This is a genomic window from Pseudomonas fluorescens (assembly GCF_902497995.1).
Classification (GTDB): domain Bacteria; phylum Pseudomonadota; class Gammaproteobacteria; order Pseudomonadales; family Pseudomonadaceae; genus Aquipseudomonas; species Aquipseudomonas fluorescens_BK.
Genome location: NZ_CABVII010000001.1, coordinates 229,664 through 287,334, shown reverse-complemented (window position 1 = coordinate 287,334; position 57,671 = coordinate 229,664). Strand labels below are relative to the sequence as shown.

General features: G+C 59.2%; 48 protein-coding genes, 1 tRNA gene and 1 pseudogene (2 of these 50 running past the window's edge). 29 read left to right on the top strand and 21 right to left on the bottom strand.

Annotated elements, in window-relative coordinates; genetic code table 11:
* The 5 genes from F8N80_RS01265 to F8N80_RS01245 form a co-directional block, all read left to right on the top strand.
* Positions 1-482, top strand: partial view of a glycoside hydrolase family 19 protein gene (locus F8N80_RS01265; RefSeq protein ID WP_150783022.1) — the 3' portion only. 178 nt of this gene lie to the left of the window's left edge; 482 of the gene's 660 nt are visible here — the last part of the coding sequence; the start codon falls outside the window, past its left edge; it ends in the stop codon at positions 480-482.
* Positions 473-1,018 carry a lysis system i-spanin subunit Rz gene (locus F8N80_RS01260; RefSeq protein WP_150783021.1) on the top strand — a complete coding sequence of 182 codons (546 nt, stop codon included), beginning with the start codon at positions 473-475 and terminating at the stop codon, positions 1,016-1,018. The genes F8N80_RS01265 and F8N80_RS01260 overlap by 10 nt, the downstream gene beginning before the upstream one ends.
* Positions 1,019-1,168: 150 nt before the next feature.
* On the top strand, positions 1,169-1,963 hold the full coding sequence (locus F8N80_RS01255; RefSeq protein WP_150783020.1) for a DNA adenine methylase: 795 nt from the start codon (positions 1,169-1,171) through the stop codon (positions 1,961-1,963).
* A gap of 169 nt (positions 1,964-2,132) precedes the next feature.
* Positions 2,133-2,966: a hypothetical protein gene (locus F8N80_RS01250; RefSeq protein ID WP_150783019.1), complete on the top strand. Its 834-nt coding sequence runs from the start codon at positions 2,133-2,135 to the stop codon at positions 2,964-2,966.
* Between the two features lie 112 nt (positions 2,967-3,078).
* A complete protein-coding gene (locus tag F8N80_RS01245) occupies positions 3,079-4,143 on the top strand; it encodes a hypothetical protein (protein WP_150783018.1) in 1,065 nt (354 codons plus the stop codon).
* A 48-nt stretch (positions 4,144-4,191) separates the two neighbouring features.
* Here the strand turns inward: F8N80_RS01245 and F8N80_RS01240 are convergent, their stop codons facing one another.
* The 3 genes from F8N80_RS01240 to F8N80_RS01230 all read right to left on the bottom strand — a co-directional run bounded on the left by F8N80_RS01240 (position 4,192) and on the right by F8N80_RS01230 (position 5,448).
* Positions 4,192-4,875, bottom strand: coding sequence for an SOS response-associated peptidase family protein (locus F8N80_RS01240; protein ID WP_150783017.1), 684 nt, complete (start codon positions 4,873-4,875; stop codon positions 4,192-4,194).
* A gap of 115 nt (positions 4,876-4,990) precedes the next feature.
* Positions 4,991-5,230 carry a hypothetical protein gene (locus F8N80_RS01235; protein WP_150783016.1) on the bottom strand — a complete coding sequence of 80 codons (240 nt, stop codon included), beginning with the start codon at positions 5,228-5,230 and terminating at the stop codon, positions 4,991-4,993.
* Positions 5,230-5,448: a hypothetical protein gene (locus F8N80_RS01230; protein ID WP_150783015.1), complete on the bottom strand. Its 219-nt coding sequence runs from the start codon at positions 5,446-5,448 to the stop codon at positions 5,230-5,232. Before F8N80_RS01230 ends, F8N80_RS01235 begins: the two co-directional genes overlap by 1 nt.
* A 670-nt stretch (positions 5,449-6,118) precedes the next feature.
* On the opposite strand from F8N80_RS01230, the gene F8N80_RS01225 reads away from it, so the two are divergent.
* Entirely contained in the window at positions 6,119-6,742 is a 624-nt protein-coding gene (locus tag F8N80_RS01225) for a hypothetical protein (protein ID WP_150783014.1), read from the top strand.
* A 343-nt stretch (positions 6,743-7,085) separates the two neighbouring features.
* Here F8N80_RS01225 and F8N80_RS01220 read toward each other — a convergent pair whose 3' ends face one another.
* From F8N80_RS01220 to F8N80_RS01205, 4 genes are all read right to left on the bottom strand, one after another.
* Complete coding sequence (locus tag F8N80_RS01220) at positions 7,086-10,121, bottom strand: NACHT domain-containing protein (protein WP_150783013.1); 3,036 nt, start codon at positions 10,119-10,121, stop codon at positions 7,086-7,088.
* Between the two features lie 276 nt (positions 10,122-10,397).
* Complete coding sequence (locus F8N80_RS32070; protein WP_191632836.1) at positions 10,398-10,499, bottom strand: hypothetical protein; 102 nt, start codon at positions 10,497-10,499, stop codon at positions 10,398-10,400.
* 379 nt (positions 10,500-10,878) lie between these two features.
* Entirely contained in the window at positions 10,879-11,088 is a 210-nt protein-coding gene (locus F8N80_RS01210; protein ID WP_150783012.1) for a hypothetical protein, read from the bottom strand.
* 213 nt (positions 11,089-11,301) lie between these two features.
* A tRNA-Ser gene (locus tag F8N80_RS01205) sits at positions 11,302-11,389 on the bottom strand.
* A gap of 123 nt (positions 11,390-11,512) precedes the next feature.
* Between F8N80_RS01205 and F8N80_RS01200 the strand changes: the two genes are divergently transcribed.
* Entirely contained in the window at positions 11,513-12,184 is a 672-nt protein-coding gene (locus F8N80_RS01200; RefSeq protein ID WP_150748592.1) for a Bax inhibitor-1/YccA family protein, read from the top strand.
* A gap of 495 nt (positions 12,185-12,679) precedes the next feature.
* Here the strand turns inward: F8N80_RS01200 and F8N80_RS01195 are convergent, their stop codons facing one another.
* Complete coding sequence (locus tag F8N80_RS01195) at positions 12,680-13,120, bottom strand: Lrp/AsnC family transcriptional regulator (RefSeq protein ID WP_150748591.1); 441 nt, start codon at positions 13,118-13,120, stop codon at positions 12,680-12,682.
* A 135-nt stretch (positions 13,121-13,255) separates the two neighbouring features.
* Between F8N80_RS01195 and F8N80_RS01190 the strand changes: the two genes are divergently transcribed.
* Positions 13,256-14,149: a DMT family transporter gene (locus tag F8N80_RS01190; protein WP_150748590.1), complete on the top strand. Its 894-nt coding sequence runs from the start codon at positions 13,256-13,258 to the stop codon at positions 14,147-14,149.
* 7 nt (positions 14,150-14,156) lie between these two features.
* Here the strand turns inward: F8N80_RS01190 and F8N80_RS01185 are convergent, their stop codons facing one another.
* Positions 14,157-15,188 carry an FUSC family protein gene (locus tag F8N80_RS01185; RefSeq protein ID WP_150783011.1) on the bottom strand — a complete coding sequence of 344 codons (1,032 nt, stop codon included), beginning with the start codon at positions 15,186-15,188 and terminating at the stop codon, positions 14,157-14,159.
* A 56-nt stretch (positions 15,189-15,244) separates the two neighbouring features.
* The gene (locus F8N80_RS01180) at positions 15,245-16,870 is read right to left on the bottom strand and encodes an NADP-dependent glyceraldehyde-3-phosphate dehydrogenase (RefSeq protein ID WP_150748588.1); all 1,626 of its coding nucleotides are present in this window, start codon (positions 16,868-16,870) and stop codon (positions 15,245-15,247) included.
* 355 nt (positions 16,871-17,225) lie between these two features.
* On the opposite strand from F8N80_RS01180, the gene F8N80_RS01175 reads away from it, so the two are divergent.
* The 16 genes from F8N80_RS01175 to F8N80_RS01095 all read left to right on the top strand — a co-directional run bounded on the left by F8N80_RS01175 (position 17,226) and on the right by F8N80_RS01095 (position 38,096).
* A complete protein-coding gene (locus F8N80_RS01175) occupies positions 17,226-18,113 on the top strand; it encodes a Dyp-type peroxidase (protein ID WP_150748587.1) in 888 nt (295 codons plus the stop codon).
* 228 nt (positions 18,114-18,341) lie between these two features.
* The gene (locus F8N80_RS01170; RefSeq protein ID WP_150748586.1) at positions 18,342-19,310 is read left to right on the top strand and encodes a Gfo/Idh/MocA family protein; all 969 of its coding nucleotides are present in this window, start codon (positions 18,342-18,344) and stop codon (positions 19,308-19,310) included.
* A gap of 206 nt (positions 19,311-19,516) precedes the next feature.
* Positions 19,517-20,269 (top strand): GntR family transcriptional regulator, encoded by a 753-nt coding sequence (locus F8N80_RS01165; protein WP_150783010.1) that lies wholly within the window; start codon positions 19,517-19,519, stop codon positions 20,267-20,269.
* Between the two features lie 26 nt (positions 20,270-20,295).
* Entirely contained in the window at positions 20,296-22,026 is a 1,731-nt protein-coding gene (locus F8N80_RS01160; RefSeq protein ID WP_150748584.1) for a fumarate reductase/succinate dehydrogenase flavoprotein subunit, read from the top strand.
* A gap of 25 nt (positions 22,027-22,051) precedes the next feature.
* The gene (locus F8N80_RS01155; RefSeq protein ID WP_007946457.1) at positions 22,052-22,297 is read left to right on the top strand and encodes a 4Fe-4S dicluster domain-containing protein; all 246 of its coding nucleotides are present in this window, start codon (positions 22,052-22,054) and stop codon (positions 22,295-22,297) included.
* 248 nt (positions 22,298-22,545) lie between these two features.
* Positions 22,546-23,952, top strand: a complete 1,407-nt coding sequence (locus F8N80_RS01150) for an ABC transporter substrate-binding protein (protein WP_191632844.1) — start codon at positions 22,546-22,548, stop codon at positions 23,950-23,952.
* A 264-nt stretch (positions 23,953-24,216) separates the two neighbouring features.
* On the top strand, positions 24,217-24,999 hold the full coding sequence (locus F8N80_RS01140; protein ID WP_150783009.1) for an ABC transporter permease: 783 nt from the start codon (positions 24,217-24,219) through the stop codon (positions 24,997-24,999).
* Positions 24,999-25,847: an ABC transporter ATP-binding protein gene (locus tag F8N80_RS01135; protein WP_150783008.1), complete on the top strand. Its 849-nt coding sequence runs from the start codon at positions 24,999-25,001 to the stop codon at positions 25,845-25,847. Before F8N80_RS01140 ends, F8N80_RS01135 begins: the two co-directional genes overlap by 1 nt.
* Positions 25,844-26,806: a HEAT repeat domain-containing protein gene (locus F8N80_RS01130; RefSeq protein ID WP_150783007.1), complete on the top strand. Its 963-nt coding sequence runs from the start codon at positions 25,844-25,846 to the stop codon at positions 26,804-26,806. The genes F8N80_RS01135 and F8N80_RS01130 overlap by 4 nt, the downstream gene beginning before the upstream one ends.
* Positions 26,803-27,078, top strand: coding sequence for a DUF971 domain-containing protein (locus F8N80_RS01125; RefSeq protein ID WP_150783006.1), 276 nt, complete (start codon positions 26,803-26,805; stop codon positions 27,076-27,078). Before F8N80_RS01130 ends, F8N80_RS01125 begins: the two co-directional genes overlap by 4 nt.
* Before the next feature lie 132 nt (positions 27,079-27,210).
* Positions 27,211-27,828 (top strand): transcriptional repressor LexA, encoded by a 618-nt coding sequence (gene lexA / locus F8N80_RS01120; protein ID WP_150745019.1) that lies wholly within the window; start codon positions 27,211-27,213, stop codon positions 27,826-27,828.
* A complete protein-coding gene (gene imuA / locus F8N80_RS01115; protein WP_150745018.1) occupies positions 27,828-28,445 on the top strand; it encodes a translesion DNA synthesis-associated protein ImuA in 618 nt (205 codons plus the stop codon). Before lexA ends, imuA begins: the two co-directional genes overlap by 1 nt.
* 7 nt (positions 28,446-28,452) lie before the next feature.
* Positions 28,453-29,868, top strand: a complete 1,416-nt coding sequence (locus tag F8N80_RS01110; protein WP_150783005.1) for a Y-family DNA polymerase — start codon at positions 28,453-28,455, stop codon at positions 29,866-29,868.
* Positions 29,865-32,942 carry an error-prone DNA polymerase gene (locus F8N80_RS01105; protein ID WP_150783004.1) on the top strand — a complete coding sequence of 1,026 codons (3,078 nt, stop codon included), beginning with the start codon at positions 29,865-29,867 and terminating at the stop codon, positions 32,940-32,942. The genes F8N80_RS01110 and F8N80_RS01105 overlap by 4 nt, the downstream gene beginning before the upstream one ends.
* Before the next feature lie 247 nt (positions 32,943-33,189).
* Positions 33,190-35,301 (top strand): hybrid sensor histidine kinase/response regulator, encoded by a 2,112-nt coding sequence (locus tag F8N80_RS01100; RefSeq protein WP_150783003.1) that lies wholly within the window; start codon positions 33,190-33,192, stop codon positions 35,299-35,301.
* Positions 35,302-35,462: 161 nt separating this feature from the next.
* The gene (locus F8N80_RS01095; protein WP_150783002.1) at positions 35,463-38,096 is read left to right on the top strand and encodes an excinuclease ABC subunit UvrA; all 2,634 of its coding nucleotides are present in this window, start codon (positions 35,463-35,465) and stop codon (positions 38,094-38,096) included.
* A 119-nt stretch (positions 38,097-38,215) separates the two neighbouring features.
* On the opposite strand, the gene F8N80_RS01090 is transcribed toward F8N80_RS01095, so the two are convergent.
* Both F8N80_RS01090 and F8N80_RS01075 read right to left on the bottom strand, forming a co-directional pair.
* On the bottom strand, positions 38,216-39,427 hold the full coding sequence (locus tag F8N80_RS01090) for a response regulator (RefSeq protein ID WP_150745013.1): 1,212 nt from the start codon (positions 39,425-39,427) through the stop codon (positions 38,216-38,218).
* 373 nt (positions 39,428-39,800) lie between these two features.
* On the bottom strand, positions 39,801-40,322 hold the full coding sequence (locus F8N80_RS01075; RefSeq protein WP_150745010.1) for a DUF4142 domain-containing protein: 522 nt from the start codon (positions 40,320-40,322) through the stop codon (positions 39,801-39,803).
* A 217-nt stretch (positions 40,323-40,539) separates the two neighbouring features.
* Between F8N80_RS01075 and F8N80_RS01070 the strand changes: the two genes are divergently transcribed.
* Positions 40,540-40,782: a DUF465 domain-containing protein gene (locus F8N80_RS01070; RefSeq protein ID WP_128872732.1), complete on the top strand. Its 243-nt coding sequence runs from the start codon at positions 40,540-40,542 to the stop codon at positions 40,780-40,782.
* Between the two features lie 141 nt (positions 40,783-40,923).
* On the opposite strand, the gene F8N80_RS01065 is transcribed toward F8N80_RS01070, so the two are convergent.
* From F8N80_RS01065 to F8N80_RS01045, 5 genes are all read right to left on the bottom strand, one after another.
* Complete coding sequence (locus tag F8N80_RS01065; RefSeq protein WP_150745009.1) at positions 40,924-42,069, bottom strand: sterol desaturase/SRPBCC family protein; 1,146 nt, start codon at positions 42,067-42,069, stop codon at positions 40,924-40,926.
* A 106-nt stretch (positions 42,070-42,175) separates the two neighbouring features.
* Positions 42,176-43,039 carry a LysR family transcriptional regulator gene (locus F8N80_RS01060; RefSeq protein ID WP_150783001.1) on the bottom strand — a complete coding sequence of 288 codons (864 nt, stop codon included), beginning with the start codon at positions 43,037-43,039 and terminating at the stop codon, positions 42,176-42,178.
* Between the two features lie 101 nt (positions 43,040-43,140).
* Positions 43,141-44,988, bottom strand: coding sequence for an amidohydrolase (locus F8N80_RS01055; RefSeq protein ID WP_150783116.1), 1,848 nt, complete (start codon positions 44,986-44,988; stop codon positions 43,141-43,143).
* Positions 44,989-45,324: 336 nt separating this feature from the next.
* Complete coding sequence (locus F8N80_RS01050; RefSeq protein WP_150745007.1) at positions 45,325-45,639, bottom strand: SCP2 sterol-binding domain-containing protein; 315 nt, start codon at positions 45,637-45,639, stop codon at positions 45,325-45,327.
* 64 nt (positions 45,640-45,703) lie between these two features.
* Entirely contained in the window at positions 45,704-46,414 is a 711-nt protein-coding gene (locus tag F8N80_RS01045) for a histidine phosphatase family protein (protein WP_150783000.1), read from the bottom strand.
* 203 nt (positions 46,415-46,617) lie between these two features.
* On the opposite strand from F8N80_RS01045, the gene sohB reads away from it, so the two are divergent.
* The 3 genes and pseudogenes from sohB to F8N80_RS01035 all read left to right on the top strand — a co-directional run bounded on the left by sohB (position 46,618) and on the right by F8N80_RS01035 (position 51,818).
* A complete protein-coding gene (sohB, locus tag F8N80_RS01040; RefSeq protein WP_150782999.1) occupies positions 46,618-47,640 on the top strand; it encodes a protease SohB in 1,023 nt (340 codons plus the stop codon).
* Positions 47,641-47,647: 7 nt separating this feature from the next.
* Positions 47,648-47,785, top strand: coding sequence for a hypothetical protein (locus tag F8N80_RS31065; RefSeq protein ID WP_191632835.1), 138 nt, complete (start codon positions 47,648-47,650; stop codon positions 47,783-47,785).
* Positions 47,786-47,949: 164 nt separating this feature from the next.
* Positions 47,950-51,818: pseudogene (locus F8N80_RS01035) on the top strand (dermonecrotic toxin domain-containing protein).
* 95 nt (positions 51,819-51,913) lie between these two features.
* Here the strand turns inward: F8N80_RS01035 and F8N80_RS01030 are convergent.
* Positions 51,914-52,408: a DUF934 domain-containing protein gene (locus F8N80_RS01030; protein WP_128872728.1), complete on the bottom strand. Its 495-nt coding sequence runs from the start codon at positions 52,406-52,408 to the stop codon at positions 51,914-51,916.
* The gene (locus F8N80_RS01025) at positions 52,392-54,050 is read right to left on the bottom strand and encodes a nitrite/sulfite reductase (RefSeq protein WP_150782998.1); all 1,659 of its coding nucleotides are present in this window, start codon (positions 54,048-54,050) and stop codon (positions 52,392-52,394) included. The genes F8N80_RS01030 and F8N80_RS01025 overlap by 17 nt, the downstream gene beginning before the upstream one ends.
* Before the next feature lie 523 nt (positions 54,051-54,573).
* On the opposite strand from F8N80_RS01025, the gene F8N80_RS01020 reads away from it, so the two are divergent.
* Positions 54,574-55,659 carry an ABC transporter substrate-binding protein gene (locus F8N80_RS01020; RefSeq protein ID WP_150782997.1) on the top strand — a complete coding sequence of 362 codons (1,086 nt, stop codon included), beginning with the start codon at positions 54,574-54,576 and terminating at the stop codon, positions 55,657-55,659.
* Between the two features lie 22 nt (positions 55,660-55,681).
* On the opposite strand, the gene F8N80_RS01015 is transcribed toward F8N80_RS01020, so the two are convergent.
* On the bottom strand, positions 55,682-55,903 hold the full coding sequence (locus F8N80_RS01015) for a DUF2970 domain-containing protein (protein WP_150745001.1): 222 nt from the start codon (positions 55,901-55,903) through the stop codon (positions 55,682-55,684).
* A 200-nt stretch (positions 55,904-56,103) separates the two neighbouring features.
* On the bottom strand, positions 56,104-57,671 hold the final stretch of the coding sequence (gene metH, locus F8N80_RS01010; protein ID WP_150745000.1) for a methionine synthase. The gene runs 2,143 nt beyond the window's last position; 1,568 of the gene's 3,711 nt are visible here — the last part of the coding sequence; the start codon falls outside the window, past its right edge; the stop codon is at positions 56,104-56,106.

Sequence of the window (57,671 nt, the reverse complement as noted above, 5' to 3'; positions counted from 1 at the left end):
AACTGGCGGAAAGCCTGTACTACAAGGACGCCGAGCGAGTCGCGCAGCTGTTCAAGTACGGCTTTGACCTGAACCATAACGGCCGCGTCGATCCGGTCGAGGTCGAGTTTGCCAAGGGCTATTTGCGCAACTCGGAAAAGCTGGCCAATCGCGTGTATGGCGCTCGTTACGGTAACGGTCCCGAGGCGTCCGGGGATGGTTTCAAGTACCGCGCTCGGGGGTTGATCGGCATCACCTTTCGCGACAACTACCGGCTGTGCGGCCAGGCGCTGAACCTGCCGCTGCTGGAACAGCCCGAGCTGCTGGAGCAACCGGAATACGCGGCGCTGTCGGCAGCCTGGTTCTGGTGGGATCGCGGCTTGAGCGACAAGGCCGACCTCGGGCTGTTCGACGGCATCAGCATCGTGGTCAACGGTGGCGGTAACGGTCGTGCCGAGCGCCGCGAGCTGTGGGCCAAGGCCAAGGCGGTGTTATGCGCCTGATCGACTGGATACCTGCCGGCTATCGCGCCCTGGCGCTAGTACTCGCTCTTGTGCTGCTGGCCGGACTGAGTGCCGGCAGCGCCTGGCAGATACAGGACTGGCGTTATGGTCAGGCGCTGGCCAAGCAGGGCCAGAAGGCCGCCGAGCAGCACGGCCAGCAACTGGCGTTGGTGGTGGCCCAGCTGGAACAGCAGAAGACCGATCGCGGCGCGCTCGAGGCGCGGCTACAGACCAACGACGAAAGCCACTACCAGGAATTACAGCGTGAACAAGCTAATCAGAAACGCCTGCGCGATCGCCTTGCTACTGGCGAACTACGGTTGTCAGTCCTTCTCGCCAGAGGCCACCCCGCCAGTGGTGGTGGGCCAGTGCCAGCCTCCGCCGGGACCGGCGGCGTGGTTCATGGCGCCGCAAGACTCGAACTTGAGCCAGCGCATGCGCAACGAATTATCGGCATCACCGACGACGGCGATGCCGGATTGATTGCGCTGGCGGCCTGTCAGGCCTATGCCAAACAAGTTTCAACACCGAATTGAAAAAGAGCGGCCGGATTGAATGCGTCAACATCCAAACCAGCCGCCGTCCCTGCAGAACGTCCCTGCAAGTCCAGCCAAGGCTCTTGCTCCGTGCACAAAGCGCGGCGAGCCTAACACCTGTTTATTCATACAGTAAAGGTCTTGCACTCAATGTCTACACCTATCATCCCTTGGATGGGTGGCAAACGCCGCCTGGCCGACCGCCTCATTCCGCTTTTTCCGCCACATGAATGCTACGTCGAAGTCTTTGCTGGCGGTGCCGCGCTCTACTTTATGCGTCCTCAGGCCGCGCCCGTTGAAGTCCTCAACGACATCAACGGCGATCTGGTGACGTTGTACCGCGTCGTGCAGAACCACTTGGAAGAATTCGTGCGCCAGTTCAAATGGGCACTCAGCTCCCGGCAGGTGTTCGAGTGGCAGAAAATGACCCGCCCCGAAACGCTCACTGATATCCAGCGGGCGGCTCGATTTTTCTACCTGCAACACCATGCCTTCGCAGGCAAGGTCACCGGGCAGACGTTCGGTACCGCCACCACCGGCCCGGCCATTAACCTGCTTCGGATCGAGGAAAACCTCTCGGCTGCCTGGCAACGTCTATCCGGAACCTACGTCGAAAATCTGCCCTGGCTGGAATGCGCGGAGCGTTATGATCGTGCCCATACCTTCCACTACATGGACCCGCCTTACTGGCAGACCGCTGGGTATGGCGTGGACTTTCCGTTCGAGAACTATGAGCGCATGGCCGACTTTATGCGTCGCTGCAAAGGCAAGGTTATGGTCAGCATCAACGATCATCCAGATATCCGCCGGGTGTTTGATGGTTTTCACTTCGAGACGCTGGACATCCGTTACTGCAACACCAATCTGCGGCAAGGAAAGGCTGAGGTGACTGGCGAATTGATCATCATGAACTGGGATCCTGCAGATTTAGGCGGATTATTTTAGGCTGAGAACTCCTCCTGCTTTAACTTTTATAGATATGAGGCGCCGACGATCTCCGGCTATGAGCGTTGGAGACTAACCGTAATCGGTTACGGTCTGGTTGGCTGAGAGGTATTTTCATGGCATATTGATATTGCGTTAGCAAAAATTAAAAATCACTCGGGAAGATTATATGAAAAAACTATCCTCGCAGGTAAGTCCGATGCGGCTCGTGGCGCTGACATTATTAAGCCTGATTAGCACTTATTGTTCCTCTAACGATGAACCTTTACCTGAAGATACACTGCTTAATAGTCTTCCCGAGTCTGCGCGCATGGTAGTAAAAAAGGCAATGACCCACGTTAATGCCTATGATCGAAATGTTGTGAGTTTCGATGGTCGAACAGTCTATGAGGATATAGTTGGCTCCAGCAATCTATGTTATTCAAAACATTGTGTTAATAAAGAATCGTTTCCATGGCTGTCTTTGATGTATCATCATACCCTGAGTGTAGGGGAGGTTTTTTCGATAGCTTATAGCCCGGCTAGTTCTAGTGATGAGCTTTTTTCTCTAAATGGTTATGTTTTACAATCGGGTGTCAAGACTAAAGATTATCTTGGTTTTCATATTCCTTCGGGCACAAAAAATCAAGCGCCAAGGACAGTGGGTGATTTCAATAAACTGACTAATTACACCTTTCAGTTTATTTATGATGATCCGAAAAAGTTTGAGCTGTATCCGGGGATGGATAAAGAAATCGCGCTTGAAATAGAAATGAAAAAAATTACTGACATGCTTAAGAGTCAGCAGTATGAAGAAGCGTTGCCTCGATTCCGGCGCGTGTTCAAGGCGCTGGATGCGAATAATATGGAGATTGAAGAGGTGCTTGCCTACTACTATGTCTTCACGTTAGATAAAACAGGGCGGAAGAACTCAGCTACAAGTTTGGCAAAAGCTTATCTTGATCAATGGGGTAAAAAAGGTGCGCACTATAGCGAGATGGTTGAGATAGCAAGTAAGCAGTAATCTATGAGTTGATTGCTTTGTAATCAATTTTAATCGTGGCTGGCGTTAAATTCTCTGTTTTGCTGGGGGTGTTATGTTAAGTATGCGATCAATTCGCCACAGTGCTTGCCGTTTGAAGCTGGCTTTATTTTACGGTTCATTCTTGTGCGTAGTTCCTTTTCAGTCACCCTCAGCGGATACACAGATCATCGTTGCCGAGGGAAGCACTGAAACCTGTCACGCTCGTCCTATTGCACTAAATTTGGCTCACACGGGGGCTCTGAATGATGCGCATCGCGAGTGTGAAGCATTAGGTGCCGAATGGAGATTTGGTAAGCTGCAGTTTGCGGGGTACGAGCAATGTAAGCAGTGTGGTAATTCTGGTGAATTTGAATGCAAGGTTACGCAAGCAACCTTTGTATGTAAACGGCCGGATCCAAAGAAAAAAGTTAATAAGGAGTCCGAAGCTAGCAGCACTTCAAGTACGATAAAAAACGCATTTGGAGAGCTTGAGGGTAATAAGTCGGCGTCTACGGCTTCTGCATCGAAAGGGCCGTTCGGTGCGCTAAGCGAGCTAGATGATCTTAATAAGAAAATCAAAGCTCAGCCCGTTAGGATTTTATCTCCTGCGAACGGAGCCACCACGTCCTCGAGGATTATTGATGTGTCAGGGGATACGCAGGGTTATGCCACGAATAGTGTCTTAGATGTGCAGTTTAATGGTGCCAGTCAACAAGTGCTGACATCGAATACCGGTTCGTTTGACACCAAGGTTGCTCTTAAGTCAGGACGAAATGAAATAAAGGTTTGTGTTCGTGAGAAATGTTCAGCAGTGGAAGTGAATGCCGATATCGAAAAGCTTTCACTTATGGCAACGCTTACGTGGGAGGGTGGTAGTGACCTTGATCTGAGAGTCGATACACCGTCCGGGAATACCTGTAATTTTAAGAAGCAGTCTACACGTGGGGAATGCACTCTAGACATTGATGATACCAAAGGGGCACGACCAGAAAATATATCCGTTCCGTTGGAGGCTCCAGCAGGGGAGTATAAGTTTACTGTGATTAATTTTAGCGGCAGGGCGGGTGTGTCCGGTAGGATTCAAACTTACCATAATGACAAGCCATTCATAACTCGAAATTTTATTACCGGTTCTCGCAAAGGCGATGTCGAAGCGACGATTGTAATAACAAAGTGAAATTAAGTTGGCCGGTCTGGTTTTATTAGAGGCAATAGTCTTCGTGGCTCAATCCTCGATAGGGAGTATTAGCGCAGGTCCTTGACTCCTGACATTGCCGATAGCCCGGTCAACCTTGAACCACTCGAACGCCTCGCTCAGCTCGCCTTCGTGAAACACCATCTGCTCGGCGCGTTCCTTGGGCGTCGCCGGGTCCATCCATTCCCGGGCCAGTTCCGGAGATAACGCCACCGGCCGCCGGTCGTGAATGTCGACCATGCCGCCGGCGCTGTCGGCGGTAATGATCACAAAGCCGTCATGCTCACCCGCCTCGTGTTCGCCGATGGGGTACTGGCCAATCGCGGCACAGAGGATGGGTGTCCGGTCGCGGTGACGTATCAAGTAGGGCTGTTTCTTCGGCCCGCCTTCGTAAACCCACTCAAACCAATTGTCGATCGCAATGATCGCGCGGTGCGGCCAGATGGCTTTGAAGAATGGCCCGTGAGCGACTTTCTCCACACGGGCATTGATCGGCGCGGCGCGGTCTTTGGCCCAGTGTGGGCGCCAGCCCCAACGAACCATGTCAGCGCGCAGGTATTCACCATCCCGGTGAAAGAGGGCGAGCTGGGTGGTCGGCGCGGCGTTATAGCGCTCGAAAGGTTGATCGCCGGCATAGTTGAGTAGGGCGTTGGGGATGCTGAGCGCCGCCACAAAGTCGTGAATGCCGCGGTACTGGGAAAGGCGTCCGCACATGGTCGGTTTCTCCTGGTGTACATTCAGGGTAGACCCGTGGTTAAAGACTTCGTTATAAACCCTCGGCCCTAGCACATCGGGCAGTCTTCATGCGGATCGAAGCGATCATGGCCGCTCACAGTTCGACGGCGAAGCCCTTGAGCCCGAGGTGGTCGGCAAACTTGCCGACGGCCGTCAGGCTGGCCCAAGTGCGCATCGCTTCGCGCCGCGAGCGCACCGGCATCCAGCGCGAACCGGCGCCGCCCAGGCGAATCGCCAAACCCCATTTGTCGCCGTGGCGGCTCACCAGCACCTCGCGCACCGCACCGCCCTCGAGCATGGTGCGCAACGCGTCTTCCTGAATCCCGGCGCGCATCAAAACAACCCGGCCTGGATTTTCTGCTGCAGCAGCGTGGCGAGCTCACGACTGGGGTATTGGGGTTCGACGGTGCGAGCTTTGCAGTACGGCGCATGGGTAAAAGCGCCGGCCTGCGTTAGATCCTGGACGTGGTTACACAGCCGACAGCGCACCCGCGAGCCGTCGACTTTCCAGTGTTTGTTCCAGGCGGCCAGCGGCAGGTAGGGCACGGACATTGAAAAGTAGGCCTATGGTGAGGAGCGAAGGTCGCGGAATGCGCGTCACACCACGCACCGGGAGAAGGGTAGACCAGACCCCGCCCCTCTGGCGTCCAACCGGCGCAAAAAAGCCCACCGGAGTGGGCTTAGATGACGGGGGCCATTGAACGAATGTCCCGTTATTCGCAGTGCTGGACTGGCCCTTCCGATTGCGTTGGTGACTTAGCACATTTGGCTTGTTGAGCATGACGACGTTTAACAGAGGTTCACATATGTTGGTCGTAGCCGCTCGTTCCTAGCCCCTCACCACCTTTGTGCTGGTAGATTCCGCGTCCCCTCGCGGGTAGGCGTACCGAATAAATCGGCGGGTACGTTGTCCCCAGAGCTTCACACTGAGCTGTTACCGGCTCCGCATGTCCAGGTAGGAAACGGTTGATGGAACAACCGGTTTCATCAAGAGAAAACTCTCCAGTAAAACAGAAATTCAGACGACCTCAGGTCGCACGGTTCCATTGCTCCTCAAACCCCATTATGTGTAGATTTTTACCTTGAAGTTATTTTTGCTGTGGGTAATTCTCAAGCGGCATGGCTCAAGGCTCGGAATGTGTCGTGGTAAATGGCTAACGAAATTCCATATGGTAGAGTTAAAACTATCGGAAGGAACTGAATTTTAAATGGAGTTGTAAATATGAAGCGTCTAGCTGTGACCTTTTTTTATCTTGGATTGGTTGGGTGTCAGGTTTATACTCCTCCGCCCCCAGAACCACATAAAATGTTAACAGATGAAGAAATATTAAAAGAAAGCGTTGATAGAGTGGCTGGCATACTAAAGGAAAGTGGGGTGCCGCAAGCAGAAATTGATAGTCTTAGTAAGAAGTCTGTTGCGTATGCAAGTATGCCATATAAGCAGCAGCTTCAGTCATTGATAACGCCAGGTGATTTACCATCTAAAAATATGATGGACTTGTTAGAGTCGTCGGTTAATGATTGTGAGTTGCAGCGAAGTTTTATCGGGACGCCCGTGCTGGGTGGAGACAGAGATCGCGAAAGAAATCGAGAGCTAAAGCAAAAGGTATCTAGGTGCTCCTTTGACTCGCAGTCAGTGGTGGGTAACTATTATTATAAAAGTTTCTATAAAAAAAATGGAATAATAAAATCTGAGAAAGCCAAGTATGACGCGGTTAATGACACCTATATAAAGTGGCAATCCTATATGGAAACATTAGTTTCGGCACCAGTTGGAAGTTTAGCTGACTCTTTGGCAGTTGAGGTAAAAGCCTCAATCCGTAAAACCAATCTCATAGTGAAGTGAAGCTGGAAAAATATGCTGGGTAGCGACTGAGCTTAAGTGCACTTTCTGTTCCGTTGCTCCCCAAACCCCAGGCTCAGCTTGTCTCTGCTTGAGGGGAAGCACTCTGCCAGTGTTTGATTTGCATAGGATCGCGTTTTTCGTTGCGATCCTGACTATCAAACGTGCTCTAAAACATTTTCACCCAGCTAGGGTCGAAAGCGGTCTTTACATAAGCGCCCGTCGGCGAGAGCTGATCCCTCGCCGGATTTACCATAAACGCCGTTATGGACGTGCGTGACTGCTGACTTGCGTTTTAGCCTAGCAAACGTCGCATTGACGACAATAAGGTTAGGTTGGATCATTTTTAGTGTGAAGATCCTTTGAAACGCTCCTCTAATATTTGCCGCATTTGTTCTAATTTCCAAATGTTTAGTTTATCTGAGCTCAGACAGGTTGGTAACTTGTTGAAGTTGGGTGCTTTCATGCCAACCAGTTGTCGTATTGAGTCTAGCACAAAGCTTGAAAACCCTCTGATTGGTGGAGCTTCATCGAGCAAAGTTTCATCGGTTCGCAGCCAGCACGCAAGCTCATCAATATTGGTGGCAGAGTATAGAATGGAAACATCTGAGCTTTCTGAACGCTTCAAACGATCTAGATTATTATTCCAAAGTTTCGTGCGATGATGGTTTTTTCGGGCGTTTACAGCTATTGATACAATGCCTATAGCATAAACTAAAGACATGCTAGAAATTAAGCCTATCGTTATGCGGCTTCCAAAGCTTGGTTTTTCAACATTCAATAGATTAATATTAAAATAGGTGCGAGTCACCCAGTCTACTGCATAACCTAGTGGCCATCCAATAATAATAGCTGTCGAAGCTAGAATAATACTACCTACCGTAAATACAAAAAATTTTCGAGGGGTTAGAAGTCGAAGTGCCCAGCTTGCGGCCTCAGAAAAACCAATTTCTTTTCCATATGACCGAACTAGGTACGGACATAGCATTAAGGCATAACTCAAAGTTGCAAATGTTGTAATTGCAAATATTAACCAAAGCATGTTAGAAGATTCGCCTGACAATTTTGTCATGCAAAAAGTCCATATGAATATAAGAAAAAATAGCGGAAAGCTCAAGTCTAGCGCAGTCGGCAAGGATTGGCCGCTTTTGTTCAGGTGCTGAGTAAAACTTGAAGAGGTGCTCATTAATAGATGAGCGGATCGTTCGATTAACGACATGGGGATAGTAATGCGGATCGCTCCCCCTAAACTCTGTATCCACTGGAAATTTCTTCTTATTTTGTTTCCACGAGATACTACAAAATTAGCTCCCATGCTCGCGGGAAGTCTTGCAGCCATTGCTTCTAAACTAAGTTGATCAGCACGATCTCTTGCTATAAGAACTTGATCTGATAGCATCGACAGAACAGAAGTCCGAGTTGATTCCGGTAACCCGGAAGCAAAGGCTGCCAGCTTAAACGCATGTGCACGTTCTGTAACAGTACCATTTTCGAAAGATTCAACTAGATAATTTACTAGGATGTTATGAGGCAACAGGCCTCCTAATCGAAGCACCTCACATCTATCCCAGGTGTCTCCATTTTGCCATCGCGGCTCTAAAAAGTGGTGAACTGCATTGGATAGCGTGATTGGAACATCTTGTAACCTGCGGGCAAGTCCTTCCTGGAGCAGACTAAGAAGAGGAACTGCTATTTCAGCAGTCCAGTTGAAGTACATCAAATGTGATGGAAGAGGGGGGAGGGCGTGTCCCTCTGCCGCCTGATTTGCCGCGCGCTCATCCAGCATCGTGCAAGCGAGATCCAGTAGATTTTTTATCTCTTCTGGCGCTCGCGTCTGTAGCAGAGTGACAGTGTATTCTCTCCAGCGAGGCTCGTTAAGAAGTTCTGCGGCTGAAATAGCTTCGGGATGTCGCGCAAGGTACCGGACAAAAAGTGCTTCTTGATATCGCCGATGGGCGAAAGCGAATCGTCGGTCCCCATGTGCAGCATTAGGTACGTCGGCGCGACCAATTTTGCAATCTACGAGCGCCGATATCATCCGCTCAATAGACTCTCTAGAAAATAGTTGTGTTGGCAATTGGGTTACGATTTGATCAAGAGTCGGCGCGAGGCTCAATGTGTCATCTTCAGCAAACAGTTGTGCCAGACGTTCAGCACCATTAATCAGCTCTTCAACGGTAAATTTATATTTACGCTGTAGATATTCGGGTTCTCGCCTCGCTAATCGCTCGATATGTTGCAAGAGTATGTCGTGGTCGTTGGTAGGTGCGCGTTGTTCGTCCCTTACATATCGGCAAAGTAAAGTTAGGAAAAGTGGTGTTGCGCCGATGCTATTATCCGAATTTGCAAGGTGTTGGCGAACCAGACTCATTTGAGAGGCGTTTAGAAACGAGTTTTGGATTAACTCATCCTGCTTTTGTCCACTCAATGGTAATATGCGCAACTTTTTCCAAGGTAGGGCTTCCGGCCCTTTGAATTCGCGAGATGCTAAAATTCCTTTGCATTCTCCCATGCCCTCAAGGAATTGACGAATTGCTTGTGAATATTGCCGCACTACATTACTTCCGGCTTCAGAATGCAGGACGGCTGGAATTTCGTCGAACGAATCAAACAAAAATAACCAAATGCCTCTATTGCAATAATCGTCCCAGTTCTCCCGGACGAAGGCCGATGTGTCGGCATCGCCTCGACGTATGTTTTCCAAGACGAATTCGCGCACGTCATTGGCAGTGACCGCGCCTATATAATTATTATCCATTTCACGAAGGTTGATATAAAGCGGTACTATAGCGTTCTTGTCGTTTGATTTTCTTCCTTGTTCTGCCAATTGTTTGGCTAAGTGGCGCAATGCAACACTTTTACCCGATCCTGGCTCTCCCACAAGCTGCATTGCGCGCTCGGTGCTTGAGGTGATTGCCTGAATGAGAGAACGTTCTTTGCGCAGTCCAAATGATTTCTTTCTTCGCAGTCGATGCCAGGCCGTCGCGTAATATCCCCCTTCAGTCTCCACTTCGGCTTCAAGGTCCGTGAAATACTGATCATTCCAGTTTTCTGCTTTGGCTAAGTAAGCCAGGTCGGCATCAAGTACTCCACAAAATTGCTTTCTTCGACGTACCCGCGACTTATTGTCCTCGTTTAGCCACATTGGTAAACCGCTTGATTTGTACACCTCGACAAGCTTTACAAGATGCTCTACAGCACTGCCCAAGGCCTTGAACGTAACGGTCGCGACGGCACCTGCGGCAATCAAGACGATCAAAACCAATAATGCCCAATGCCATGCATCTTGAGGTCCACCGGCACTCCAAAGAGCATCGAACACTTTTTCCGCTAACTGCAATGCCTTTTCGGAAAGGTTGGGCGAGTCCGTTGTAGCCGTCATGTCCGTCTTCCTTAGAGTCTTGACCGTATGTTTACGAGAGAGCGCGATGCTACCGGAAAACTTCGTCCTTGCCTTCGTTTAGGTGAACCGTTTGAAAGTGCTCGATGAGCGCAACGCCTTACTGACGAGCACTGGACTTGATCGCCCTTGCCATTGCTTTCGGCTAGCGACTTAGCCTGTTCCGAAAAGCCGTCACTAAAAGTGCAAAAGCGGGGGGGGGGGCTGGCGACGGCTCGGGTAGTAGAGGTGATAACCAGGGAAACAAGGTGTCCAGTCCTACAGCACCCTGACCAAGCGGCTACTGGCCAGATCCTCCTGGACTTTATCTAGAGGTAGAAATGCAAGACCGAACCCGTCGAGGACTGCATCCAATATCATGGTTATGGAATTGAAAGCAGCAGGCCCCCGTTCACTCGAACCTTTAACTCAGGGAGCAGGTCTGAATTTGGCAACGCGATTCCTCCGTGAAGGAAAACGTAGCATCTTGAAAAATGCATGAATGTCTGGATTCGTGGAGGTTGGGCACCAATGCACAAAGGTATTTGACAGTAGCGACAGTGCTCGGGATTGGAGCCGAAAACGGTTACTTAGAATTTGCTACAGGGGTAAGAGAGGAGACAGAATTTAATGATGGGCGAATATTACTGGTACGCGATGGACACTCGGTCCAATCCATCATTGGGCCGGCTTCACTCGGCTTGTAACAGGTCCTGCTCAGCAGGTAGGACGTCGGGGCCTAGAGCTGGAGACGGGGGAATCACTCAGGTGTCATGAGCACCGCGAGTGTCATCTTGATGAACTCCTCATTGCGGTCGATTGTTTCCAGAGCCCCGCGAACGTTGTCGGCGATCTCGGCTGATCCGCGTTGCTCCACCCACTTTGAAAGCTCCAGGATGGCAGCCTCAAGGGCAAGCTGGTTTTCGTTGATCTTGAATAGCAGGGAAGGGAGCAGGTCTGAGTTTGGCATGGCGAATCCTCCGTGAAGAGGTCAGCGTAGCATCCGAAATGCTGTGAAACACGATGTGAAAACGTAGCGGTCGACAGGGCGCAGATGAAGGGAAAACCGGAAAGTTTTGTAACGACACCCGAAAAGTTTTGTAACGCTTTGGGTGTGGTGGAGTTTTCGCCGAACCGCAGAAACGACAAAGCCCTGAAAAATCAGGGCTTTGTCGTATAAAAATGGCGGAGGCGATGGGATTCGAACTCATGGACCTGTTACAGTCGACGGTTTTCAAGACCGTTGCCTTAAACCACTCGGCCACACCTCCGTTTGTGTTGCGGGCGCCATAATACCTGAATGAAACACACTGTCAAACTCTCTCGATAGCTTGTTACAGAGCGTCTGTTATGATCTTTGCGACTGAACGTTTCAAACCAACAGGAGTGTCGCCATGCGCGAACAGGATTACGCAGTTAATAACAGCGTGCAGGCTGAGCAGCTAGAGGTTAGCCGCGTCCTGCGCAACACTTACGGCTTACTCGCACTCACCCTCGCATTCAGCGGCGTGATGGCGTATGTCGCCCAGCAGATGCGGGTCGGTTACCCGAACATTTTTGTGGTGCTGATCGGTTTCTACGGCCTGTTCTTCCTGACCAACAAGCTCCGTGATTCCGCCTGGGGCCTGGTGTCGGCATTTGCCCTGACCGGTTTCATGGGTTTCCTGCTCGGCCCGATCCTCAACCGTTACCTGGGCATGCAGGGCGGTGCCGAAGTCGTCAGCTCGGCCTTCGCGATGACCGCGCTGGTGTTCGGCGGCCTGTCGGCCTATGTGCTGATCTCCCGAAAGGATATGAGTTTCCTCAGTGGCTTCATCACTGCAGGTTTCTTCGTGTTGCTGGGTGCGGTGGTTGCCAGCTTCTTCTTCCAGATCAGCGGCCTGCAACTGGCGATCAGCGCAGGTTTCGTGCTGTTCTCCTCGGTCTGCATTCTGTTCCAGACCAGCGCCATCATCCACGGCGGCGAGCGTAACTACATCATGGCGACCATCAGCCTGTATGTATCGATCTACAACCTGTTCGTCAGCTTGTTGCAGATCTTCGGCATCATGAGCCGCGATGACTGATCGCCGGCCTTGAATAAAAAAACCCGCTCCGGCGGGTTTTTTTATTGTCTTTATAAAGTGTCGCGGGGAACCAGGCTCACAGCGTTATCGTTAATGACCATCGTCGGAACGCCGCCCGGAGCAAGCTTGCTCCTATAGGGGGGGCGTACGCTTCGAAGGATAGGCCGGCCGGTAGGCCGCCTCGCTTTGCTGTTGCTGTTGCTGTTGCTTTTGCGGTGTACGCCCCCTCGAGAGGCCGAGTGGAGGTTCTGCGCAGTGGGCAACCCGGCATGGATGCCGGGTTAGCCGCGCACGGCCATGGATGGCCGATCGCGGCGGGCCCACGGAGCAGGACCGGAGCGAGGGCATGCCGAGCATTAGCGAGGCACCGAACGACAGGGGCAAGAGCGCTTGGTTACTTGGCGCTTTTCCAAGTGACCCGCTGTAAGAGCGGAACCGTCAGCAGCCGTTACCGCAGAAACGGATATGTACACGATCAAACAACCCCGCCGCCCCTCAGAACGCCATCGGCGGCAACCGGCGCTTAACCGGCGTTTTCTTGACAATAGCGGTGTTGGTTTCGGCGTGGCTATTGAGGCGGTCGAGCAGGGTGTCCAGTTGTTCCATCGAGCGCACATGCAGGCGGGCGATGAAGCAGTCGTCGCCCGTGACTTTGTCGCACTCGGTGAATTCGGGGATGGCCTGGATCTGCCGCTCCACCTCCTGCAACTGACCCGGCAGCGGACGGATGCGGACGATGGCCTGCAGTTGATAGCCGAAACATCTGGGATCGATCTCGACGGTGTAGCCCTTGAGCACGCCACGTTCCTCGAGGCGGCGCAGGCGTTCGGCAACGCTGGGCGAGGACAGCCCGCTGATGTGCGCCAGGGCCTTGAGTGAGCGCCGTGAGTCTTCCATCAAGGCCGTGATCAGCACCTGGTCGATGTCGTCGGTCATGGCGCAACCTCGATTAGGCAATTAATCGGAACCGCCTTGATAAAAAAGGCAGAACTGGAGTTTAGCCTGATTTTTGCGCTGGAGAAGTCCCCAGGCGGATGGGCATACTTTGGGCTCAAACACAGGAGTCTGATGATGGACAAGACAATACGTCGCGGCTCATTCGAAATGACCGCCGCCATGCTGATTTCCGGGACCATCGGCTGGTTCGTGCTGGTGTCCGGCCAACCGGTACTGGACGTGGTGTTCTGGCGCTGCGTGTTCGGTGCCGGCACCTTGGTGCTGATTTGCGCGGCATTCGGCTTCCTGCGCCCCGGTATCCTGACCCGCACTACCTTCCTGCTGGCGGTGCTCAGCGGCGTGGCGATTGTCGGTAACTGGGTATTGCTGTTCGCGTCTTACTCCCGCGCCTCGATTGCCATCGGTACCGCGGTGTACAACGTTCAGCCGTTCATGCTGGTGGGGCTGGCTGCGTTGTTTCTCAACGAGAAAATCACCCTGCAGAAACTGTTCTGGTTGGGCATCTCGTTTTTGGGGATGCTGGCGATTGTCAGTGCCCATGGCGACCAGGGTGGCAGCGGCAACGATTACCTGATGGGCATCGCCCTGGCGCTGGGGGCGGCGTTTCTTTATGCGATTGCGGCACTGATCATCAAGCGCCTGACCGGTACGCCGCCGCACCTGATCGCGCTGATCCAGGTCAGCACTGGCGTGCTGCTGCTCGCGCCGTTCGCGCACTTCTCGGCGCTGCCGCAAGCACCCAGCGCCTGGGCCAGCCTGGTGACCCTGGGCATCGTCCACACCGGCGTGATGTATGTGCTGCTGTACGGCGCGATTCAAAAACTGCCGACGGCACTGACCGGTGCGTTGTCGTTCATCTACCCGATTGCGGCGATCTTCGTCGACTGGTTTGCCTTCGGCCATCGCCTGGAGCCCCTGCAATGGCTGGGTGTCGCCGCGATTCTACTGGCGGCTGCGGGCATGCAGCAGGGTTGGACCCTGAAATTCCGGCGCACGGTCACGCCATGAACCAGCGTCAGATGTTCCAGCGCGGCGCGGTCTTGGCCAGGCGCTGGCGCATCTGGCCGATGTTGGCGGCCAGCTGGCGGTTCAGCAGCCGGTAACCGTCCAGGGCGTTATAGACAGGGACATCCAGGCTGGCATCGGTCGGCAGTTCGGCGGGCCGACTGAGGCGCTGGGTGGCACCGGATTTCAACGCCCGGGCCATGCCGATCAGTTGCACCCGGATCAGCCGATGTTCGGCTTTGAGCGTGGAGCGCAGATTGGCCATGGCATCGGCGTCGTTGGCCTCCGGTCGGGTGTTGCCGAGGATTTCCAGGGTGCTGATACACAGGCGCAAATGACGCTGGATGGCCTCGAGTTCGGTCATGGAAATCCGCACTTCCTTGGACACCGACGGCATCAGCGAGCGCAGTTGCACCATCACCGTGTTCAGGCGGCCCATGATTTTATGGTATTCGTCATCGCTGACCGACTGGCCATTGATGATGCGGCCGTGAATCGCCGCGCAGTCGCGCAAGGCATCGGCCAGATTGTAGCGCCAGGAATAAACGGCGTACAGCGGCAGGGCGAAGGAAAACGCCAGGGCCAGGGCGATGCCGATCAGGATGTCGACCCCGCGCCACAACCCGTCGGTGATCGGATTGTCGCCATGCCCGGCGACAATGAACACGGTGATCGCCGACAGCAGCGCGGTATAACCGCCCTTGCCGATGGCGTGGTACGAGAAGAAACCGCACACCACGGCCATCGCGAAATAGGTCAGCCATGGCATTCCCAGCCAGGCCTCTTGCGCCACCAGTGCCAGACCGACACCGGCCCCGATCAGGGTGCCGATGGCGCGCTCGGCGGCTTTTTTGCCGATATTGCCGTGATGCTGCAAGCCGCCGATCACCACCAGCATCGTCACCGACGCCCACTCACCGTGGGGCAGGTTGATCCCGGTGGTCAGCAGGATCGTCGCCAGCAACCCAAGCGACACGCGCACCGCGTGGATCAGTCTGGCGTGGCGATAGCGCCGATACGGATCCAGTAACGGACGCAGCATCCGGCGCAGCAGCGGTGGCAGTCGGTGGGCCCTGAATGTGCTCAGGCTTGATCTCCTTAGAAGATGTAATCGGTGGTCAGGAAACTCGAACTGCGTCCGCTGATGATGTCGCTGATGAGTTCCTTGTTGGTTTCCTGGAACTTGGTTGCCACCAGCGTGCGAATCGAAAACACCCGCAGCGCATCATGTACCGACAGCGTGCCCTCGGCGGAGTTCTTGCGGCCGTTGAACGGGTAGGTGTCCGGCCCGCGCTGGCACTGGGCGTTGAGGTTGATCCGCCCGACCTGGTTGGCGAAGGTGTCCACCAGCCGACCCACCGCCACCGGGTTGGTGCCGAAGATGCTCAACTGCTGGCCGAAGTCCGATTCCAGGACGTAGTCGATCACCGTGTCCAGATGTCGATAAGGCACGATCGGCACCACCGGGCCGAACTGTTCTTCCTCGTAGACGCGCATCTGCGGTGTCACCGGGTACAACACGGCGGGGTAGAAGAACGAGGCGCGGGCTTCACCGCCGTTGGGGTTGACCACGGCGGCGCCTTTGCTCACCGCATCGGCCACCAGCGAGTGCAGGTAATCGACCTTGCTTGCCTCCGGCAACGGGGTAAGCGCCACGCCGCTTTCCCACGGCATGCCGGGTTTGAGCGTGGCGAGTTTGGCATTGAATTTATCGATGAACGCCTCGACCACGTCTTCATGGACGAAGAGGATTTTCAGCGCGGTGCAACGCTGGCCATTGAAGGACAGGGCTCCGGTGACGGCCTCGTTCACGGCGTTGTCCAGATCCACCTCGGGCAGGACGATGCCGGGGTTCTTCGCATCCAGACCCAGTGCCGCGCGCAAACGGTGCGGTCTTGGGTGCAGTTTTTTCAGGTCGCTGGCGGCCTTGTTGGTGCCGATAAACGCAAAAATGTCGATCTTGCCGCTGGCCATCAGCGCGCTGACGGTCTCGCGGCCGCTGCCGTAGATCACGTTGATCACCCCGGCCGGAAAGCTGTCGCGGAAGGCTTCCAGCAGTGGACGGATCAGCAGCACACCCAGCTTGGCCGGTTTGAACACCACGGTGTTGCCCATGATCAGGGCCGGAATCAGCGTGGTGAAGGTTTCGTTCAACGGGTAGTTGTAAGGCCCCATGCACAACGCCACGCCCATGGGCACGCGCCGGATCTGGCCGAGGGTGTCCTGTTCCAGCTCGAAGCGACTGGAGCGGCGGTCGAGTTCCTTCAGGGCGTTGATGGTGTCGACGATGTAATCACAGGTGCGGTCGAACTCTTTTTCCGAGTCCTTGAGGTTCTTGCCGATCTCCCACATCAACAACTTGACCACCGCTTCACGCTGTTCGCGCATGCGGCCGAGGAAGGTTTCGACGTGCTGGATCCGCTCGGCCACGCGCATGGTCGGCCACAACCCCTGACCCCGGTCATAGGCGCGGACGGCGGCGTCCAGAGCGATCAATGCAGTGTCGGCGTCGAGCAATGGCGTGCTGCCGAGGATGACTTGTTCGTCGCCGTTTTCACCGCTCAGGTAGACCGGGCTGCGGACCTGGGCGAGAGGCCCGGCCCAGGTTTTCAGCTCGCCGTCGACCAGGTATTCACGCTGTTCGATCTGGCCGTCGAGGCGGTATTTTTCCGGGATGTCGCCGGCAGAGGGAAACAGATTGCCAAGTAGATGTGCAGTGGTCATGTCGCTACCCCGTCTGGATTGGGTGGTGCGGATTAGGTCTGTTATCGCTACGCTTGGTGATCAGGTCAAGGCCTGATCACGATGTGGCTGTCGAAAGTAGTGGCGACAGGCCGTAAAGCCGTCACGCAGTGGTTTGAATTCTTTGCAGGCTGCGTGCTTGATCAACATAGCTGAATCGTTTTAGCAGATTACTGCACGGTTTGTCATGACCCACGGCATGCTGGCCGTCCTGATTGTTCAAAGTCCCAGCCCGGTGCCCGGTGCGCCGTGATAAGCGAGCAGCGATCTTTTGCCCCGGCAACACACAAGCGTCAACGCTGCGAGTAAACTTCGCGTTCTTTCCAAAGGAGTTCATATGAGTCACTACCAGCCGGGCATTCTCGCCACCCCAGTCCCACCTCAAGCCCGTCATATGTTCTTCGCACTGGAATCCGCCGCTGCACTCCCGGCCGCGCTCGGCAACTTGATGCAGCTGGTGGACGGTAAATCCGCAGTGGTCGGTTTCGGCGAGTCCCTGGTCAAGGCGCTTCATGGCCAAATCGAGGGTCTGCGTGCCTTTCCGGCGTTGACCGGGGTCGGCGTCGACAACCCGTCGACCCAACACGCGCTGTGGTGCTGGTTGCACGGCGTCGACCGTGGCGAGTTGCTCAATCGCAGCAACGCCATCGAAGCAGCCCTGGCGCCCGCCTTGCGCCTGGTGCAGATGAACGAAACCTTCCGCCACCTCACCGGGCATGACCTGACCGGCTACGAAGACGGTACCGAAAACCCCCACGATGAAGCCGCCGTGGCCGCCGCGCTGGTGGGAGAGGGCGCTGAAGGCCAGGTGGGTGGCAGCTTCGCCGCGATCCAGCAGTGGCAGCATGACCTGAAGGGCTTTCACGCGCTGGCGTCCCATGAGAAGGACAACATCATGGGCCGTCGGCTGAGCGACAACGAAGAACTCGACGACGCGCCGATCTCCGCCCACGTCAAACGTACCGCCCAGGAAAGCTTCGCCCCCGAAGCGTTCGTGGTGCGCCGCTCGATGCCGTGGATCGAAGGTGACCGCGCCGGCCTGATGTTTCTCGCCTTCGGTTTCTCCCTTGATGCGTTCGAAGCCCAACTGCGGCGCATGAGCGGTCTGGAAGATGGCATTACCGACGGGTTGTACCGCATGAGTCGGCCGATCACGGGCGGCTACTACTGGTGCCCGCCGCTCAAGGACGGTCGTCTGGATTTGCGCGCATTGCGCGTCGGCTGAACTGTAGGAGCCGGCTTGCTGGCGAAGGCTTTTTTGTTGGCGGCGCAAGGCTCGAGGCCGCTTTCGCTGGCAAGCCTGGCTCCTACAGCGAACCAGGCGCTGCGGTGTATCTGTAATACCGCGTTATCGTTCTTCGCCGGCAAGCCTGGCTCCTACAGGGCCCGCCGCTCAAGGACGGTCGTCTGGATTTGCGCGCATTGCGCGTCGGCTAATTATCAAGGAGTGAATATGAACGTGGTGCGCTGGGGCATGATCGGGTGTGGCAGCGTCGCTGAGCGCAAGAGCGGACCGGCCTTCTACAAGGCTCCCGGCTCGGCGCTGGTGGCGGTGATGGGGCGACGACTGGGGGCGGTTGCCGATTATGCCGCGCGCCACGGCATCGCCAGGACCTGCACTGACGTCGAAGCGTTGATCAAGGATCCCGAGGTGGACGCGGTGTACATCGCCACGCCGCCCGACAGTCATTACGCGTACGCCTTGAGGGTGGCCGCCGCCGGTAAACATTGCTGTGTCGAAAAACCGATGTCGCTGAATGCCGGGCAAAGCCGGGAGATGCAACAGGTCTTTGCCGATGCCGGGCTGCACCTGTTCGTGTCCTATTACCGACGTTCGTTGCCGCGCTTCCAACAAGTGCGGCAATGGCTGGAAGCGGGGCGGATCGGCGAGGTCCGGCACCTGACTTGGACCCTGACCAAGGCGCCGTCGGCAGAGGATCGCAGCGGTGCCGGCAACTGGCGCACCGATCCGGCGATTGCCGGCGGCGGCTATTTCGCAGACCTGGCCAGCCATGGCCTCGACCTGTTTCAGTACCTGCTCGGTGACATCGTCGAAGTTGCCGGTTTCACTGCGCGACAGGCCGGGTTGTATGCCGCCGAAGATGCGGTCAGTGCCAGTTGGCGCTTTGCCAGCGGGGCGATGGGTATGGGTTGCTGGAACTTTGTCGCGGATCGGCGCGAGGATCGGGTCGAGGTGATCGGCAGCCAAGGGCGGATCAGCTTTTCCGTATTCGATGAGCATCCGGTTCAGCTTGAAGCCGATGAACACCTCAGCCTGCACATCGAAAATCACCACCACATCCAGTGGCATCACGTGCTGGGCATGAACGCGCAGATCCGGGGCGAAGCCCGGCATCCGGCGGTGGCCGAGCAGGCGATGAAGACCGATTGGGTGATGGACCGGATACTCAAACGCGGTTGAATCTGTGGGAGCGAGACCGGCTTGCCGGCGAAAGCGTTGGTACAGTCAGCAATGAGGTTGGCTGACACTACGCCTTCGCCGGCAAGCCGGTCTCGCTCCCACAGGGATTAGCGCTGAGCATCTAACCTTATGCCCAAACAATATTTCCCGGACCGCCATTAGAACTTTAAGATCACGTCATAACTCGTTATAACAAGTGATCTGCCATGACCGATAACGTTCTATCCCTGAGCAGTGTTCCGCTACACACCCAACTGCGGGATGTACTGCGCGCCCGCATCCTCGACGGCAAATACCCGCAAGACAGCCAGATGCCGTCCGAAAGCGAGCTCGGCGCGCTGTTCAAGGTCAGCCGCATCACCGTGCGCCAGGCGCTGGGGGACCTGCAGAAAGAAGGCCTGATCTTCAAGATCCACGGTAAGGGCACCTTCGTCGCCAAACCGAAAACCTTTCAGAATGTCAGCACCTTGCAAGGCCTGGCCGAGTCCATGACCGGTCGTGGCTATGAGGTGATCAACCGCCTGCGCAGCTTCAGATTCATACCGGCGGACAAACTCGTCGCCGAGCGTTTGCAGGTCGTTGAAGGGGAGACCGTGGCGCAGATCAAGCGGGTGCGGCTGATCAACCGCGAACCGATCTCGCTGGAAATCACCTACCTGCCCAAGGCCATCGGCGAGCGGCTGGAGAAGGCCGATCTGGTCACCCGCGACATTTTCCTGATCCTCGAGAACGACTGCGGCCTGGCCCTGGGTCACGCCGATCTGGCCATAGACGCCGTACTCGCCGACAGCGACCTGACCCAGGCGCTGAACGTCGAAGCCGGCGCGCCGATCATGCGCATCGAGCGCCTGACCCACGACGCCAGCGGCCAGCCCCTGGACTTCGAACACCTTTACTACCGCGGCGATGCCTTCCAGTACCGCCTGCGGATCGACCGGCAAAAAGGGGATCAGGCATGACCCACAGCTCGAAGACTAACGGCTCCATGACTAGAAGCACCCTCGAACAGGAATACGACATCGTCGTGATCGGCGGCGGCACCGCCGGACCCATGGCGGCGATCAAGGCCAAGGAGCGCAACCGCGATCTGCGGGTACTGCTGATCGACAAGGCCAACGTCAAACGCAGCGGCGCGATCAGCATGGGCATGGACGGCCTGAACAACGCGATCATTCCCGGCCACTCGACGCCAGAGCAGTACACCAAGGAAATCACTATCGCCAATGACGGCATCGTCAATCAGGCGGCGGTGTATGCCTACGCGACCCACAGCTTTGAAACCCTCTCGCAACTGGACCGTTGGGGCGTGAAATTCGAGAAGGACGAAACCGGCGACTACGCGGTGAAGAAGGTCCACCACATGGGCGCTTACGTGCTGCCGATGCCGGAAGGGCATGACATCAAGAAAGTCCTGTACCGCCAGTTGAAACGGGCACGGGTGAGCATTACCAATCGGCTGGTCTGCACACGCCTGCTGACCGACGAAGAGGGCGCGGTCAACGGCGTGATGGGCTTCGATTGCCGCACCGCCGACTTCCACGTGATCAAGGCCAAGGCGGTGATTCTGTGCTGCGGTGCGGCCGGGCGCCTGGGGTTGCCGTCCTCGGGTTACCTGATGGGCACCTATGAAAACCCGACCAATGCCGGCGACGGTTATGCCATGGCCTATCACGCCGGCGCGGAACTGGCGAACCTGGAATGCTTCCAGATCAACCCGTTGATCAAGGATTACAACGGCCCGGCCTGCGCCTACGTCACCGGTCCATTGGGGGGCTACACCGCAAACAACAAGGGCGAGCGCTTCATCGAGTGCGACTACTGGAGCGGGCAGATGATGTGGGAGTTCCACCAGGAACTTGAAAGCGGCAACGGCCCGGTGTTTCTCAAGCTCGATCACCTGGCCGAGGAAACCATCCAGAACATCGAAGAGATCCTGCACAGCAACGAACGCCCGAGCCGTGGCCAGTTCCACGCCAACCGCGGCACTGACTACCGCACGCAAATGGTCGAGATGCACATCTCGGAGATCGGTTTTTGCAGCGGTCACTCGGCGTCGGGGGTATGGGTCAACGAGAAGGCCGAGACGTCGGTCAAGGGGTTGTACTCGGCGGGTGACATGGCCGCGGTGCCGCACAACTACATGCTCGGCGCGTTCACCTATGGCTGGTTTGCCGGTACCAACGCGGCGGATTTTGTCGCCGGACGCGAGTTTTCAGCCGTCGATGCCCGGCAGATCGAAACGGAAAAGGCACGGGTCTATGCGCCACTGGACCGGGAACACGGTCTGCCGCCGGCCCAGGTCGAGTACAAGCTGCGACGCTTCGTCAACGATTACCTGCAGCCGCCGAAAGTGACGAAAAAAATGCAGATTGGCCTGCAACGCTTCAGCGATATCCAGCGCGATCTCGATCAGATCAAGGCCCACAACGCCCACGAACTGATGCGTGCGATGGAAGTCAGCATGATCCGCGATTGCGCGGAAATGGCCGCTCGGGCCTCGCTGTTCCGCGCCGAGAGTCGCTGGGGGCTTTACCACTATCGGGTCGACCACCCGCAACGCAACGACAGCGACTGGTTCTGCCATTGCCATTTGAAGAAGGGTGAAAACGGCCTGATGAGCAGTTTCAAGAAAGCCGTCGAGCCTTACATCATCCCGCTCGACGCCGAAGAAATGCAGGCGTACGACCGGCTGCGGGTTGGCGCATTCGCTGCCTGAGCCTCACCAGAAGAGAGACCACGAAATGGCCTATCAACCCCAGGAAATATTCTTTCGCTCCAACGCACCGGTCACGGTCGATGAGGACCTGTGCATCGCCCACAAAGGCTGCACCGTGTGCGTCGATGTTTGCCCGATGGACCTGTTGGCGATCAACCCGGCCACCCAGAAAGCCTACATGGCCTTCGATGAATGCTGGTACTGCATGCCGTGTGAAAAGGACTGCCCGACCGGTGCGGTGAAAGTGGAAATACCCTATTTGTTGCGCTGACTGACAGGACGCCTTCGCGGGCAATCCCGCTCCCACAGGGGGGCGAGGCCAACCGTAAATCTTGAGTACGCCAAGCAACCTGTGGGAGCGGGCTTGCCCGCGAAGAGGCCCGCCCGGTCAACCTGAAAGCCATCCGGTAACCCCCGGACGCTCGCTTCAAGACACCCCTCGTTTCCCACCGCGCCCTGATCGTGGCGGAGACGAACATCCTGTAAATGATTCGAGGGGACTTACCCATGTCTTTGCCAATATTGCTGCGTGCAGCGTTTGCCGGTCTGGTACTGGCTTCATTCACCCTGTCGGCGTCAGCCGAAACCATCCGCATTGCCATCGGTACCCAGGACACCACGATCAACTGTGCCGCCGGCGGCCTGTTGATTCGCGAGCTCGGTCTGCTGGACAAATACCTGCCCCACGACGGCCCGTACAAGGACGCCAGGTACGAGGTGCAGTGGAAGAACTTCACCAGCGGCGCGCCCCTGACCAACGAGATGGTTGCCGGCAAACTCGACTTCGGCGCCATGGCCGATTTCCCCGGTTCGTTCAACGGCGTGGCGTTCGAAACCGCGGGCAAGCACAGCCTGTTCATCAGTGTGCTGTCGGGCAGTATCAAGGGCAGCGGCAACGGCATCGTGGTGCCGAGCGCTTCGGCGGTGCAGTCATTGGCCGAGCTCAAGGGCAAGACCATTTCCGTGCCGTTCGCCTCCACCGCCCATGGCATGTTGCTGCGCGCCGTGGCCGCCCAGGGCTGGGATCCACTGAAAGACGTGAACATCATCGCCCAGCCACCGGAAGTCGCAGGTTCGGCATTGCAGGCCGGGAAAATCGACGCCCACGCCGACTTCGTGCCCTTCGCCGAACTGTTCCCGAGCCGTGGTTTTGCTCGCAAGATCTATGACGGTTCCCAGGCGAATGCCCCGACTTTCCACGGCGCATTGGTCGATCAGGCGTACGCGAAAAAGTACCCGGAAATTGTCGTCGCCTACCTGCGCGCCAGTATCGAAGCCAACCAGTTATTGACGGCCGAGCCCGAGAAGTACAGCGAGTTGATCGCCAAGGTCACCGGGGTCGATGCCGAGGTCAATTACCTGTTCTACGGTCCGCTCGGGGTGCAGACCCGCGACCTGAGCTGGAAGCCGGAGTACCGTCAGGCGGTCGGTACCGCCATCGATACCCTGAAGCTGCTGAAGAAGGCTGACCGCGGTCTCGACCTGAACACCTTCATTGACGACCAGTACATCCGCGCCGCGTTCAAGGCCTCGAACCTGGATTACAGCGCACAGCTTGCGAATTACGAGCCGACGCCGCTGAACGCGGTGGATGCACTGAGCGGCAAGCCCATTACCGATTTCAGCCATGTGGCCGAAGTCTGGGTGCGTGGCGAGCCCAGGGTTCGTCAATACGCCTCGGCGGAGTCGGCGTTTACCGCGCTGGCCAGCCTGAAGCAGGAAGGCAAGAACATCCGCGCGGTGTATGCCCAGGCGAGCGACAGCGGGATCAAGTTGCTGGCGGACCAGGCGTGGTTTGCCAGTGATGCGAAAGGGCGCCTGAGCGCGTTTCTACTCAAGGGCCAGGCCCAGCAATTCGCCACGGCACAGGGCGGCAAGGTGTTCGACTTCACAGATGCCACCGCACAGGCCGTTGCCGTTCGCTGACCCCAAGGCCCTCTGTAGGAGCCGGCTTGCTGGCGAATGCGTCTGACCAGCCTGCATCAATGTTGAATGTCAGACCGCATTCGCCAGCCAGCCGGCTCCTGCAAGGGAACGACGTCGTATGAAAATATCGAATCCACCAACGATCAACTGTGGGAGCGGGCTTGCTCGCGAATGCGGTGGGTCAGTCGACATCGATGTTGAATGTCAGACCGCATTCGCGAGCAAGCCCGCTCCCACAAGGGTTCAGGGTTGAGAGGAAGAATTGTGTACGGATCATATTTGCGTTGGGTTCCAAGAGCCGCCTCGTTGCTGCTCTGCCTCCTGTTCTGGCAACTCGCCGCCAGTGGCCGCTGGAACCTCGGCCTGGTCACCTTCGCCAACGTTCCGACACCGCTGGCGGTGATCGAAGCCGCCCTCGGTCTCGGCGATTCCGGCAAGCTCGTCCAGCACCTGAGCAGCAGCCTCGGCCGGGTGTTTGCCGGTTACCTCGCGGCGCTGATCATCGGCGTCGCCCTCGGTCTGGCCATCGGTCGCTCGAAATGGGCTGAAGACGTGTTGCTGCCACCCCTGGAAGTCCTGCGTCCGATTCCGGCGGTGGCCTGGATTCCGCTGGCGATCCTGATGTTCCCGTCGTCAGAGCTGTCGATGGTCTTCATCACCTTCACCGGCGCGCTGTTCCCGATCCTGCTCAACACCGTGCATGGCGTCGAAGGCGTCGACCCACGGCTGATCGCCTCGGCGAAAAGCCTCGGGGCAGGGCGGCGGGCGATTCTGCTGGAAGTGATCCTGCCGGGCGCTGCACCGAGCATCATCACCGGCCTCGCCATCGGCATGGGCACTTCCTGGTTCTGCCTGGTGACCGCGGAAATGATCTCCGGCCAGTACGGCATCGGCTATTACACCTGGGAGTCCTACACCCTCCAGAACTACGCCGACATCGTGGTCGGCATGTTGCTGATCGGCGTACTCGGGATGGGCAGCAGTCTGCTGATCAAACGGCTGGGCGGGTTACTCACGCCCTGGCACCGACCACGAGGAAAAGCCTGATGAGCGTGATGCAAACCCCTGAAGGGCGGATCGACATCCGTCAATTGTCCATTGTCCTCGGCGAAGACAAACACGCCTTCGAAGCGGTGCAAGGCCTGGACTGCCAGATCGAACCGGGGCAGTTCGTGTGCATTCTCGGACCGTCCGGTTGCGGCAAATCGACCTTGCTCGGCGCGCTGGCCGGGCATCTGCAATCCCATACCGGCACCCTGAAAGTCGACGGCGCGCAGGTCTCTGGTCCATCACCCCAACGCGGCATGGTGTTTCAGCATCACACGCTGTTCCCCTGGCGCACGGTGCGCGACAACGTCGCCTTCGGCCTGAAAATGCGTGGCATCGGCAAAGCCGAGCGGCACCGGGCCGCCGACGAAATCCTGACCCTGGTGGGCCTCGAAGGTTTTGCCGAGCGCTGGCCCGATCAGCTGTCCGGCGGCATGCAGCAGCGGGTGGAAATCGCCCGGGTGCTGATCAATCGTCCTCGGCTGTTGCTGATGGACGAGCCGTTCGGCGCCCTCGATGCCCTGACCCGGTTGAACATGCAGGAACTGCTGCTGGACATCTGGACGCGCATCCGCACCACCGTGGTGTTCGTCACCCATGACATCGACGAAGCGCTGTTCCTCGCCGACAGGCTGCTGGTGATGAGTTCGCGTCCGGGCCGGATCATCGAAGACCTGCGCCTGGATTTTCCCCGGCCTCGCACCACCGAGCTGGTGACAAGTCACGCATTTTCCCGCTTGAAGCGTCATTGCCTTGAGTTGCTGCGTCACGAAGACGGTCGGCAGCTGCCGCGCCTGAACCCTCTCGGACTTCCCCCTGAAAATAAACTGCCGCGATTTGCCCTATGACCTCTCTATTCGATGTAACCGATAACGATGACATTCTCGCCCTGCAACCGCGCCTGACCGATGAAGACCCCGGAGTGCGGCGGATTGCCCTGATCGAACTGGCCGATCTCGAGGAGCCGGATGGCTTGCTGTGGCTGGTCGACCGGCTGGCGCAAGACCCGACCGAAGAGGTCCGCGCCGAAGCGGCACGGTTGCTGGAAGCCTGGGAGGACGGGCCGGTGGTCGAAGCATTGTGCCAGGCCCTGACCGATCCCTCTGTGGCGGTGCAGGCCGCTGCCGCGCAAAGCCTCAGCCTGCTCAAGAGCGAAGCGGCGGGCCAGGTGATTCTGCCGTGGACCGGGCATGCCGACATCAGCGTGCGCATCGCCGCGTTCAGGGCCTTGCGCGAGTTGCGTTTTCCCGATGCGGCTCAAGCGGCTGCGGTTGCGCTGAATGATGAAGACGCCAGCGTTCGCCGCGAAGCCGTCGGCGTGCTTGGCTGGCTCAAGCAGCTCGATGCCTTGCCGGCGCTGGCCCGATTGGCCAGTGCCGATCCGGACACCGAAGTCCGCCGTGCCGCTACCGGGGCCTTGGGCCTGGCGTGCGATGCCCAGGTGCTGCCGGCCCTGCGCCAGGCCTTACAGGACCAGGCCTGGCAAGTGCGCGAAGAGGCGGCCACCACCCTGGGCAAGGTCGGGCATGCCGACGCCGGGCCGGCACTGGTCGAAGCCTTGGGCGACGATTACTGGCAAGTGCGCCTGCGCGCCACCCGCAGCCTCGGCCGCTTGCGCTATGCGCCGGCGCTCGACGCGCTGATCGACACCCTCGGCCACCGCATCAGCAACCTGCGCAAGGAAGCCGCGCTGGCGCTTGGGGAGTTGAACGATAAAGGCGCCATCGCGCCCTTGCAGGCGGCACAGGACGACGGTGATCCGGAAGTGCGCAAGGCCGTGCGCATTGCGTTGGGTCAGTTGCAATGAGCCCGGTAGCGATCGGCAATTGCCCAAGCAGACAGCAACTGCGCCTGAACTGGCCGGATGGGCGTGAGCAATTGCTCGACCACGCTGAATTGCGCCGGCAATGCCCGTGTTCGCAATGCCGGGCGTTTCGGTTGCAAGGGCTGACGGTGAAAGTCGATGAGCGCATCCGTGTCGTCGAACTCAATTCCCAGGGCTACGGCCTGCAACTGATCTTCAGCGACGGCCACGAACGCGGGATCTACCCATGGCCCTACCTCTCAGGACTCACCTGAAACCCGTAGGAGCGAGGCTTGCCCGAGAAGGCTGCGCACCTGACACACCGCCTTCGCGGGCAAGCCTCGCTCCTACAGGGGGCAGATTTGCGGACTGATGGTTCTTGTCAGGGAAACCCGGAAAGAGTACAAATGTACTCCATGACGACTCTGACTCCCCGCCGTACCGCCATCCTGACCTTTATCCGCGAGCGAATCGCCGAGCACGGTCAGTCCCCGAGCCTCGCTGAAATCAGCGAGGCGTTCGGTTTCGCCTCCCGCAGCGTGGCGCGCAAGCATGTGCTGGCGCTGACCGAAGCCGGGTTTATCGAAGTCAATGCGCATCAGGCCCGGGGCATTCGTTTGCTCGGGCAGCCGGCGCGGCCCGAGCTGCTGGACATTCCGGTACTGGGTCGGGTGGCGGCGGGTGCGCCGATCGGCGCCGATGCCGAGGTGCACAGCCGCTTGCTGCTCGACCCGTCGATTTTCTCCCGGGTGCCGGACTACATGCTGCGGGTCCGGGGTGACTCGATGATCGAGGACGGCATTCTCGACGGTGACCTGGTGGGTGTGCATCGCAATCCGGAGGCCGTCAACGGCCAGATCGTGGTGGCGCGGCTCGATGGAGAAGTCACCATCAAGCGTTTCGAGCGGGTCGGCGATGCCGTGCGCCTGTTGCCGCGCAACCCGGCCTATCAGCCGATCATCGTTCGCGCCGGACAGGACCTGGCCATCGAAGGGGTGTTCTGCGGCCTGGTGAGGCAAGGGTAATGGGCGCTGTCGTTGCGTTGGATACGCTGTTCAATGGCGGCCAGGTCTGGCGGGGGCGGCCTGCGCCACCGGCGGCCAGCCCGCAACCCACCGGGCATGCCGCGCTGGATGCGGCTTTGCCCACGGGCGGTTGGCCGGAAGCGGCGTTGACCGAAATCCTCCTGGCCGGGCAGGGCGTTGGTGAGTTGCAACTGGTGTGGCCGGCGCTGGCGCGGTTGTCAGCAGCAGGTGAACGCATCGTGCTGGTGGCGCCGCCCTACGTGCCGTATCCCCAGGCCTGGCAGAGCGCCGGGGTCGATCTGCGCCAGTTGTCGATCATCCAGGCCAGCGAGCGCGATGCGCTGTGGGCGGCGGAACAATGTTTGCGTTCGGGCAGTTGCGGCGCGGTGTTGTGCTGGCCGCACAAGGCCGATGACCGCGCCTTGCGCCGCTTGCAGGTGGCGGCGGAAACCGGCTCGACCCTGGCATTTGCCTACCGCTCGATCCATGAAGCCATCAACCCTTCGCCCGCCGCCTTGCGCATTGCCATCGACGCCAGGCCCGCGCAGTTGCGGGTGCTCAAGTGTCGGGGCGGGTTGGCCCGTTCGGCGCCCATTGCCTTTTCAGTGGGGCATTGAGGTTGCCATGCGCTGGGTGTGCATTCTCTTCCCGCAATTGGCGCTGGACGCGGTCCTGCGTCAGCGCTCCGATCCCGACGAGCCGCTGGCGCTGCTGACTGGCCCGGCGCAGCGTCGGGTGTTGCAGGCGGTCAACGCTTCGGCGCGGGCGCTGGGCTTGCGTCCGGGTCAGTCGATGACCGCCGCCCAGGCCCTGAGCAAAGGTTTTGTCACGGCTGAATATGACGCTGCCGAGATCGAGCATTGGCAGCAGTTTCTCGCCGCCTGGGCCTACCGGTTCAGCTCCCAGGTCAGCGTGCATTACCCGCGGGCGGTGGTGTTTGAAATCGAATCCAGCCTGGGGCTGTTCGGGCCCTGGCCGCACTTCGAAGCGCGCTTGCGCGCCGAACTCGGCGAGCTGGGGTTTCGCCACCGCATCGTTGCCGCGCCCAACCCGGTGGCGGCGCGGGTATTGGCCAATGCCTATGACGGTCTGGTGGTGCCCGACGATCAAGCCTTGCAGTATCACCTGGGGCAGTTGCCCATTGACCGCATCGGGTTGCAGGCGGGTGTCGCCACGGCGTTGTCGCGCATGGGATTGCGCACCCTGAGTCAGGTGCAGGCGTTGCCCCGGCAGAGTCTGGCCCGGCGTTTCGAGGCCCAGGTGCTCAAGCACCTGGATGCCTTGCTGGGCACCCGTCGGCTGGCGCTGGCGTTCTATTTGCCACCGGACCGCTTCGATGTGCGCATCGAGCTCAATTTCGATGTGCAGTCCCATCAGGCACTGCTGTTTCCGTTACGCCGGTTGACCGGTGATCTTTCTGCATTCCTGTGTGGCCGGGATAGCGGCGTGCAGCGCTTTGACCTGCACCTGGAGCACGCCGGGTTGCCGGACAGCCTGATCAAGGTCGGCCTGCTCAGCGCCGAGCGCGATCCGGCGATGCTCTTCGAACTGGCCAGGGGCCGGCTGGAACAGGTCCGGGTCGAGGCCCCGGTGCGCGGTTTTCGTCTGCGCGCCGAAGACTTGCCGGCCTTCGTTCCCCAGTACCAGGAACTGTTCGACGACCGCCCGCAGCAGTCCTTGCCCTGGGAACAACTGCGCGAACGCCTGCGCGCGCGGCTGGGGGATGACGCGGTGCAGGGCTTGCGGTTCCAGGCCGATCACCGGCCGGAGTGCGCGTGGCAGGCTCGTGTCGACACTCAGCCCTGTTCAGGGCTCTCGGCCGTGCAGCGTCCGGGCTGGTTGCTGACCGAACCCTTGGCGGTCCACGAAAGCTCGACGCGCATCCTCATGGGGCCGGAACGCATCGAGTCCGGCTGGTGGGACGGTGCCGACGTGCGCCGCGATTACTACCTGATCGAAACCCGCTCCGGCCAGCAGGGCTGGGCCTATCGTGCGGTGGGTGAGGGCGGCCCGTTGTGGCTGCAGGGCTGGTTCGCATGAAGGTCGATTATGCCGAACTGCACTGCCTGTCGAACTTCAGTTTCCAGCGCGGTGCCTCCAGTGCCCTCGAACTCTTTCAGCGGGCGAAAAAGCACGGCTATCAAGCGCTGGCGATCACCGACGAGTGCACCCTGGCGGGCATCGTCCGTGCCTGGCAAGCGGCAAAGTCGGTGGAACTGCCGCTGATTATCGGCAGCGAAGTACGCATCGAAAACGGTCCGAAACTGGTGCTGCTGGTAGAAAATCTTGAGGGTTACCAGGCCCTGTGCCGACTGATTACCCAGGCCCGGCGTCGCAGGCAGAAAGGCCAGTATCAGGTGCTGCGCGAAGACTTCAGCGAGCCGATGCCGGGACTGTTGGTGTTGTGGGTACCGGACGCTGTCGATGACGTTGAAAACGGCCGCTGGCTGCAGCAGACCTTCGCCGAACGCCTGTGGCTGGCGGTCCAGTTGCATCGGGGCCAGGACGATATCCGGCGGCTGAACGAACTGCTGGGGCTGGCAAGGGCGCTGTGCATCCCGGCGGTGGCCAGCGGCGATGTGCACATGCATGCACGCGGGCGGCGCGCCTTGCAGGACACCATGACTGCGATCCGTCATCACCTGCCGGTGGCCGAGGCCGGGTTGCGCCTGCACCCCAATGGCGAGCGCCATCTGCGCAGCCTCGAGGCCCTGGGCGATCTGTATCCGCAAGCATTGCTCGACGAAACGCTGAACATCGCCCGGCGCTGCACGTTCGACCTTGGCCAGTTGCGTTATCAGTACCCTAGGGAGCTGGTGCCCGAGGGGCATACGGCCACCTCCTGGCTGCGGCTGTTGACTGAGCAGGGCATTGCGTGGCGCTGGCCACAAGGCCCGCAAGCCAAGGTGTTGCTGCAGATCGACAAGGAACTGCAGCTGATCGCCGAACTGGGCTACGAAAGCTATTTCCTCACGGTTCACGACATTGTGCGTTTCGCCCGCGAGCAACGGATTCTTTGTCAGGGTCGTGGTTCGGCCGCCAACTCGGCGGTGTGCTTTGCCCTGGGGATCACGGAAATCGATCCGGATCGCACCACGCTGTTGTTCGAACGCTTTCTCTCCAAAGAACGCAACGAACCGCCGGACATCGACGTCGATTTCGAACACGAGCGGCGTGAAGAAGTCCTGCAGTACGTGTTCCGGCGTTATGGCCGAACCCGTGCGGCGCTGACCGCGGTGGTCAGCACCTATCATTCGGCCGGCGCGGTGCGTGATGTGGCCAAGGCCTTGGGGTTGCCGCCGGACCAGGTCAATGCCCTGGCCGGTTGCTGCGGCCACTGGAACGATGAAACACCCCCCGTGGAGCGCCTGCGCGAAGGCGGTTTCGACCCCGACAGCCCGGTGTTGCGCCGGGTGTTGAGTTTGACCGGGCAGTTGATTGGCTTCCCCCGGCACCTGTCCCAGCACCCCGGCGGTTTCGTGATTTCCGAGCAGCCCCTGGACAGCCTGGTGCCGGTGGAAAACGCCGCCATGGCCGATCGCACCATCATTCAGTGGGACAAGGACGATCTGGACGCGGTCGGGCTGCTCAAGGTCGATATTCTGGCCCTGGGCATGCTCAGCGCGATTCGCCGCTGCTTTGATCTTTTGCGTCGGCACCGCAACCTGGATTTGAGCCTGGCCACGGTACCGGCCGAAGACCGGCAAACCTACGACATGATCGGCCATGCCGACACCGTCGGTGTGTTCCAGATCGAGTCCCGGGCGCAGATGTCGATGCTGCCGAGGCTCAAGCCCCGGACCTTCTATGACCTGGTGATCGAGGTCGCGATCGTGCGTCCGGGGCCGATTCAGGGCGGCATGGTCCACCCTTATCTGCGGCGGCGAAACAAGGAAGAGCCCGAGACTTATCCCTCCCCGGAACTGGAAGCCGTGCTCAAACGCACCCTGGGCGTGCCACTGTTCCAGGAACAGGTGATGCAGATCGCCATCGTCGCCGCCGACTACAGCCCCGGCGAAGCCGATCAATTGCGCCGTTCCATGGCCGCCTGGAAACGCCACGGCGGACTGGAGCCGCACAAGGATCGCCTGGCCGCCGGGATGAAGAAAAATGGCTATACGCCCGAGTTCGCCGCGCTGATCTTCGAACAGATCAAAGGCTTTGGCAGCTACGGTTTCCCCGAGTCCCACGCCGCCAGTTTTGCCTTGCTGACCTACGCCAGTTGCTGGTTGAAATGCCACGAGCCGGCGGCCTTCGCCTGTGCGCTGATCAACAGTTGGCCCATGGGTTTCTACAGCCCGGACCAGATTCTGCAGGACGCGCGCCGGCACCACTTGCAGATTCGCCCGGTGGACGTGCGGGCCAGCGACTGGGATTGCAGCCTGGAGCCGCTCACCGGTGCGCAGCCGGCGATTCGCATGGGTTTGCGGATGATCAAGGGGTTTCGCGAGGACGATGCCCGGCGCATCGAAGCGGCACGATCGAAGGGGATGTTCATCGACATTGCCGACCTCGGCGAACGGGCGCGACTCGATGCCCGTGCCCAGGAACGACTGGCCGATGCCGGGGCGCTGCGTGGGCTGGCCGGAGACCGGCATCGGGCGCGCTGGGAAGTGGCGGGTGTGCACAAACAGCTCGGTTTGTTTGCCGGGCTGCCGAGCCAGGAGGAAGACGCTGTGTCGTTGCCCAAACCTACCGTGGGCGAGGACCTGCTGGCCGATTACAACAGTGTCGGCACCACCCTCGGGCCGCATCCGCTGGCCTTGCTGCGGGGTGAATTGAAAGCCCGGCGTTGCCGCAGTTCGAAAGAACTGATGGAGGTCGAGCACGGTCGACAGGTCAGCGTCGCCGGGCTGGTGACCGGCCGGCAACGCCCGGGCACCGCCAGTGGAGTGACCTTCGTCACCCTTGAAGACGAGTTCGGCAACGTCAACGTGGTGGTCTGGCGCGACCTGGCCGACCGGCAGCGACAGGTGCTGGTCGGCTCGCAGTTGCTCAAGGTCGACGGGCGCTGGGAACAGGAAGGCGAAGTGCGCCACCTGATTGCCGGACGCTTGAGCGACCTGAGCCGGTTGCTGGACGGCATCAGCGTGCGCAGCCGGGATTTCCGTTGAATCCCTGCCATCCCTTGTAGGAGCCGGCTTGCTGGCGAAAGCGTCAGCACATTCAACATCTGTGTAACTGACACACCGCTTTCGCCAGCAAGCCGGCTCTACAGGTCGTGGTCATCCTCATCGTCGGAATGCCGCCCGGAGCGAGCTCGCTCCTACAAGGGGTGAATCAGTGATACGTCAATGAACCATTGGCGCGCCAAGTGCTCGAAGCAAACAGGTGTCATTCCAGGGAAAAAAGAGCCAGCCGATGCAGTTTCTAGACGATAGCCACGGATGTGCCGGCTGGAGCGGTGAAATGGCCGGGCGTATTCGCGCGTTCGACTGGAGCCTGACCGAGCTGGGGAAGATGGACGCCTGGCCCGCAAGCCTGTGCAGCGCAGTGCAGTTGATGCTCGCTTCGCCGTTGCCGATGGTGATGCTCTGGGGTCGCCCTGGTTACATGATCTATAACGACGCGTACTCGAAGTTCGCCGGTGGCCGCCATCCTTATCTGTTGGGTTCCCCGGTGGAACTGGGCTGGCCGGAAGTGGCCGAGTTCAATCGACATGTGGTCGACACCTGCCTGGCGGGCGGCACGTTGTCCTTTCGCAATAAAGAGCTGGTGCTACTGCGCGACGGGATCCCCGAAGACGTCTGGCTGGACCTGTATTACAGCCCGGTGGCCGATGATGACGGAAAACCGGCCGGGGTCATGGCGATGGTGGTCGACACCACCGAACATGTGATTTCCGAACGTCGCCGTCGCGCAGCCGAAGACGCCTATCGCGCCGACAATGAACGGGTGCGCCTGGCGCTCAATGCCGGCGCCTTGCTCGGCTCGTTCGTCTGGGACATCAAGGGCAATGTGCTGTCCGGCGACGAACGCTTCGCCCGCACCTTTTCCTACCCGGCCGAGCAAAACCTGGCCAACCTGCCAACGGACATCGCCCAGGCACACATCCATCCAGACGACCGCAGTTGGGTTCAGGAACAGATCAGTCAATCGGTGGAAACCGGCGAACCCTTCAACGCCGAATATCGGGTCCTGCGTCCGGATGGCAGTTATCTGTGGGTGCAGGCGAGTGGCTGCTGCGAGTTCAACGAGCAGGGCGAACCGTTTCGTTTTCCCGGGGTGTTGATCGATATCCATGAACGCAAGACGGCCGAAGAATCCTTGCTCAGGTTCACCCGCAACCTGGAGCAGCGCGTCGCCGATGAAGTCGAAGCGCGGCTGGCCGCTGAAGAGCAATTGCGTCAATCACAGAAGCTCGAAGCCATTGGCGGCCTTACCGGCGGCGTGGCCCATGACTTCAACAACCTGTTGCAGGTGATCGCCGGCAACCTGCATTTGTTGGCGCGGCATGAACCGGACAATGCCAACGTGCAGCGCCGGGTCAGTGCCTCGATTGCCGCGGTCGAGCGCGGCGCCAAGCTGTCCTCGCAACTGCTGGCGTTTGCCCGCCGCCAGCCCTTGTCCCCGGCAGTCTGCGATCCGCGACAAATCTTCGACGGCCTGGCTGAGCTGTTGCAGCGGGCTCTGGGGGAAACCATCCAGATCAGCGTGGCGACACCTGAAGACGCCTGGCATCTGTATGTGGATCGCAATCAACTGGAAAACGCGATCCTCAACCTGGCGATCAATGCCCGTGACGCCATGCAAGGCGAAGGAACGATCAAGCTGAGTGCTGGCAATATTGCACTCGACGCAAGGTTCTGTGCGGGCAAGGGCATTGTGCCTGGGGATTTCGTCTGCGTTGCGGTGGCGGACAGCGGCGTCGGCATGTCACCCGAAGTGCTCGGGCACGCGTTCGAACCGTTTTTCACCACCAAGGCCGATGGTCAGGGCACAGGGCTGGGCCTGAGCATGGTGTTCGGGTTCGTCAAGCAAAGCGGCGGGCATATCGAAATGTCCAGTGTCCCGGGGCAGGGCACCCGGGTGCAGCTGTATTTCCCGCGCAGCTTGCGTGCGCTGCCCGGTGAATCAACCCTGCCTGATCCTCAACGGCAAGGCGGCAACGAAACCGTGCTGGTGGTCGAGGATAACGAGGCGGTGCGCAGCGCGGCGGTCGAGTTGCTGCGCGAGGAAGGCTATCAAGTCCTGACCGCCGGGAACGGCGACACGGCCATGCAGATGTTGCTCGAAGGCGTGGCGGTGGACCTGATTTTCACCGATGTGGTCATGCCCGGCCTGATCAAGAGTTCGGACCTGGCCGCCTGGGCCAGTGTGCAGACGCCGCCGGTGCCGATCCTGTTCACCTCCGGCCACACCCGTGACATTATTTCGCGCAATCACCAGCTCAGCCCCGACACTCATCTGCTGAGCAAACCCTATGGCCCCGAGGCGCTCACCCAAATGGTCCGCGCGGTGCTCAACCGCTGACCCAATCACTGTGGGAGCGAGCTTGCTCGCGATAGCGGTCTTTCAGTCGATAAAGAGGTCGCCTGACCCACCGCTTTCGCGAGCAAGCTCGCTCCCACAGTTGATGACGTGCAGACCTTGGCTATTAATCATTCCTTTGAACCTTCCTATCAGGGCTGCCCATGACTGACAAGCGCACCTCCAACCCTCCCTCCGGCATGGTCAGGGTGCGCGGCGCCCGGGAACACAACCTCAAGAACGTCGATGTCGATATTCCCCGCGATGCCCTGGTGGTGTTCACCGGGGTCTCCGGTTCGGGGAAGTCCTCGCTGGCGTTCTCGACCCTCTACGCAGAGGCGCAACGCCGCTATTTCGAATCCGTGGCGCCTTACGCGCGGCGCCTGATCGATCAGGTCGGGGTGCCGGACGTCGACTCGATCGACGGCTTGCCGCCCGCCGTGGCCTTGCAGCAGCAGCGGGGCACGCCGAGCACACGGTCGTCGGTGGGCAGCGTGACCACGTTGTCGAGCCTGATCCGCATGCTGTATTCCCGGGCCGGCAGCTATCCGCCGGGACAGCCGATGCTGTATGCCGAAGACTTCTCGCCCAACACGCCACAGGGGGCGTGCACGCAATGCCATGGTCTGGGCCGGGTGTATGAGGTCACTGAAGCCTTGATGGTCCCCGACCCGACCCTGACCATCCGCCAGCGTGCCGTCGCATCCTGGCCCACAGCCTGGCAGGGGCAGAACCTGCGGGACATTCTGGTGACCATGGGCTACGACGTCGACAAGCCCTGGCGCGATCTGCCGAAGAAGGTTCGTGACTGGATTCTCTTTACCGAAGAAACGCCGACGGTCCCGGTGTATGCCGGGCTCACCCCGCAAGAAACCAGAGTCGCCCTCAAGCGCAACATGGAACCGAGTTACCAGGGGACGTTCACCGGCGCCCGGCGCTACATCCTGCACACCTTCACTCACTCTCAAAGCGCCCTGATGAAAAAGCGCGTGGCGCAATTCATGCTTGGCAGTCCATGCCCGTTGTGCAACGGCAAACGGCTCAAGCGCGAGGCGTTGTCGGTGACTTTTGCCGGTTACGACATCGGTGAGCTGTCGCAGATGCCGTTGCTGCAGGTGGCCGAAGTCTTGAAGCCGGTGGCGGCTCACAGCTACCTCGAACAGGCCGATGAGGCCGGCGAGGTGTTGACGCACCGTCAGACCCGCGAAGCCCGTGAGCAGCGGGTGGCCTATGGCGCCAGCGGTCATGCCAATGCGCCGGACGTGCGCCACACGCCCAACCTGTCGGTGGAAAAACGCCTGGCCGCGCAACGGATCGCCCAGGACTTGCTGGAGCGGGTCAGCACCTTGACTGATCTGGGCCTCGGTTACCTCGCCCTGGAACGCAGCACGCCGACCTTGTCATCCGGCGAGTTGCAGCGTCTGCGCCTGGCGACGCAATTGGGTTCGCAGTTGTTCGGCGTGATCTACGTGCTGGATGAGCCGTCGGCCGGTCTGCACCCGGCGGATGGCGAGGCACTGTTCGAAGCCCTGCAACGACTCAAAGCCGCTGGCAACACCTTGTTCGTGGTCGAGCATGACCTGGAAACCATGCGCCGCGCCGACTGGCTGATCGACGTTGGCCCGGAAGCTGGCGAGCATGGCGGCCGGATCCTCTACAGCGGACCGCCGCCAGGGTTGGCCGACGTCACTCACTCCCGGACTCGCGCCTACCTGTTCGCCGAACAGCTCACCCAGTCACGGGTCTGCCGCCAGGCGACCGACTGGCTGCGGCTGGAAGGCATCACTCGCAATAACCTGAACAACCTCGGCGCGGCGTTTCCGCTGGGCTGCTTCACGGCGGTGACCGGTGTGTCGGGTTCCGGCAAATCGAGCCTGGTCAGCCAGGCGCTGCTGGAGCTGGTGGGTGCGCATCTCGGGCGCGCCGCCAGTGACAGCGAGGCTGAAGCGTTGAGCCTGGAGGACGATGCGCCGCAAGTCAGCGGCGGCCAGGTCACTGCGGGCCTGGCGTCAATCAAGCGTCTGGTCCAGGTAGATCAGAAACCCATCGGCCGCACCCCCCGTTCGAACCTGGCGACCTACACCGGGCTGTTCGACAACGTGCGCAAGCTCTACGCCGCCACCCCCCAAGCCCAGGCCGAAGGCTATGACGCCGGCCAATTCTCTTTCAACGTCGCCAAGGGACGGTGCGCGACCTGCGAAGGCGAAGGCTTTGTCAGCGTCGAGTTGCTGTTCATGGCCAGCGTCTACGCGCCGTGCCCGACCTGCCATGGTGCGCGCTACAACCCCGAGACCCTGTCGATCATCTGGCAAGGTTTGAACATCGCTCAGGTGTTGCAGCTGACGGTGGACGAAGCGGTCGAGGTGTTCATCGGACAACCGGGGATCCGCCGCTCGCTGGAGGTCCTGCGCGATATCGGTCTGGGCTACCTGCGCCTCGGCCAGCCTGCGACCGAATTGTCGGGTGGCGAGGCCCAGCGGATCAAACTGGCCACCGAACTGCAACGCAACCAGCGTGGGGCGACCTTGTATGTGCTCGATGAGCCCACTACCGGCTTGCATCCACGGGACGTCGATCGCTTGCTCGAACAGTTGAATACGCTGGTGACAGCGGGGCATACGGTGATCGTTGTCGAACATGAAATGCGTGTGGTGGCGCAAAGCGACTGGGTAATCGATATCGGCCCGGGGGCGGGGGATCAGGGGGGGAAGATCGTGGTGGCGGGGACGCCGCAGAAGGTGGCTAAAAGCAGGAAGAGCCGGACGGCGCCGTTTTTGGCCAGAGTGCTTGGAGTTTGAGTTTGTGTTGATTGTGCCGACGTCATCGCGGGCAAGCCCGCACAGTGGATTGGTTGCCCACATTACTTGTGAACGACACAGACCCCTGTGGGAGCGGGCTTGCCCGCGATGGCGATGTGTCAGGCGCCGTCTAAAGTGCGCCGGACCTTGTCCAGCAGCTCATTGATCTGGAACGGCTTGACCAGCATCTCCATGCCTTCGCCAAGAAACACCTGACGGTTGATTGCGGTTTCGGCATAACCGGTGATGAACAGGATTGGCAACTTTTCCCGCCAGCCCCGCGCCACATCGGCCAGTTCGCGACCGCTCATGCGCGGCAGGCCGACGTCGGTCACCAGCAGATCGATGGACTCGTCGTTCTGCAACCGCTCCAGAGCGCCTTCAATGTCGCCCACTTGCGTGCAGCGGTAACCGGCATCCACCAATACTTCGGCGACAAACATCCGCACCGATGGCATGTCCTCGACAATCAGCACATGTTCACCGCAACCCCGCGGATCCACGCGGGACGGCCGGTTTTCGCTGGCCATCAGATCGGTACTGGCGGGCAACATGATGGTGGCTTCGGTGCCGCGCGGGGCCAGGTGCGAGCGTTCGCGGCGCCGGTGTGCGGTGACATCTTCGACGAACACCAGGCTCAATTCCGGTGTCCGGTAGGGCGAAATCTGCCATTCGGTTTCGCGGACCGTGCCCTGGACCCGCATGCTCAGGGTGCCTTTCCAGCGCTCGCCATAGGCCAGGCGCAGGCGCAGTTCGTCGATGATCGCGTCCTGGTCTTCGGCAAAGCACTCGCGCAGGGCGTCCGGATTGCGATTGTCCTGGATCATCTGCGTGAAGGCATGGTTGCATTCGTGGATTTTCAGCTCGGCGTCCAGCACGGCGATGGGCGCCGACACGTTGACAAAGATTTCCCTGAACCGCGCCTCGCTGTCACGCAGGGCGTTCTCGGTTTCCCGCACTCGCAGCAAGGTGCGCAGGGTTGCCAGCAACACATCCGGGTCCACCGGGTGAATCAGGTAGGCATCGGCACCGGTGTCCAGGCCGGTGATGATGTCGCCGGTCTGGATCGAGGCCGCCGACAGGTGAATCACCGGCAGCAGGGCGGTAACCGCCTCGGCGCGCAGTTTGCGCACGATGTCGAAACCGCTCATGTCCGGCAGATTGACGTCGAGGATCAACGCGTCGATGTTGACGCTGTCGATCAGCTCCAGGCCTTCGCCGCCGGTGCTGGCTTCCAGCACTTCATAGCCGTGGCGTTCCAGGTGCCGGCGCAGGGCGTAGCGGGTCGCGACGTTGTCGTCGATGATCAGCAAGCGAATATCACGTTTCATCGGCGGGCTCCCTGGCGATGGCCAGCGGGATGATCACAAGAAAGGATCAAAAGCTGTCCGTTCACCTGAGCATAGTCAAAGGGTTGGGCCTTTCGACGACAATGAATTCAGCCCCGGTTTCAAACCGAGTCCGGACCGGCCCAAGCCCGGTGATGACACCGATGCCGACATGGATACCGATGGTGGTTGGATCGAAACGACCCCCCCAAAAAAAGCCCCATCCATGGATGTAACGCCGTTGATTTAAGCGAAGGGAAGGGGGCCGCTGTAGGAGCGAGCTTGCTCGCGATGGTCGTCAACGATAACGCGTGCTTACTGGCCAAACGCGTCGCTCTTGAATTCATCGCGAGCAAGCTCGCTCCTACAATTGACGTTACTTGCTCGGATGAGCCGCCTGCAGTTTTTTCGCCATGCCCAGATGCTTCTCCAGCCCTGGCAGCATTTTTTGTGCGAAACCTTTAAGTTCCGTGGCCCCTTTGACTTTGTCGTCCGTCACTGTGTTGGCTTGTTTCTTGAACAGCTCAATGGTTTCTTCGTGTGCCTTGACCTGATTGTTGGCGTAGGCTGCGTCGAAGGATTCATCGCGCATGTCGAGGATTTTTTCCTTGGCCTGTTTCACCAGGGTCGTGGTGTCGGGCACCTCGATGTCATTCGCCTTGGCCAACGCCGCCAATTCATCGTTCGCCTTGGAATGATCGGTGATCATCATGGTGGCGAACTCCTTGATGTCAGCCGATGAGCTTTTTTCCAGGGCCAGCCGGCTGGTTTCGATTTCGGCGATGCCGCCCGCGGCCGCGCTGTCGACGAAGTCATTGGAGGTGGCCGCGCAGGCTATGCCCATGCTGGTGCTCAAGGCAACGGCCAGAGTGAGGTGGCGCAGGGTAAATCCGTCCATTGGTTATTCTCCACACAGGTTTTCATGGACGATCGAATGATCGTTAAGCAGTGGAGGGCGACGGACGGACAAAGGTTTTATCGCTTTTTCGACAGGACGACGAACGGACACCGCTGGTCTGATAGGCGGTCGACAGAACCCGCCAACCAAGGCCATTCTGATAGTTGGTGAACGCAATCAATCGCGTTTGCCACCGATCAACAAACGGAGGTGTTCCATGCCGGTGACCCATGACCTGTATCAGGACCTGAAACTTTCAAAGGAAGAGATCCAGCAAAAACGCACCAAGGATCCGTTACTGGATTCACTGATCAACAAGTATTCCCAGGCGGACGCCGAGGTGGTAAAGGCCGAGACCGCCCAGTCTGACGCACCCAGCGATGACGCCCTGAAGAAGCTCAAGGAGAAGCGCGTGCAGGTCAAGAATCAAATCGTTGACCGACTTCAGGCGCCGTCCTGACTCTCCGAACCCCGCCACCGATGACGGGGCACTGAAAAATTGAAAGGGTGATAAATACCGGCACCTCGAATGATCAGAGTCCGAATCGACGGCTCATGCGAGGTGCCCCGATGACGGGTTTCACTGCAGAGGGCAATCACCTCACGCGGGGACGCCTGTCGAGGCCAGGTGTTTGAGCACCATTTCGCGCAAGGCCTGCAGCGACGCGGCCGACTCACCATCGATGCGGCGCTTGAGCAGCAGGCGATTGGCAATGCGCATCCCCAGGCCGCTGAATTGATAGACCAGGGTGCGGACGAACCGCGTGCCGTCACCCTCGGCCTCGCACTCGTACGTCACGACCAGCGACAGACCGTCAGCGCCCCGCGCCTGAGCGCTCCAGCGGCGTCCCGGCAAATATTCATCCACCGTCCAGTGCAAATGCCCCTCGCGTCCGCCCGCTCGGATGTCTTCCTCGAAGCGCGACCCGGCATGCAACGGCCCGTCCTGGCCATCGATCTTGAGGGAGGAAGGGTGCCATTGCGGCCAACGGGTCACGGTGCTGGCATAGGCAAGCACCGCAATCGGATTGGCGGCAATGTGGATCTGATGCTGCATGCGGGTCATGGGAATTGTCGTCGAGTGCAGGGGGGGCGGCTCCGGTTCCCAATAGAGGGTGCCGAACAGGTAGTCCATCAGCGGGAAAACGATGTTGAAATTGCATCCCTGCATCAGCTCGCGGCGGTGATGCAGCTCATGCAGGCGGCGCATCTGGCGGATCCACGGCAGACGGGTGACCGGATTGCCCGGGGGCAGGTGTGCGCAGGCATGGAAGACTTCATAGGCCAGGTAACCGAGGACCAGGCAGCCAGCGGACAACCCGGCAACATTGGCATCGACTTGTGTGAGCAGCCACCAGAGGGGCAGGGTGATAACGACCGTATGCACCACGATCAGCCAGGCCGGAAACAGAATTACCCGCCAGTCGCGGGGACTGTCATAGGTCATATGGCCGGGGGCAAAGAAACTGTGATGGTCGCCGGCGTGTCGGGCATAGAACATCCGCGCGAAGTTTTTTTTGTGGTGGCCAAGGTGGCGATGCATCCCGTACACGCCAAAGTTGAAGAGCAACAAGGTCAGCGGCACCGCCAGCCATTCCAGCGGCTGTACCTGATCCACGGTGCTCCAGAACGCAGCAATGGCCAATATTCCGAACAGCAGCACAAAGGCGCCATGCAGCCACGGATTATAGCGCGGATGAATCCCGGCGCGATAACGGCTGCGGAATGCTGCGGTGGTTTGCCTCACTGCGTTCACCTGTGGTTATTTTTGTAACCAGCAGATTAGCCGATCCCGCGGTTTCGGCCGGGCGAACCTCGAGGCCACAGGCGCCATGCTCCGGTGCAAACCGGACTCAGGCCAGCGGGTTCCAGCGTTGCGACCAGTCATCGTCGGACTGGATGACCTCACGCAACAGATCGAAGGCCCGCTGCAGGGTCGCCGAGTCGCGGTCGCGGGAATACACCAGATAGGTCGGGTAGCTGAACTCCGGGGCTTTTGGCACTTTTTCCAGGACGCCGCTTTCCAGGTAACTCTGGACTACCCGGGTACGGAAATAGCCGCTGCCGCCGTTTTCCAGGATGTACTGCAAGCCCAGTGGGCCAAGGTTGAAGCTCAAGGCGGCCCGGGCTTTTTCCGGCAACGCGGCATCGTGCTGGCGACGGAAGTCCGGGCCCCAGTCGATGTACACATAAGGATCGGGTCTTGCGGCAAGTCGTATGAGGACCAGTTTTTCTTCCAGCACCTGCTCGACTTGCAGGCGCGGCCAATACTCGGGCTGGTAGACCAGCGCCGCATCCAGGACCCCCAGTTCCAGCTGGCGCAACAGGTTCTCACCGTCACGGATTTCCATGCGCAAGGCATGGCCGGGAATCTTCTCCCGCAGTGCGCCTGCCCAGCTGAGCATCAGCGGGTTGCACAGGCTGACCTCGCCACCGATGTGCAGCACGTCGTGGTAACCCTCGGGCAATGGCAGGTCCCGGCGTGCGGCTTCCCAGGTTTCCACCAACTGATTGGCGTAGACCACAAAGGCCTCGCCGTTCGCGGTCAGGCGAGCGCCGGCGCGATTGCGCACGAACAGCGTGCTGCCCAACTGGCTTTCGAGCTTCTGCACGCGCGCGGTAATTGCGGTCTGGGTGACGTGAAGCTTTTCGGCCGCCGCGGCAAGGCTGCCGTGGCGGACGATTTCGAGAAAGGTACGGGCGAGATCGATGTCCATGGGCAGGCCGGTGGGGGAAGTGCGCGTATTGTAAGAGCAGTCACCACCGGTGGCGAGTGGACGGCTTTTCTACGGGGCCGATTTCCGCCTCGATTCTGCATTCAAAACGCAAAACACGAACAACCGAAGGCCCCCCAGAACCCGGCGAAATCGCTGACCGGCGCCGACGACAACCGCGCCCGTTCATGGCTGTGTGCATGCACCGCGCAAGCCCCCACACAGTGGTGAACCTGCGCCGTCAGCGGCGCCAGCGGTTTCCAGTGGCCCGGCACGTTAATCACCGGTGACCACTCGGGCACCACCGGCACCGGCGGCGGCCCGAGTCTTTCAAACTCGACGCTGCCATAGACAATCTTGCCGTCGACAATGGTCAGCACCGACTCGATCCATTTCACCGCCTCGTCTTCGATGTGGAAATAGTCCGCCGACAGCGCAATCAGGTCCGCCAGTTGCCCGACCTTGATCTGCCCTTTCTTGCCCTGCTCGGAAGAAAACCAGGCGCTGCCATGGGTGAAGAGTTCCAGCGCGGTGTCGCGGCTCAAGCCTTGCGGGTACAGCTCCAGCCCGCCGACGGTGCGGCCGCTGACCAGCCAGTAGAGTGAAGTCCAGGGGTTGTAGCTGGACACCCGCGTAGCGTCCGTACCCGCGCCAACCGGGATGCCTTCGGCGAGCATGCGCGCGATGGGCGGCGTGTGTTCGGCGGCCTTGGCGCCGTAGCGCTCGACGAAGTACTCACCCTGAAACGCCATGCGATCCTGGATGGCGATGCCGCCGCCCAAGGCTTTGACGCGTTCGATGTTCTGCGGGGTAATGGTTTCGGCGTGATCGAAAAACCACGGCAGCCCGTCGAACGGGATGTCGCGATTGACCCTCTCGAACACGTCGAGCATGCGGCTGATGGACTCGTTGTAGGTGGCGTGCAGGCGAAACGGCCAGCGCTGTTCCACCAGATGCCGAACCACCGGCTCCAGTTCCTGCTCCATGGTCTGTGGCAGGTCGGGGCGTGGTTCGAGGAAGTCCTCGAAGTCCGCCGCCGAGAACACCAGCATTTCCCCGGCGCCGTTGTGGCGCAGGAAGTCATCGCCCTGGCCGTAGCGGGAGGTGCCGGTCCAGTTCTTGAAGTCGGCCAGCTCTTCCTTGGGTTTCTGGGTGAACAGGTTGTAGGCGATGCGCACCGTGAGCTGCCGGTCTTTGGCCAGTTGCTGGATGACCTGATAGTCGTCCGGGTAATTCTGATAACCGCCGCCGGCATCGATGGCGCTGGTGACGCCGAGGCGATTGAGCTCGCGCATGAACTGGCGGGTCGAGTTGACCTGGTATTCCAGCGGCAGTTTCGGACCCTTGGCCAGGGTCGAGTAGAGAATCATCGCGTTGGGACGGGCGATCAACATGCCGGTCGGATCGCCATTGGCGTCGCGCTGGATTTCACCGCCCGGCGGATTCGGCGTGTCGCGGGTGTAGCCAACCACCTTCAATGCGGCGCGGTTGAGCAGGGCGCGGTCATACAGGTGCAGCACGAACACGGGGGTATCCGGCGCGGCCTTGTTCAGTTCATCGATGGTTGGCAGGCGCTTCTCGGCGAACTGGAACTCGTTCCAGCCACCCACCACGCGCACCCATTGGGGCGTCGGCGTGCGGTCCGCCTGGTCCTTGAGCATGCGCAACGCATCGGCCAGCGACGGCACACCTTCCCAGCGCAGTTCGAGGTTGTAGTTCAAGCCGCCGCGGATCAAGTGCAGGTGCGAGTCGTTAAGGCCGGGAATCACCGTGCGCCCGTGCAGGTCGACGATTTGCGTGCCGGGACCTTGCAGGGCCATGGCCTGGGCATCGCTGCCGACCACCACGAAGCGGCCATCCTTGATCGCGACGGCACTGGCCTGGGGTTTCTTGCGGTCAACGGTGTGCAGGCGTCCGTTGTACAGAATGAGGTCGGCCGGGGCATCGGGCATGGTTTTACTCCCTGCTGGCAGTGGGCTGATCCAGGCACCGATGGCGCCTGCCGAAAGGCCTTGCAGTACCTGTCGGCGGTTGAAGCCGTTGTGGTCGTCAGGTGGGCTCATGGCAATGCTCCGCGCAAAAGCTCTTAATGAAAAGGTTCTTCATGAAAAGGCTCTTCATGAAAAAGCGAGGGCCAACAGCCGATGTCTGACGCATGCGGCCAGAAGGAATATAGACCGCAAATCCGCAGGTAGCTGTTTTCCAATGGCGCAAAACGACGAATCCCGCCACGAGGGGCGGGATTCGTTTGCAGCCAGGCGTGCCCCCGAAGGACGGGGGCGACGTGCTTAGGCCGGGAACAGCTCGGACAATTTCATGGCCAGCATCATGTCGCCTTCGGCGCGCAGTTTGCCGCCCATGAAGGCTTGCATGCCGTCGGTTTCGCCGCTGACGATGCCGTCCAGGGTCTCGCCGTCCATCACCAGGGTTACCTGGGCGTCCGGGTTTTCACCTTCTTGCAGTTCGCAGGTGCTGTCCTTGACGATCAGCGAGAAGTGCTTGGTGTCGTCGATGCGGAAACCGAATACCAGGTCCAGACCGGCGGCAGCGGCTGGGTTGAACTTGGCTTTCATTGCTTGTACGGCATCAGCTACGGAGGTCATGGTTCGATCCTTTCTTGGGTAATTAGAGCTGGGTGATTACAGCCAGGGTCACAAGAGTCCGGACTCAGCGAAACGTGATGAGTTCCGGGGCTTTCAACAGCTGCAGGTGCGCCTGACTGTTGAAAGAAGACAGTGCCACCTCGCGCCCACGAAACTTCAGCAGGTTGAGCGAGGTGTTGACGATTTGCCAGTTCAGTTCGAATGCCTGCCTTGCCGGCATTTGTGTAATGAGGTGGAGCAGGGCAGTGATGGTGCCGCCAGAAGTGAACACGGCGATCTTCTGGGTGTTGTCGGCCTGTTCGAGGATCCGCTGCAGACCGGCTTGTACCCGTTCGACAAACCCCAGCCAGCTTTCCAGCCCTGGTATGTCATAGGTCCCGGCCAGCCAGCGCTCGATGATCAGCGCGAAGATGCGCTGGAACTCGACGCGGTTTTGCGCGGCATTGCGCAGAATGTCCAGTGCTTCGGGTTCGTCTTCCAGCAGGGCGGGCAGCAGCGCGCGGATCACCGCGTCGGCGTCGAATTCGTTGAAGGCGCAATCGGTTTCCAGGATCGGCACCGGCAGGCCCACGGCGGCGAACTGTTCCAGCGCGCTGTTGGCCGTGTGTTGCTGACGGCGCAGGTCGCCCGCGAGGCAGCGATCGAAGCTGATACCTAACCCGGCCAGGTGCTGGCCGAGAATTTCTGCCTGGCGAATACCGGTCGGCGACAGGACGTCATAGTCGTCTGCACCAAAGGAGGCCTGGCCATGTCGAATCAAATAGATACTGCCCACGTCCGCGTCATCCCGGTACGTTGAAGGTTCGGCGAGGTTATGAGGATGACGGTGAGCTGTCAATGAAAAAACATACGCTTGTTTGAAATGCCTGTTACAGGCTCGTTGCCAGAGGTTTCATGGCTGGTCGCCGGGACCACGCATGGGTATGCTGAGAGTATCGCGCGCGCGTTTATGCAGCGCATCGTATTGAAGGAGTCATTGTGGAGTTTTTTGCCGAGTTCGCCATTTTCCTGGCTAAAACCGTGACACTGGTGGTCGCCATCCTGGTGGTCCTGGCCAGTTTTGCGGCGTTGCGCAGCAAAGGTCGACGCAAAACCGCCGGCCAGTTGCAAGTCAGTAAACTCAATGATTTTTACAAGGGGCTGCGCGAGCGTCTGGAGCAGACCTTGCTCGACAAGGATCAACTCAAGGCCCTGCGCAAGGTCGAAGCCAAATCCGAGAAAAATCAAAAGAAAAAGCCCGAGGCCAAATCCCGGGTATTCGTGCTCGATTTCGATGGCGATATCAAGGCCTCGGCCACTGAAAGCCTGCGTCACGAAATCACCGCGCTGCTGACCCTCGCCACCCCAAAGGATGAAGTGGTGTTGCGTCTGGAAAGCGGCGGCGGCATGGTTCACAGCTATGGCCTGGCGTCCTCGCAACTGGCGCGCATTCGCGACGCGGGTGTGCCGTTGACCGTGTGCATCGACAAGGTCGCGGCCAGCGGCGGTTACATGATGGCGTGCATCGGCGAGAAGATCATCAGTGCGCCGTTCGCGATCCTCGGCTCGATCGGCGTGGTGGCGCAATTGCCCAACGTCAACCGCTTGCTGAAAAAGCACGACATCGACTTCGAAGTCCTGACCGCCGGCGAATACAAACGCACCCTGACCGTGTTTGGTGAAAACACCTCGAAGGGCCGGGAGAAGTTTCAGGAAGACCTGGACATTACCCATCAGCTATTCAAGAACTTTGTCTCGCGTTACCGCCCGCAACTGGACATCGACAAGGTCGCCACCGGTGAAGTCTGGCTGGGCGTCGCGGCGATGGACAAGCAACTGGTAGATGAACTCAAGACCAGCGATGAGTACCTCGCCGAACGGGCGAAGAAATCCGAACTTTATCACCTGCATTACGCTGAACGTAAAAGCCTGCAGGAGCGCATTGGCATGGCGGCCAGCGGGTCGGTGGACCGAGTCTTGCTGTCCTGGTGGAGCCGGTTGACTCAGCAACGCTTCTGGTAAAAACCTCATGAGCGCCTTGTTGCCGGTTTTCGGCAACAAGGCGCTTTGCACCCATGAATGGAATCCGGTGCGGTATATAGGGTTTGAAGCGTTGGAGTATCGTTCCTCGGTTATTCGCACTTTTATTAAAAATGCTGAACGCTGATCTGTTGCAACGAAACCGGGCCAAACCCGGTTTCGTCATGCCTGACGGTGTATTTCTTTTTGCATTGAAGACTTTTCCGAGAGGGGGGCGGACCCTTTCCTGCTTTTCATTTAGCTGATGAGGGTTAATGTAAAAGACCTCAATTAACTGCAATGGATTGCACCATGAAAGAGCTCCCTCATGATGAAGTAGCCCGCCCTCATCCGACGCCGACCTGGCAAATGCGCAACGAACTCAAAGGTATCGTGGACCTCGCGCTGCCACAAACCCCCGCCCAGTTTGGCGAGCGCCAGATCAAGGAACAATGGGGGCAGGACATCGACCCGCAGACCACCCTCCTGGTCACGCTTGATTACGACTACAAGGGTCATCCTGCACAAGCCGGTATCCACCAGGGGCAAGTTGCAAGCTCCCAATCTTTGCTGCAAGCGTTGCTTTTGAATTACCAGGCCGTGGGTGACGGGCGATTCGGTGAAACGGCATTCCCCCGCCTGACATCGGCCCGTCTGTTCGCATTGTGGAGCAGGTCGATGAGTTCGCCGACCACGGCAGCGGCAACCACCAGACCTATGAAGGCATCTATCGGCAAACCGTTCCGCAAATTTACGGACCGGACACCCAGATCGCGTTGCGCCCGGCCGATGTCAAAAAGTGGGTCTGGGAACTGCGATTGCAGACGCTATACAGTGCCTACCTTGATCGAGCGTGGCCTTCGGACGAGGCAGTCGTGGCGCCCGCGCCTTATGCCTTGAGGACGTCGGTCAAGGCGGCTTTTGTAATGAGTGCCTGGTTGCAGCGTCATGAGCAACGGCTGACTGGGGAAGGCCTGAAGCTCGCGTTGCTGGCGGCAGGACTATCGGCTGATCAAACATGGGAAACACTGGCGATCGATCAGCTGCAAGCACCCACCACGGCACCCTCCGCGGTCAAGGCAAGCCGCTTGAAGCTTTATCGTTACACCGCGACTGATATCTGGATCTTCCGCCGCCCGCCCAGCGCCCAAATATTGATGTACGTACCCGGCAACTCTTCACCGCTGCATGATTTCACCCATGCCGGACAACTGCGCCAATGGGTTGTGACGCAGGGAGGCGACAGTGAAACGAAACAGGCATTGGCCGCCCACTTTGCCGATGAAGATCGCGCAGACGGTACCTTTCACGCAGGGGTTGTGACCGCACTGGATGGCATGGCGATCTATCCCCGAGTACATCGGCTGACCAAAGAGGCCGGGTTCTTCAACAATGACGGCTACTGGGATCCTGCCCAGTACATCGGCTTTGATGACTCGCCAACAGGAACTGACCCTTTTGCGCAACTGGTTCTGACAATGAAACAGGCGGCACTGGCCAGCGTCAAAACCATTCGTGACGACGCACAGGTCAATCGCGATAGTTTGAGCGCCGTCGTCGAACCGGTTGTGCAGTGGATCAACCGGTACGGTGCTCTGGCGTTGTTTATTCCGGGTGGCGAGGGACTGCTCGCATTAGCGGGGCTTATCGATGCCGGTTATGGCCTGGATCAGGCGATAAACGGTGAAACGGCGGACCAGCGTTCGGCGGGCGTGACGCGTACGGTGTTTGGCTTGCTCAATGCGCTGCCAGTGGCCGGTATCGCAGCGTTGGCGGAGGGCGAAGCCGCTGATATCGGCGCGCTGACGAAAAGAGATCACGAGCCTGGCGAAGCTTCTGCGGCATCGAGTGTTACCCCTGTATCAGAGCCGTCCGTGCAACCGATCCTTCCCCTGCCGACCCGACTGGCACTCCTGCGCGGAGTTGGCCCCTCGGTCGCCTCTTTCAGTGATGAAACGCTCGCACAGATCGGCAAGGTCAGCGCGATCGATGACGACATGCTGCGCCTGATGCAAACCGGGCGCCCACCGACACCCTTGTTGGCCGATACGATCAGCCGGTTCAAGATCGATCAGGAACTTGGGCCGGCCGGGTCTCCAGAACTGTTCAATAAACGCTATGAAACGCTTCAACGTTCCGGGAATGAATGGGTCCGGTTGTTTCAGCGCCAATACCCCGGCCTGCCAAAAAGCGCCATCGAACAAATCCTCGACCGCTATGGCGTGGACATCCAGAGACCGCCCGACACCACCGAGACCCTGCAGGTGTTCAAGCGCCTGGACAGCAAGGCCCGCCAGTATCAGCAGCACGTGCGGCTCAACCGGGCCTATGAGGGCTTGTACCTTCGCTCGGTACTCAGCCCGGAGTCGGACACGCTGGCTTTGCACTCGCTCAAGAACCTGCCCGGATGGCCGAAGAATCTGCGCATCGACGTGCTCGATCGGTCGGCCATCGGACGGGTGCTCGACCGTAGCGGCCCACTCGAAGCACCGAACGTCCGGCGCCTGATCAAGACGGGAAACCATTATCTGCACCAGGGCCGGCAAACAGGCTTCTACGGGGCGGTTCTCGGGGTCTTGTCCGACGATGAGCGTTCAGCGTTGCACCTGACGTCCCCGGATCCGGTCAGTGAGTTGCGGCTCAAAATCGCTGATCAGGCAATGGCCCGGTCTGATTTCATGCTCGGGTCAGGCAGGATGGACAGCAGGCTACCCTTTGAAGCCCAGGGACTCAGGGGGGGAGGGTTTCCGACAACGCCACAGGCCGAGGCGTTGACACACGAAACAATGCGGCTGCAACTCAAGGATATCTACCCCGAATTCTCCAATGCGCAGGTCGATGAGATGCTCCTGGGAGCAGGGCCAGGCGCCCAGGCGCATATTGATGGGTTGAGACAGCAACTTGAGCAATTGAACACCGATTTGAACCATTGGCTCGATCAAGCGGCTGACGACGTCGAAGACACGGAGATTGAGTTTCTCACCGCCGATGACATTGAAGCGCAGGGTATGGATCACTTGCAGATTGCGGCGCATAACGTGAGGTTGCTGCAAGACACGATACAGCGCGAACGCGAAACAAGGATTGAACTGGCTGATGAGATGGTTGATATCTGGCAAAAACGTGCTCCGCAAGAAGGGAGTCATTATTCAGGCAGTCACTTGACCGGTTTCAAGATGGACATGGACTTTGAGGATTTCCATCGATTGCCCGCGATAAATGTTCACCTTGACGATGTGACCGAGCTGTCGATGCGCAGATTTCATTTGGTCGTGCGCGAGAGTCTGAATGATTTTCTTGAATCTTTTCCTAACCTGCGCACGTTGAATCTGGAAGGCGTCGATCTTCGTCTTCCCGATATCGACGGCAATCTGGAAAGCGTACTGCCCCCTCAGATCACACGATTGCGTCAATTGACATCATTGAACCTCAGGAGCACAGAAATGAAGTTCACCCACGCGACGGCCTCACGTCTACGGGAAATACCTCATCTGCAATGGCTGGATTTGAGCGACAACCCGCTAGAGGTCCCACCCCTGGTGCAGGGAATGAATGATTTGCGGTGGCTGAACCTGAGTAACACTCGTATTAACGCATGCCCGATCGGGATCGGGGATCAACCGTGCCTGGACCGGCTGGACCTGCGAAACAACGCTATTACCCGGGTGCCTCCGGCCATTGTGAACCAGGCGATCAGCCGGGACCGGGTGCTGCTGCATGGCAATCCGTTGAGCAACGAGGATACGCTGTTACGGCTGGTGGAGCATCGACACCAGACAGGGATCAACCTGTGGCTAAGCGAGCCCGGCCCCCACTACGGCGAGGTCGTCGAGTGGTTGCATGAGAGCAATGCAGAGCAACAACAGGCCAGGCGATTGATTTGGCAAAGGTTGGCAGCCAAACCGCTGGGCACGCGCTTCTTGAGAGTCATGGACGGTCTGGTTTTGACGGCGGATTTTCGTGTGGACTATCTGACGCTTCAAGCCAGGGTCTGGCGACTGTTGGATGAAGCAGATGCTTCCGAGGAGTTGTGGACGCGACTGACTCCGGATATCGAAGTGGCCGAAGTCGATGCTGATAATCCATTTGTCCTATTCACAGCGCTGGAAAACCGAGCGAAGCTTTACACCGATTGGGTGGCGATGGGGCGACCGTTTCCGATCGAAGCGGGTCATCCGTAACAACTTACGGTAGAGATGTGCTGATTCGGGCATTTCTATGCAGCGCTGTACAAACATAAAGCCCTGACCCCGTTTTGGGTCAAGGCTTTATGTGTTCAGCGGCGACGGAACAGCGGCAGCGGTTCGTCGGTGGCGGCCTGATAGGTCACCGAGAAGTCCTTGAGACTTTCCAGGGCTTCATAGGGGTCTTTGTCGGCGCGCAAGGCAAAGGCATCGAATCCACAGCGACGCAAGTAAAACAACTGATCACGCAGCACATCGCCGATCGCCCGCAGTTCGCCCTTGAAACCATAACGGTCACGCAGCAGGCGGGCGTTGGAGTAATTGCGGCCATCGGTGAAGGCCGGGAAGTTCAGGGCGATGACCTGGAACTGATCCACGTCGTCACCGATTTCTTCGGCTTCTTCGTCGGCGTCCAGCCACACACCCAGGCCGCCATCGCGGGCCTTGAGCATACGGCTGTGTTCGCGCCACAGCTGCAGCGGGACGATGTAGTCGTCGCAGTTGCTGATCTCGTCGATGTTGAAGTCCTTCGGCAACAAGTGCCAGGTTTCGTCGACGACTTCGTTGTTCTTAATTATTCGCTGCATAGACGCGCTCCTTGAAGAGGTCGATGCCAATACGCTGATAGGTGTCGATGAAGCGCTCGTCTTCGGTACGTTGTTCGATGTACACGTCGATCAGCTTCTCGATCACGTCAGGCATGGCGTCCTGGGCGAAGGACGGGCCGAGGATCTTGCCCAGGCTCGCATCGCGAGTGCCGCTGCCACCCAGGGACACCTGGTAGAACTCTTCGCCTTTCTTGTCGACTCCGAGGATGCCGATGTGGCCAACGTGGTGGTGACCACAGGCGTTCATGCAACCGGAGATGTTCAGGTCCAGTTCGCCGATGTCGAACAGATAGTCCAGGTCGTCGAAACGGCGCTGGATCGATTCGGCGATCGGGATCGACTTGGCGTTGGCCAGGGAGCAGAAATCGCCGCCCGGGCAGCAGATGATATCGGTCAGCAAGCCGATGTTCGGCGTGGCGAAGCCTTGCTCGCGCAGTTCGCCCCACATCTCGAACAACCGGTCCTGTTCCACGTCGGCCAGAATGATGTTCTGCTCGTGGGAAGTGCGCAGCTGACCGAAGCTGTAACGCTCGGCCAAGTCGGCCACGGCGTCGAGCTGTTTGTCGGTGATGTCGCCCGGGGCAACGCCGGTCGGCTTCAGGGACAGGGTCACCGCCACATAGCCCGGCTTCTTGTGGGCCAGGGTATTGCGGGTGCGCCAGCGGGCAAAGCCCGGGTGCTGCCGGTCGAGCTCGGCGAGTGCGGCGCTCTGGTTGTCCAGCGCCTTGTACTGGGGATCGACGAAGTGCTTGGCGACGCGATGCACTTCGGCCTCGGTCAACGTGGTCTGGCCACCGCGCAGGTGTTCCATTTCCGCGTCGACTTTTTGCGCGAAGACTTCAGGCGTCAGGGCCTTGACCAGAATCTTGATCCGCGCCTTGTACTTGTTGTCACGACGGCCGTAGCGGTTGTAGACCCGCAGAATGGCGTCGAGGTAGCTCAACAGGTCCTGCCACGGCAGGAACTCATTGATGAATGCGCCCACCACCGGCGTCCGGCCCAGGCCGCCACCGACCAGCACACGGAAGCCGATTTCGCCCGCGGCGTTATGTACCGCCTCCAGGCCGATGTCATGGACTTCGATGGCGGCACGGTCGGACGTGGACCCGTTGATCGCAATCTTGAACTTGCGCGGCAAGTAAGCGAATTCCGGGTGGAATGTCGTCCACTGGCGGACGATCTCGCACCATGGGCGCGGATCGATCAACTCGTCGGCGGCGACACCGGCGAACTGGTCGGTGGTGACGTTGCGCAGGCAGTTGCCGCTGGTCTGGATCGCGTGCATCTGCACGGTCGCCAGTTCAGCGAGGATGTCCGGGATGTCTTCCAGCGCCGGCCAGTTGAACTGCACGTTCTGCCGGGTACTGATGTGGGCATAGCCCTTGTCATAGTCGCGAGCGATTTTGGCCATCATTCGCGTCTGGCGCGAAGTCAGTTGGCCGTAAGGCACCGCTACCCGCAACATCGGCGCGAAACGCTGGATATAAAGCCCGTTCTGCAGGCGCAAAGGGCGGAATTCTTCTTCGCTCAGCTCGCCTGCCAGATAGCGTCGGGTCTGATCACGGAACTGCTTGACGCGGTCCTCGATGATCCGCTGATCGTACTCGTCGTATACGTACATATAAGTCCTGTTCTCAGGCTTGGGCCGGTCGGATCCAGTTGCGTTTTTCGCTTTGCTGAAGTCTCCGATACTGCCTCGGCAATTCTGCGCGCACGGCCGCGCACTCCCTACGGAGCCGGGGCAAGATACCAGTTTGCAGTTATGCGCAAAAGTGATGTTTGAGTATATGCAAAGAACCAAAAGGACTAATGAGAATCGTTGTTGCAAAGCCCCTGGTTGTGATGAGGGCAATCATCGTCTTAACTGTGGTCGAGTCTTTATGCAATCACCGATAAAACCGACAAGAGGCGATGCAATGAGCAACCCTACCAAAGTCACAAAACCCGATAGTACGGTGGATGCCTGGGCCATCCTGTTCCTGATCATCCTGGTCGTGGGCACTGCGGTATTCTGGGTCAGTCATCAATAATGGACCTTGTCCGGGCTCGTCTCGACGATGGTCGGACACAATCCGGATCCAACGCCGTTTTACGGGGGTTCGCTGACTGGAATGTGCGGTGAATTTTCGGGGCTCGGACGATCAATGTTGAAGTTTCTCTGTGGCGTATTACTGGCGCTGGGGATGGTCATGGGACCCTGTGCCCAGGCGGCTTCAGTGTTGTTCCTGAATCCAGCAACCACCAGCGAGGCTTTTTGGGTCAGTTACTCGCAGTTCATGCAGGCCGCAGCCAAGGACCTGGCCATGGATTTGCGCATTCAGTACGCCGACCATCTCGCTGAAACCACCCTGGCGCAGGCTCGTGAAGCCTTGCAAGGGCCAGACCGGCCGGACTATCTGGTGTTCGTCAACGAGCAGTACGTCGCCCTCGAAATCCTGCGTATGGCGCAAGGCAGTGGCGTAAAACTGTTCATGGTCAATAATGCGCTGACCCCGGGCCAGATGAGCTTGCTTGGCTCGCAGCCTGAAAAATATCCCGATTGGCTGGGCAGCCTGGTGCCCAACGACGAGGAGGGCGGCTACCTGATGCTCAAGGAGCTGATTCGCCTGCATCCCCCGGCAGCCCCCGGCCAAGTCATTGAGCTGCTGGCATTTTCCGGTCTGAAGGTGACACCGGCGGCGCAGTTGCGGGAGAAAGGCATGATGCGCGCCCTGACCGAACACCCTGAAGTGCGTTTGCGCCAGTTGGTGTATGGCGGCTGGACCCGGGAGCGGGCCTACGAGCAGGCCGGATTGTTGTTCAAACGCTACCCGAAGGTTTCGTTGGTATGGTCGGCCAATGACGAAATGGCCTTGGGGGTCATGCAAGCGTATGCCGAAGCCGGAGGCCAACCTGGAAAGGACGCACTGTTCGGCGCCATCAACCATTCACCCGCTGCCTTGCAAGCGCTGTTGGACGGTCGACTGAGCGTGCTGCTGGGTGGGCATTTCAGTCTGGGCGGTTGGGCGCTCGTGCAGTTGCATGACTACGACCAGGGCGTGGATTTCGGTCAGTACGGCGGACGCGACCGGCAGATTCCGTTGTTGCAGCTGATTGATCGGGCACAAGCCAGGCGCCTGCTGGAGCTGGGTGGCAGGCAGGATTACGGTGTGAATTTTCTCAAGCTCTCGGCCAAGGGACAGCCGGCGTCGTATCGCTACCCGTTCAGCCTGCAAACCTTGATGCACTGAGGTATTTGCACTGGATCAGGCATCAAGTCCCGGCCAGAAGCAGCACCAGTTTGACGATGCCGAACAGGGTCAGGGCGAATACCGCCGTGAACAGAACCCCCAGGATCACGAAATGACTCGGCTTGCCGTGAGTGAAGTCGCGAGCCCGGTTCTTCCCGCTTTGCACTCCGAACGCCGCAGCCATGACGCTGTGCAGCATTTGCCAGAAGGTGGGTGGCTTGTTGTTGTCGACTGGATCGTCCATAAACCCCTCGTCACTGATGTGTGAAAGGTAAGCATAGACAATCCACGACATGCACAAACCTAATGTGGGAGCGGGCTTGCTCGCGAAGGGGCCATGACATTCAACATCTTCGTTGACTGTTACACCGCTTTCGCGAGCAAGCCCGCTCCCACAGGGGATCTGTGTTGACCACAGCATTAATTGTGGCCAGCACAGCAATTTTAGTTGTCGTAGCCCAGGTTCGGTGCCAGCCACCGCTCGGTCACACTCAGCTCCTGGCCTTTGCGCGACGTATAGCTCTGCACCTGGTCCTTATCAATCTTGCCCACGGCAAAGTACTGCGCCTGCGGGTGTGCAAAGTACCAGCCGCTGACCGCTGCCGCCGGGAACATCGCGTAATGTTCGGTGAGGAATACGCCGCTGCGGCCGGCTTTCATTTCGCTCGCTTGCGGGTCGAGCAACGCGAACAGCGTGCCTTTCTCGGTGTGATCCGGGCACGCCGGGTAGCCCGGAGCAGGGCGGATGCCGGTGTATTGCTCCTTGATCAGCGCCTCGTTGTCGAGCGTCTCGTCCTTGGCGTAACCCCAGTAATCCTTGCGGACCTGCTGGTGCAGCCATTCGGCACACGCCTCGGCCAAACGGTCGGCCAGGGCCTTGACCATGATCGAGTTGTAATCGTCGCCAGCATCCTGGTAGGCCTTGGCCACTTCTTCGGCGCCGATGCCGGCGGTGGTGATGAAACCACCCACGTAGTCGGTCACTTCGCTGTCCTTCGGCGCGACGAAGTCGGCCAGGGAGAAGTTCGGCTTGCCGTCGGTCTTGATGATCTGCTGACGCAGGTGATGCAGCTTGGCCAGTGGCTTGCCGTCGTCGCCGTAGAGCTCGATGTCATCGTCGCGCACCTGGTTGGCCGGCCAGAAGCCGAACACCGCTCGGGCGCTGATGAGTTTTTCGTCGATCAGCTTGGCGAGCATTTCCCGGGCATCGGCGTACAGCGCGGTGGCGGCTTCACCGACCACTTCATCGTTAAGGATGCGCGGGAACTTGCCGGCCAGGTCCCAGGAGATGAAGAACGGCGTCCAGTCGATGTATTCGGCCAACACCTTGAGGTCGATGTTGTCCAGCACTTTGGCGCCGGTGAAGGTCGGTTTGACCGGGGTGTAGGTGCTCCAGTCGAACTGCGGCTTCTTGGCGATCGCGGCCGGGTAGCTCAGGCGTTCGGTACGGGCGCTGCGATTGGCGGTGCGCTCGCGGACTTCGATGTACTCAAGGCGAGTCTTCTCGACGAACGCCGGTTTCAACTCCTTGGACAGCAACTGCGTCGCCACGCCCACGGCGCGCGAGGCGTCGGTGACATAGATCACCGCATCGTTGCTGTACTTCGGCTCGATCTTCACCGCGGTGTGGGCCTTGGAGGTGGTCGCGCCACCGATCATCAGCGGCAGGTGGAAGCCCTGGCGCTGCATCTCGCGGGCCACGTGGACCATTTCATCCAGCGAAGGCGTGATCAGGCCCGACAGGCCGATGATGTCGCACTTCTGCTCCTTGGCCACTTGCAGGATCTTCTCGGCCGGCACCATCACGCCGAGGTCGACGATGTCATAGCCGTTACAGCCCAGCACCACGCCCACGATGTTCTTGCCGATGTCGTGCACGTCGCCCTTGACCGTGGCCATGAGGATCTTGCCCTTGGCTTCCGGCTTGTCGCCTTTTTCCAGTTCGATGAACGGAATCAAGTGCGCCACGGCCTGCTTCATCACTCGGGCGGATTTCACCACTTGCGGCAGGA

Bases quoted from the DNA above. Each gene is read 5' to 3' on its own strand.
- F8N80_RS01260 (WP_150783021.1), top strand. From the start codon at position 473: ATGCGCCTGATCGACTGGATACCTGCCGGCTATCGCGCCCTGGCGCTA.
- F8N80_RS01255 (WP_150783020.1), top strand. From the start codon at position 1,169: ATGTCTACACCTATCATCCCTTGGATGGGTGGCAAACGCCGCCTGGCC.
- F8N80_RS01250 (WP_150783019.1), top strand. From the start codon at position 2,133: ATGAAAAAACTATCCTCGCAGGTAAGTCCGATGCGGCTCGTGGCGCTG.
- F8N80_RS01240 (WP_150783017.1), bottom strand. From the start codon at position 4,875: ATGTGCGGACGCCTTTCCCAGTACCGCGGCATTCACGACTTTGTGGCG.
- F8N80_RS01235 (WP_150783016.1), bottom strand. From the start codon at position 5,230: ATGCGCGCCGGGATTCAGGAAGACGCGTTGCGCACCATGCTCGAGGGC.
- F8N80_RS01230 (WP_150783015.1), bottom strand. From the start codon at position 5,448: ATGTCCGTGCCCTACCTGCCGCTGGCCGCCTGGAACAAACACTGGAAA.
- F8N80_RS01225 (WP_150783014.1), top strand. From the start codon at position 6,119: ATGAAGCGTCTAGCTGTGACCTTTTTTTATCTTGGATTGGTTGGGTGT.
- F8N80_RS01220 (WP_150783013.1), bottom strand. From the start codon at position 10,121: ATGACGGCTACAACGGACTCGCCCAACCTTTCCGAAAAGGCATTGCAG.
- F8N80_RS32070 (WP_191632836.1), bottom strand. From the start codon at position 10,499: ATGATATTGGATGCAGTCCTCGACGGGTTCGGTCTTGCATTTCTACCT.
- F8N80_RS01210 (WP_150783012.1), bottom strand. From the start codon at position 11,088: ATGCCAAACTCAGACCTGCTCCCTTCCCTGCTATTCAAGATCAACGAA.
- F8N80_RS01200 (WP_150748592.1), top strand. From the start codon at position 11,513: ATGCGCGAACAGGATTACGCAGTTAATAACAGCGTGCAGGCTGAGCAG.
- F8N80_RS01195 (WP_150748591.1), bottom strand. From the start codon at position 13,120: ATGACCGACGACATCGACCAGGTGCTGATCACGGCCTTGATGGAAGAC.
- F8N80_RS01190 (WP_150748590.1), top strand. From the start codon at position 13,256: ATGGACAAGACAATACGTCGCGGCTCATTCGAAATGACCGCCGCCATG.
- F8N80_RS01185 (WP_150783011.1), bottom strand. From the start codon at position 15,188: ATGCTGCGTCCGTTACTGGATCCGTATCGGCGCTATCGCCACGCCAGA.
- F8N80_RS01180 (WP_150748588.1), bottom strand. From the start codon at position 16,870: ATGACCACTGCACATCTACTTGGCAATCTGTTTCCCTCTGCCGGCGAC.
- F8N80_RS01175 (WP_150748587.1), top strand. From the start codon at position 17,226: ATGAGTCACTACCAGCCGGGCATTCTCGCCACCCCAGTCCCACCTCAA.
- F8N80_RS01170 (WP_150748586.1), top strand. From the start codon at position 18,342: ATGAACGTGGTGCGCTGGGGCATGATCGGGTGTGGCAGCGTCGCTGAG.
- F8N80_RS01165 (WP_150783010.1), top strand. From the start codon at position 19,517: ATGACCGATAACGTTCTATCCCTGAGCAGTGTTCCGCTACACACCCAA.
- F8N80_RS01160 (WP_150748584.1), top strand. From the start codon at position 20,296: ATGACTAGAAGCACCCTCGAACAGGAATACGACATCGTCGTGATCGGC.
- F8N80_RS01155 (WP_007946457.1), top strand. From the start codon at position 22,052: ATGGCCTATCAACCCCAGGAAATATTCTTTCGCTCCAACGCACCGGTC.
- F8N80_RS01135 (WP_150783008.1), top strand. From the start codon at position 24,999: ATGAGCGTGATGCAAACCCCTGAAGGGCGGATCGACATCCGTCAATTG.
- F8N80_RS01130 (WP_150783007.1), top strand. From the start codon at position 25,844: ATGACCTCTCTATTCGATGTAACCGATAACGATGACATTCTCGCCCTG.
- F8N80_RS01125 (WP_150783006.1), top strand. From the start codon at position 26,803: ATGAGCCCGGTAGCGATCGGCAATTGCCCAAGCAGACAGCAACTGCGC.
- lexA (WP_150745019.1), top strand. From the start codon at position 27,211: ATGTACTCCATGACGACTCTGACTCCCCGCCGTACCGCCATCCTGACC.
- imuA (WP_150745018.1), top strand. From the start codon at position 27,828: ATGGGCGCTGTCGTTGCGTTGGATACGCTGTTCAATGGCGGCCAGGTC.
- F8N80_RS01110 (WP_150783005.1), top strand. From the start codon at position 28,453: ATGCGCTGGGTGTGCATTCTCTTCCCGCAATTGGCGCTGGACGCGGTC.
- F8N80_RS01105 (WP_150783004.1), top strand. From the start codon at position 29,865: ATGAAGGTCGATTATGCCGAACTGCACTGCCTGTCGAACTTCAGTTTC.
- F8N80_RS01100 (WP_150783003.1), top strand. From the start codon at position 33,190: ATGCAGTTTCTAGACGATAGCCACGGATGTGCCGGCTGGAGCGGTGAA.
- F8N80_RS01095 (WP_150783002.1), top strand. From the start codon at position 35,463: ATGACTGACAAGCGCACCTCCAACCCTCCCTCCGGCATGGTCAGGGTG.
- F8N80_RS01090 (WP_150745013.1), bottom strand. From the start codon at position 39,427: ATGAAACGTGATATTCGCTTGCTGATCATCGACGACAACGTCGCGACC.
- F8N80_RS01075 (WP_150745010.1), bottom strand. From the start codon at position 40,322: ATGGACGGATTTACCCTGCGCCACCTCACTCTGGCCGTTGCCTTGAGC.
- F8N80_RS01070 (WP_128872732.1), top strand. From the start codon at position 40,540: ATGCCGGTGACCCATGACCTGTATCAGGACCTGAAACTTTCAAAGGAA.
- F8N80_RS01060 (WP_150783001.1), bottom strand. From the start codon at position 43,039: ATGGACATCGATCTCGCCCGTACCTTTCTCGAAATCGTCCGCCACGGC.
- F8N80_RS01055 (WP_150783116.1), bottom strand. From the start codon at position 44,988: ATGCCCGATGCCCCGGCCGACCTCATTCTGTACAACGGACGCCTGCAC.
- F8N80_RS01050 (WP_150745007.1), bottom strand. From the start codon at position 45,639: ATGACCTCCGTAGCTGATGCCGTACAAGCAATGAAAGCCAAGTTCAAC.
- F8N80_RS31065 (WP_191632835.1), top strand. From the start codon at position 47,648: ATGAGCGCCTTGTTGCCGGTTTTCGGCAACAAGGCGCTTTGCACCCAT.
- F8N80_RS01030 (WP_128872728.1), bottom strand. From the start codon at position 52,408: ATGCAGCGAATAATTAAGAACAACGAAGTCGTCGACGAAACCTGGCAC.
- F8N80_RS01025 (WP_150782998.1), bottom strand. From the start codon at position 54,050: ATGTACGTATACGACGAGTACGATCAGCGGATCATCGAGGACCGCGTC.
- F8N80_RS01020 (WP_150782997.1), top strand. From the start codon at position 54,574: ATGTTGAAGTTTCTCTGTGGCGTATTACTGGCGCTGGGGATGGTCATG.
- F8N80_RS01015 (WP_150745001.1), bottom strand. From the start codon at position 55,903: ATGGACGATCCAGTCGACAACAACAAGCCACCCACCTTCTGGCAAATG.